Source organism: Beijerinckiaceae bacterium, assembly GCA_004564215.1.
Classification (GTDB): domain Bacteria; phylum Pseudomonadota; class Alphaproteobacteria; order Rhizobiales; family Beijerinckiaceae; genus Methylocapsa.
On sequence record CP024846.1, the window covers coordinates 288085 to 345755 of the forward strand.

49 protein-coding genes, 2 tRNA genes and 1 pseudogene (2 of these 52 only partly in view) are annotated in these 57671 nt (G+C 58.6%); 30 read left to right on the forward strand and 22 right to left on the reverse strand.

Translation table 11 applies throughout. The features are described from left to right. Nucleotides 1–1030, reverse strand: partial view of an acyl-CoA dehydrogenase gene (locus CU048_01245; GenBank protein QBR70130.1) — the 5' portion only. Its footprint begins 131 nt before the window's first position; the window shows 1030 of its 1161 coding nt (coding positions 1–1030); the start codon lies at nt 1028–1030; the stop codon falls past the left edge of the window. A gap of 208 nt (nt 1031–1238) precedes the next feature. On the opposite strand from CU048_01245, the gene CU048_01250 reads away from it, so the two are divergent. Genes CU048_01250 through CU048_01260 form a run of 3 tightly spaced genes read left to right on the forward strand, consistent with a single transcriptional unit; the run spans nt 1239 to nt 4380 of the window. Further along, nucleotides 1239–2390 carry a succinyl-diaminopimelate desuccinylase gene (locus CU048_01250; GenBank protein ID QBR70131.1) on the forward strand — a complete coding sequence of 384 codons (1152 nt, stop codon included), beginning with the start codon at nt 1239–1241 and terminating at the stop codon, nt 2388–2390. A 32-nt stretch (nt 2391–2422) separates the two neighbouring features. Further along, nucleotides 2423–3163 (forward strand): SAM-dependent methyltransferase, encoded by a 741-nt coding sequence (locus CU048_01255; GenBank protein ID QBR70132.1) that lies wholly within the window; start codon nt 2423–2425, stop codon nt 3161–3163. Then, complete coding sequence (locus tag CU048_01260; protein ID QBR70133.1) at nt 3163–4380, forward strand: hypothetical protein; 1218 nt, start codon at nt 3163–3165, stop codon at nt 4378–4380. Before CU048_01255 ends, CU048_01260 begins: the two co-directional genes overlap by 1 nt. A 70-nt stretch (nt 4381–4450) precedes the next feature. On the opposite strand, the gene CU048_01265 is transcribed toward CU048_01260, so the two are convergent. After that, complete coding sequence (locus CU048_01265; GenBank protein ID QBR72561.1) at nt 4451–6550, reverse strand: ATP-dependent DNA helicase RecG; 2100 nt, start codon at nt 6548–6550, stop codon at nt 4451–4453. Nucleotides 6551–6704: 154 nt separating this feature from the next. On the opposite strand from CU048_01265, the gene CU048_01270 reads away from it, so the two are divergent. The 4 genes from CU048_01270 to CU048_01285 all read left to right on the forward strand — a co-directional run bounded on the left by CU048_01270 (nt 6705) and on the right by CU048_01285 (nt 12917). Next, complete coding sequence (locus CU048_01270) at nt 6705–7001, forward strand: succinate dehydrogenase assembly factor 2 (GenBank protein QBR70134.1); 297 nt, start codon at nt 6705–6707, stop codon at nt 6999–7001. Nucleotides 7002–7034: 33 nt separating this feature from the next. Continuing rightward, nucleotides 7035–10553, forward strand: a complete 3519-nt coding sequence (gene mfd, locus CU048_01275) for a transcription-repair coupling factor (protein ID QBR70135.1) — start codon at nt 7035–7037, stop codon at nt 10551–10553. A 716-nt stretch (nt 10554–11269) separates the two neighbouring features. After that, nucleotides 11270–11836, forward strand: coding sequence for a hypothetical protein (locus CU048_01280; protein ID QBR70136.1), 567 nt, complete (start codon nt 11270–11272; stop codon nt 11834–11836). A 469-nt stretch (nt 11837–12305) separates the two neighbouring features. Next, the gene (locus CU048_01285) at nt 12306–12917 is read left to right on the forward strand and encodes a hypothetical protein (protein QBR70137.1); all 612 of its coding nucleotides are present in this window, start codon (nt 12306–12308) and stop codon (nt 12915–12917) included. 77 nt (nt 12918–12994) lie between these two features. Here the strand turns inward: CU048_01285 and CU048_01290 are convergent. The 4 genes and pseudogenes from CU048_01290 to CU048_01305 form a co-directional block, all read right to left on the reverse strand. Continuing rightward, nucleotides 12995–13108, reverse strand: a pseudogene (locus CU048_01290) (SAM-dependent methyltransferase). A gap of 22 nt (nt 13109–13130) precedes the next feature. Beyond that, nucleotides 13131–14588 (reverse strand): membrane-bound O-acyltransferase family protein, encoded by a 1458-nt coding sequence (locus tag CU048_01295; protein QBR70138.1) that lies wholly within the window; start codon nt 14586–14588, stop codon nt 13131–13133. Between the two features lie 4 nt (nt 14589–14592). After that, on the reverse strand, nt 14593–15609 hold the full coding sequence (locus CU048_01300) for a hypothetical protein (GenBank protein ID QBR70139.1): 1017 nt from the start codon (nt 15607–15609) through the stop codon (nt 14593–14595). Nucleotides 15610–15843: 234 nt separating this feature from the next. Next, complete coding sequence (locus tag CU048_01305) at nt 15844–16188, reverse strand: iron-sulfur cluster assembly accessory protein (protein QBR72562.1); 345 nt, start codon at nt 16186–16188, stop codon at nt 15844–15846. A 138-nt stretch (nt 16189–16326) separates the two neighbouring features. Here CU048_01305 and CU048_01310 point away from each other — a divergent pair, with 138 nt between their 5' ends. The 17 genes from CU048_01310 (at nt 16327) to CU048_01390 (ending at nt 33348) form a co-directional block, all read left to right on the forward strand. Continuing rightward, the gene (locus tag CU048_01310) at nt 16327–17562 is read left to right on the forward strand and encodes a deoxyguanosinetriphosphate triphosphohydrolase (GenBank protein ID QBR70140.1); all 1236 of its coding nucleotides are present in this window, start codon (nt 16327–16329) and stop codon (nt 17560–17562) included. 75 nt (nt 17563–17637) lie between these two features. Further along, a complete protein-coding gene (locus CU048_01315; GenBank protein ID QBR70141.1) occupies nt 17638–19416 on the forward strand; it encodes an arginine--tRNA ligase in 1779 nt (592 codons plus the stop codon). Between the two features lie 235 nt (nt 19417–19651). After that, a complete protein-coding gene (locus tag CU048_01320) occupies nt 19652–21031 on the forward strand; it encodes a hypothetical protein (protein QBR70142.1) in 1380 nt (459 codons plus the stop codon). A gap of 516 nt (nt 21032–21547) precedes the next feature. Further along, nucleotides 21548–22156 (forward strand): cold-shock protein, encoded by a 609-nt coding sequence (locus CU048_01325; GenBank protein QBR70143.1) that lies wholly within the window; start codon nt 21548–21550, stop codon nt 22154–22156. Nucleotides 22157–22272: 116 nt separating this feature from the next. Further along, a complete protein-coding gene (locus tag CU048_01330) occupies nt 22273–22770 on the forward strand; it encodes a hypothetical protein (GenBank protein QBR70144.1) in 498 nt (165 codons plus the stop codon). A gap of 142 nt (nt 22771–22912) precedes the next feature. Next, a tRNA-Pro gene (locus CU048_01335) sits at nt 22913–22989 on the forward strand. A 104-nt stretch (nt 22990–23093) separates the two neighbouring features. Then, nucleotides 23094–23399, forward strand: a complete 306-nt coding sequence (locus CU048_01340) for an ETC complex I subunit (protein QBR70145.1) — start codon at nt 23094–23096, stop codon at nt 23397–23399. Between the two features lie 71 nt (nt 23400–23470). Next, nucleotides 23471–23547 (forward strand) — tRNA-Arg (locus CU048_01345). 521 nt (nt 23548–24068) lie between these two features. After that, complete coding sequence (locus CU048_01350) at nt 24069–24866, forward strand: septal ring lytic transglycosylase RlpA family lipoprotein (GenBank protein ID QBR70146.1); 798 nt, start codon at nt 24069–24071, stop codon at nt 24864–24866. Between the two features lie 277 nt (nt 24867–25143). Beyond that, nucleotides 25144–26376: a D-alanyl-D-alanine carboxypeptidase gene (locus CU048_01355; protein ID QBR70147.1), complete on the forward strand. Its 1233-nt coding sequence runs from the start codon at nt 25144–25146 to the stop codon at nt 26374–26376. Continuing rightward, a complete protein-coding gene (locus tag CU048_01360; GenBank protein ID QBR70148.1) occupies nt 26373–27074 on the forward strand; it encodes a dTMP kinase in 702 nt (233 codons plus the stop codon). The genes CU048_01355 and CU048_01360 overlap by 4 nt, the downstream gene beginning before the upstream one ends. After that, the gene (locus CU048_01365) at nt 27067–28170 is read left to right on the forward strand and encodes a DNA polymerase III subunit delta' (protein ID QBR70149.1); all 1104 of its coding nucleotides are present in this window, start codon (nt 27067–27069) and stop codon (nt 28168–28170) included. The genes CU048_01360 and CU048_01365 overlap by 8 nt, the downstream gene beginning before the upstream one ends. Before the next feature lie 57 nt (nt 28171–28227). After that, the gene (locus tag CU048_01370; GenBank protein ID QBR70150.1) at nt 28228–29784 is read left to right on the forward strand and encodes a methionine--tRNA ligase; all 1557 of its coding nucleotides are present in this window, start codon (nt 28228–28230) and stop codon (nt 29782–29784) included. A 20-nt stretch (nt 29785–29804) separates the two neighbouring features. Then, nucleotides 29805–30605, forward strand: a complete 801-nt coding sequence (locus tag CU048_01375; GenBank protein QBR70151.1) for a LuxR family transcriptional regulator — start codon at nt 29805–29807, stop codon at nt 30603–30605. After that, nucleotides 30602–31399, forward strand: coding sequence for a phosphoribosyl 1,2-cyclic phosphodiesterase (locus tag CU048_01380; protein QBR70152.1), 798 nt, complete (start codon nt 30602–30604; stop codon nt 31397–31399). Before CU048_01375 ends, CU048_01380 begins: the two co-directional genes overlap by 4 nt. Nucleotides 31400–31780: 381 nt before the next feature. Further along, nucleotides 31781–32440, forward strand: coding sequence for a DNA-binding protein (locus CU048_01385; protein QBR72563.1), 660 nt, complete (start codon nt 31781–31783; stop codon nt 32438–32440). An 89-nt stretch (nt 32441–32529) separates the two neighbouring features. Further along, on the forward strand, nt 32530–33348 hold the full coding sequence (locus tag CU048_01390) for a nucleoside triphosphate pyrophosphohydrolase (GenBank protein ID QBR70153.1): 819 nt from the start codon (nt 32530–32532) through the stop codon (nt 33346–33348). Nucleotides 33349–33355: 7 nt separating this feature from the next. On the opposite strand, the gene hflX is transcribed toward CU048_01390, so the two are convergent. The 3 genes from hflX to CU048_01405 form a co-directional block, all read right to left on the reverse strand. Further along, nucleotides 33356–34693 (reverse strand): GTPase HflX, encoded by a 1338-nt coding sequence (gene hflX / locus CU048_01395; protein ID QBR70154.1) that lies wholly within the window; start codon nt 34691–34693, stop codon nt 33356–33358. Between the two features lie 125 nt (nt 34694–34818). After that, a complete protein-coding gene (locus CU048_01400) occupies nt 34819–35076 on the reverse strand; it encodes an RNA chaperone Hfq (protein QBR72564.1) in 258 nt (85 codons plus the stop codon). A 410-nt stretch (nt 35077–35486) separates the two neighbouring features. Beyond that, entirely contained in the window at nt 35487–36341 is an 855-nt protein-coding gene (locus CU048_01405) for a D-amino acid aminotransferase (protein QBR70155.1), read from the reverse strand. A 300-nt stretch (nt 36342–36641) separates the two neighbouring features. On the opposite strand from CU048_01405, the gene CU048_01410 reads away from it, so the two are divergent. The 3 genes from CU048_01410 (at nt 36642) to CU048_01420 (ending at nt 39914) form a co-directional block, all read left to right on the forward strand. After that, nucleotides 36642–37991, forward strand: coding sequence for a cytochrome-c peroxidase (locus CU048_01410; GenBank protein QBR70156.1), 1350 nt, complete (start codon nt 36642–36644; stop codon nt 37989–37991). 106 nt (nt 37992–38097) lie between these two features. Next, nucleotides 38098–39222, forward strand: coding sequence for a serine/threonine protein phosphatase (locus CU048_01415; protein ID QBR70157.1), 1125 nt, complete (start codon nt 38098–38100; stop codon nt 39220–39222). A 473-nt stretch (nt 39223–39695) separates the two neighbouring features. After that, nucleotides 39696–39914, forward strand: coding sequence for a hypothetical protein (locus CU048_01420; GenBank protein QBR72565.1), 219 nt, complete (start codon nt 39696–39698; stop codon nt 39912–39914). An 80-nt stretch (nt 39915–39994) separates the two neighbouring features. Here CU048_01420 and CU048_01425 read toward each other — a convergent pair whose 3' ends face one another. The 9 genes from CU048_01425 to CU048_01465 form a co-directional block, all read right to left on the reverse strand. Next, nucleotides 39995–40516 carry a hypothetical protein gene (locus CU048_01425; GenBank protein ID QBR70158.1) on the reverse strand — a complete coding sequence of 174 codons (522 nt, stop codon included), beginning with the start codon at nt 40514–40516 and terminating at the stop codon, nt 39995–39997. Between the two features lie 97 nt (nt 40517–40613). Next, entirely contained in the window at nt 40614–42017 is a 1404-nt protein-coding gene (locus CU048_01430) for a ribosome biogenesis GTPase Der (GenBank protein QBR70159.1), read from the reverse strand. A 9-nt stretch (nt 42018–42026) separates the two neighbouring features. Beyond that, a complete protein-coding gene (locus CU048_01435; GenBank protein ID QBR70160.1) occupies nt 42027–42770 on the reverse strand; it encodes a hypothetical protein in 744 nt (247 codons plus the stop codon). 172 nt (nt 42771–42942) lie between these two features. Next, nucleotides 42943–43254: a hypothetical protein gene (locus CU048_01440; GenBank protein ID QBR70161.1), complete on the reverse strand. Its 312-nt coding sequence runs from the start codon at nt 43252–43254 to the stop codon at nt 42943–42945. Nucleotides 43255–43362: 108 nt separating this feature from the next. Further along, nucleotides 43363–45810, reverse strand: coding sequence for a hypothetical protein (locus CU048_01445; GenBank protein ID QBR70162.1), 2448 nt, complete (start codon nt 45808–45810; stop codon nt 43363–43365). Between the two features lie 593 nt (nt 45811–46403). Beyond that, entirely contained in the window at nt 46404–47177 is a 774-nt protein-coding gene (locus CU048_01450; GenBank protein QBR72566.1) for an alpha/beta hydrolase, read from the reverse strand. A gap of 234 nt (nt 47178–47411) precedes the next feature. Further along, nucleotides 47412–49040 carry an oxidoreductase gene (locus tag CU048_01455; protein QBR70163.1) on the reverse strand — a complete coding sequence of 543 codons (1629 nt, stop codon included), beginning with the start codon at nt 49038–49040 and terminating at the stop codon, nt 47412–47414. Between the two features lie 86 nt (nt 49041–49126). Continuing rightward, nucleotides 49127–49987, reverse strand: coding sequence for an alpha/beta hydrolase (locus CU048_01460; GenBank protein ID QBR72567.1), 861 nt, complete (start codon nt 49985–49987; stop codon nt 49127–49129). Nucleotides 49988–50148: 161 nt separating this feature from the next. Continuing rightward, nucleotides 50149–50682: a hypothetical protein gene (locus CU048_01465; protein ID QBR70164.1), complete on the reverse strand. Its 534-nt coding sequence runs from the start codon at nt 50680–50682 to the stop codon at nt 50149–50151. A 93-nt stretch (nt 50683–50775) separates the two neighbouring features. On the opposite strand from CU048_01465, the gene CU048_01470 reads away from it, so the two are divergent. Beyond that, the gene (locus tag CU048_01470) at nt 50776–51222 is read left to right on the forward strand and encodes a MarR family transcriptional regulator (protein ID QBR70165.1); all 447 of its coding nucleotides are present in this window, start codon (nt 50776–50778) and stop codon (nt 51220–51222) included. 80 nt (nt 51223–51302) lie between these two features. Here CU048_01470 and guaA read toward each other — a convergent pair whose 3' ends face one another. The 3 genes from guaA to CU048_01485 all read right to left on the reverse strand — a co-directional run bounded on the left by guaA (nt 51303) and on the right by CU048_01485 (nt 54651). Then, nucleotides 51303–52874: a GMP synthase (glutamine-hydrolyzing) gene (gene guaA / locus CU048_01475; GenBank protein ID QBR72568.1), complete on the reverse strand. Its 1572-nt coding sequence runs from the start codon at nt 52872–52874 to the stop codon at nt 51303–51305. A gap of 112 nt (nt 52875–52986) precedes the next feature. Further along, nucleotides 52987–53760 (reverse strand): oxidoreductase, encoded by a 774-nt coding sequence (locus tag CU048_01480; GenBank protein ID QBR70166.1) that lies wholly within the window; start codon nt 53758–53760, stop codon nt 52987–52989. 15 nt (nt 53761–53775) lie between these two features. Continuing rightward, nucleotides 53776–54651, reverse strand: coding sequence for a hypothetical protein (locus tag CU048_01485; protein QBR70167.1), 876 nt, complete (start codon nt 54649–54651; stop codon nt 53776–53778). Between the two features lie 166 nt (nt 54652–54817). Between CU048_01485 and CU048_01490 the strand changes: the two genes are divergently transcribed. Together CU048_01490 and mviN are read left to right on the forward strand one after the other, a co-directional pair. After that, entirely contained in the window at nt 54818–55813 is a 996-nt protein-coding gene (locus CU048_01490) for a glycosyltransferase (protein ID QBR72569.1), read from the forward strand. Between the two features lie 13 nt (nt 55814–55826). Next, the gene (mviN, locus tag CU048_01495) at nt 55827–57377 is read left to right on the forward strand and encodes a murein biosynthesis integral membrane protein MurJ (protein QBR70168.1); all 1551 of its coding nucleotides are present in this window, start codon (nt 55827–55829) and stop codon (nt 57375–57377) included. Here the strand turns inward: mviN and CU048_01500 are convergent. Then, nucleotides 57374–57671: the 3' portion of a carboxymuconolactone decarboxylase family protein gene (locus CU048_01500; protein ID QBR70169.1), read on the reverse strand. The gene runs 80 nt beyond the window's last position; only the last 298 of its 378 coding nucleotides appear in the window; its start codon lies off the right edge, out of view; the stop codon is at nt 57374–57376. The two genes, mviN and CU048_01500, sit on opposite strands and share 4 nt — an antisense overlap.

Genomic DNA, 57671 nt, shown 5'->3' on the forward strand with positions numbered 1-57671 from the left:
CGAGAAGCTGAATCGCATCGAGCGTGGTCTGCGTGGCGCGCTCGGCGGCAAAGAGCAGGGCGCCGGCGGCATCCTTACGCGAAGTCTTGCCAAGATCGCAGGCGCGGGCCACCGCATGAACATAGGCCCGGCATGCATTGAGCCCCGTATACATGTCGGCAAGCTTGCCTTGGACGAGTTCGAATTCGCCGATCGCTTGCCCGAACTGCTTGCGCTCCCGTACATAGGGAAGGCAAATATCAAGACAGGCCTGCATGATCCCAAGTGGACCGGCGGCGAGCACCACACGCTCGTAATCGAGGCCGGACATCAGCACATTGACGCCGTGCCCGACCTCGCCCATGACATTTTCCAGAGGGACCTCGCAATCCTCAAAAACAAGTTCGCAGGTGGGCGAGCCGCGCATGCCAAGCTTGTCGAGCTTTTGGCCTAAGCCAAATCCCTTGAACCCGCTCTCGATCAAAAACGCCGTGATCCCATGTGCTCCGGCACCGGGATCGGTCTTGGCGTAGACAACAAGCACAGAGGCGAAGGGACCGTTCGTGATCCACATTTTGGCACCATTCAGCACATAACGATCGCCCTTTCTGTCGGCTCTGAGCCGCATCGACACGACGTCGGATCCGGAGTTTGCCTCCGACATGGCCAAGGCTCCGACATGCTCGCCGGACAGAAGTTTTGGCAAATAGCGGCGCTTTTGCACTTCGCTGGCATTGCGGCGGATCTGATTGACGCACAGATTGGAATGGGCACCATAGGATAGGCCGACCGCGGCGGAAGCCCGGCTGATTTCCTCCATCGCGAGGCAATGCGCGAGATAGCCCAAGCCCGAGCCGCCGTATTCTTCTTCCACCGTGATCCCATGCAGTCCGAGCGCTCCCATTTGGGGCCAGAGATCGAGCGGAAATGTATCGGCGCGATCGATATCCGCGGCCCGAGGCGCAATTTCGTTCGAAGCGAAACCGCGAACCGTTTCGCGCAACAGGTCCAGCTCCGGGCTTAATTCGGAATCGAGACCTGGATTTTGCATCGCGATTCTCCTGGACGGTTTCTAAGACTGCCGCCGCGAGGACCTCGCGTAGCCGACGTCTAAGCTATCTTCTTAAAGCCTATCTGGCGACAAGGTTTCGTTTTTGCCCCTGCTGGCGCTCCGATTCGAGGGGAAAGATTTGCGACAAAGCGCTGGGGCATGCGATAAGGCTGGGAAATCAGTGTTTTTACACCAACCCGAAAATTGCATGTCAGCGACAGCCCTCGACCTGTGCCGCGCGCTGGTCCAATGTCCCTCCGTGACGCCAAATGACGGCGGTGCTCTCGGCGTCCTGGCCACAGCCCTGCAGCGGGCGGGTTTTGAGACCCGAAAACTGCGTTTTTCGGAACCGGGAACGCCAGACATTGACAACCTCTATGCGCGGCTGGGGACAAAACCACCGTTCCTCGTCTTTGCTGGACACACCGATGTGGTTCCGGTCGGCGAACCGGCGAACTGGCGATTCGATCCGTTCGCGGCGGAGGTGGCCGAGGGCGCGATTTGGGGACGTGGTGTCGCCGATATGAAAGGAGGCGTCGCGGCATTTGCTGCCGCTGCCTGCGCCTTTGCCGCCCGGCACGGGTCAAGCAAAGGCTCGATCGGCTTTCTCATCACCGGCGACGAGGAGGGGCCTGCGATCAACGGCACTGACAAATTGCTCCGCTGGGCCTTTGAACAAGGCGAGCGGTTCGATCATTGCCTCGTTGGCGAGCCAACCAATGTCGAACGCCTGGGCGACGTGATCAAGATCGGCCGCCGAGGTTCGCTCAGCGGGACGCTCAGCGCCCAAGGCCGCCAAGGTCATGTCGCTTACCCTGAGCGCGCGGACAACCCCATTCCAAAACTCATGCGGCTTCTGGACGTCTTGATCTCGGCGCCTCTCGACAAGGGCACGCCGCATTTCGATGCCTCAAATCTCGAAATTGTCTCCGTCGATGTCGACAATCCGGCGTTCAATGTGATTCCCGCGCAAGCAACCGCGCGTTTGAACGTTCGCTTCAACGATATCTGGACACCTCAGTCCCTCGAAGCCGAACTGCGGCGCAGGCTCGATTCCGTGGCGCAAGGCACGCGATATGCGCTCAGCTTCGAGCCCTGCAATGCGCTGGCTTTCCTGACCGATCCGGATGCCTTCACGAAGCTCGTCGCCGGCGCGATCGAAAAACACACCGGCCGCGCACCCAAGCTCTCGACATCCGGCGGGACGTCCGACGCGCGCTTCATTCGCGCCTATTGTCCGGTCGTCGAATTTGGCCTCGTCGGCGCCACCATGCATATGGTGGACGAGCATGTTGCGATTAAAGACCTCGAGGCTCTGACGGCGATTTATGCGGCGATTTTGGACGATTATTTTGGCTGACCTTGAAGACGTAATTTGCGAAAGACCATGTTTTGAACAAAAACTTCGATCCCGCTTCGCCCGAGTTCGCCGCGCGCCGCGCCGAGGCACGCAAGATTCTCGATGCGCTCGATCCAGCCCGAACCGGTGGTATCCAATCGGCCGATCCGTTGCGGCAGGAATGGTTCGAAGCCGTCTATAGGCTCGCCGATAATGATCCGGCTCGTGTGCCCTGGGGCAATCTTGCGCCGCATCCCTTGACCGAAGCGTGGGTCGGCGGACAAGTGCGCGGCATCTCGGGCCTGCGTACCCTTGATGTCGGCTGCGGTCTTGGCGACAATGCCGAATGCCTGAGCGCGGCGGGCGCGCCTGTGACAGCGTTCGACTTCGTCGGCGAGGCCGTCGATTGGGCGAAACGCCGCTTTCCAAACTCGAAGGTCGCCTATCATGTCGCCGACCTCTTCGCCGTGCCCGAGGCGTGGCGGCAGGCGTTCGATCTCGTCCACGAATGCTATACTTTGCAGGCCTTCTCCCCGGAACTGGTGCCGCAGGCGCTTGCTGCGCTTGAAGCCCTATTGGCGCCTGGAGGAAAGCTGCTTGTCGTCGCGCGGGCCCGAGACGAGGACAGCGAAGTCACCGGGCCGCCTTGGCCTTTGCCGCCGTCTGTCTTCGCGGAAGCCGAACGTCGAGGCCTTAAGCTTCTTGCGCTGGAAGATATATATGCGACGTCCAAGCTCTCGATACGGCATTGGCGCGCAGTGCTGGGCCGCGCCGGCGATCCAGCCCAATCTTGATGGGTAAACCGCTGCGCCCGAAAGATGGTGATCGAGCACGGGATCTTCAGCTTCGAGACGGTCTCGCCTTTGAGTCCGGCTTCGTTGATCGCTGCGCCCGCCGCGAATTCATCCAGCTCGGCTTCGCGGGCTTTCTCGTTTCCTTCATGTATTCCCATAACGCGCTGTTCGCGGTGGTCTTTGCACGCGAGGGCTTTGACCTGCATCGCATCGGCCTGCTGCTGTCGCTCTATGCGATCCCGGTGGTTGCGGTCAGTTTTTTCTCCGGCGCCATTGCCGCGCGCATCGGGATTCTTGCGTGTTGCCGCCTTTCGGTCATCCTCCTCGTCATTGGCTTTTTCAGCCTGCGCTTCACCGCGGGCGCATTCTGGCCGGCGCTCGCCTCGCGCTTCGTGCAGGGTGCCGGGCAAGGCTTGTTTGTCGTTTCCTTTGTCACCTATGCGCAGAGCCGGCTTTCACCGACACGGTTTGTCTATCTCCTCGGCTTATTCGCCAGCATGATGCCTTTGGCCCAGGCTTTTGCTCCGCCTTTCGGCGCGTTCATTCTTAACAGTTTCGGCGCACAGACCCTGTTTCTCGAAGGGACCATTCCGGCGTGCCTTGGCCTGCTCATGACATTCGGGTTGCGCTCGCTACCCAAGCCCGGCGGCGAGCGAGGCCTCGATTTCTCCGCTGCCTGGCGGCGCAATCGCATCATTCCGCTCGCCGCCGTCTTCGTGAGCGGGACGCTGGTTGGCTTCACCGGCGCCTACCTTGCCGCCGCCCTCGAAGCGCGCGCCCTGCCGATCGGCGCCTTCTTTTTCTCTTCGACCACCGCAATGTTCGCGATCCGCTTCCTGGCGATGCGCCGGTTCGGGGCAGCGGACAAGCGGCTGCTGGTCGGCACGGGATTTGTGCTGGAAGCCTTGAGTTTTTTTCTTGTCACCTTTGCCGGCCAGTCCTGGCTCATCGTCGTCGCCGGCCTTTTGTTCGGGATGGGCTATAGTGTCGTCTATCCCGTCCTTTCAGCCTGGATGAGCGAGGGAATCGCACCGGCCCGGCGCGCTGGTCCGCAGGCCTTGCTCAATACGCTGTTCAACCTCGGATCTTTCGCGATGCCATATCCGGAGACCTTGCTCATCGCGCATTTCGGATATGGAGGAACCGCGGCGGCCTTGGCGGTGTTCGGAACGGTCAGCGCCATGGTGCTTTTCGCAATGGCCTTACGGGGACGTTGACACATACATCGTTACTTGTTCTTGACGCATGATCTTATCCAAAAACTCTGCACCTTTTCGGGATCATGCTTTATCCGGCCCCCAACAGTCTGATCGCTTCGCCGCGCTCGAAAATATTGAGAAGCAGCCGGAGAGCTTCTCCCTTGGCGCCTTCAAGGCGGGGATTTTCACTGACGATCTTGCGCGCTTCGTCGCGGGCGAGCGTCAGCAAAGGCCCGTGCACAGAAAGATCAGCCAAGCGAAAACCAGGCAGGCCAGATTGCTTCGTGCCGAGCACCTCGCCTTCCCCGCGCAGGCGCAGATCTTCTTCGGCGATCCGAAACCCGTCTTCTGTCTCGCGCATGATCGCAATGCGCGCCTTGGCCGCCTCTCCAAGCGGCGCTCGATAGAGCAGCAAGCAGGACGATTTGGCGCCGGCGCGCCCGACACGTCCGCGTAATTGATGCAATTGGGCGAGCCCGAACCGCTCGGCATGTTCGATGACCATGATGGTGGCCTCGGGCACGTCGACGCCGACCTCGATCACCGTCGTCGCGACCAGGATTTGCGTCGCGCCCGCCGTAAAGGCGGCCATGGCCGCATCTTTGTCGCGGCTTTTCATCTTGCCGTGGATGAGGCCGACGCGATCCCCGAAAACCTCCTGCAAATGTGTGAAACGCTCCTGCGCGGCAGCGGCATCGACCGCTTCGCTTTCTTCAACCAAGGGGCAGACCCAATAGGCGCGGGCGCCCTCAAGGATCGCGCTCTTGAGCCGCGCGATCAACTCGTCCATGCGCTCCAGCGGCAAGGCGCGGGTCTCAATCGGCAAGCGCCCGGCCGGCTTTTCCTGCAAGCTCGAAACGTCCATATCGCCGAAATAGGTGAGCACCAATGTGCGGGGAATAGGAGTTGCGGTCATCACCAGAATATCGGCGGCGTCTCCCTTGTCGCCCAAAGCCAGTCGTTGATGCACACCGAAGCGATGCTGCTCATCGACCACGGCGAGGCCGAGGTCGTGAAAGGCAACGGATTCCTGGAACAGGGCGTGGGTGCCGACCACGATGTCGATCGTGCCATTGGCGAGTCCCGCCAGGATTTTCTCGCGCTCCGCACCTTTTTCGCGCCCCGTGAGAAGGGCCAGTTTTAGGCCGGCCGCTTCGGCAAAATGGGTGAGCGTCCGATGATGCTGGCGCGCGAGAATTTCGGTGGGCGCCATGAGCGCTGCCTGCCGGCCGACTTCGACAAGGGCTGCCATGGCAAAGAGCGCGACAATGGTTTTACCGGACCCGACGTCGCCTTGCAGAAGCCGAAGCATGCGGGTCGGGGCGGCAAGATCGGCGTTGATCTCCTCAAGCGCAGTGCGTTGCGAGCCGGTGAGGGTGAAGGGCAGGGCGGCGAGGATTTTTTGCCGGATGCGGCCGTCCCCCTGGCTGGCGCGTCCAAGTGCTCGGCGGATTTTCGATCGCATAAGGGCAAGCGCCAATTGGCCGGCGAATAATTCGTCGAGAGCCAGTCTGACCCGTCCCGGCGACTCCGGCGCAATGCTTTCCGGGGTTTTTGGATGGTGCACCTCGTTGAGCGCGTCGGCGAATGAGGGAAAGGTTCGCAGCTTAAGAACGCTCTGAGCATGCCATTCCGGCAAGGTCGGGAGCTTGGTCAGCGCGCCATCGATGGCCTTCCCAAGCGCTTTTTGAAAAAGCCCTTCGGTCAAAGGATAGACCGGCTCGACCGGCGGCATTTTGGCGAGGCCTTCGGCATCGAGCACCCGGTCGGGATGCACCATCTGCCGGTGACCGTCCCACAATTCCAGCTTGCCGGAAATCCAGCGCGTCGCGCCAAGCGGAAGGCTTTTTTCGATCCAATGATGATTGGCGAGAAAAAAGACGAGGAGAACATCGCCCGTCTCGTCCTCGACCAGAACCTTATAGGGCGCCTTGGAGCGCGCGCCGGGCGGCATGTGGTCAACGACTTTTGCTTCCAGCGTCACCACGGTATCGAGCGGCGCATCGGCGATTTTGGGCCGGTTGCGCCGGTCGATTGTCGCCTGAGGCAAATGGAACAAAAGATCGAGAACGCGGGCCTGCCCCGAGGCGCCCGCCAAAAGCCGGTCGAGAAGCTTGACCGTTTTGGGCCCGACACCAGGCAGGTTCGCGGCGCTTGCGAAGAGGGGGTTGAGCAGGGAGGGCCGCAATGCGTCGATGGTCATGTGCTTGATCAAAAATCATTGTGGTAAAGGTCATGAGCTGACAGCGGCTCTGGCCGAGGTTATACTCTGCCAGCTCAATGGTTTCTTCCGAGGCCGCGCGGCTTGACGGCGACTTGTCCTCGAATCGAGACCTTAACTCATGGCTGCGACGGAAACGACGAATTTGGAGCTGGACGTTCGGCGCCGCCGCATTTTGTTCCGTTCCTGGCATCGTGGCATGCGCGAAATGGATCTTATTCTTGGCCGTTTCGTCAATGCCGAGATAGATAGCCTTTCCAAGAGCGAGATAGACGATTACGAACTCTTGCTGGAAGCGCAAGACCGCGACGTTTTCAGCTGGCTGACCGGCGAAGCGGAAACGCCCGAAGCTTATGACACCCCGATTTTCCGGAAAATCCGCGCCTTCCATACCCATATGGGTCCAATTCATAGATGAATTCTGTGCTCTCTTCAGCGTTGACCTTGCATCGTGGTTGATCTCAAACGCGCCGTCGCCGAGCTCGCCAAGGGCGGCTCGCTGACGCTGTCCTCCGTGGCCGATGGTTTTGACGCCGTCTGCGTCGCCGATCTGACGCGCGCGCTCGCCCGCGACGCGGAAAGCCGGGCGGTGGTGCTGGTTCATGTCGCGCGCGACGGCCAGCGGGCCCGCGCCTTTAGCGAGGCTCTCGGCTTCGCCGCGCCAGATATCGAAATCCTCGATTTTCCGGCTTGGGATTGCCAGCCCTATGACCGGGTTTCCCCGGATGCGGCGATTTCAGCGCGGCGGATCCTGGTTCTCTCGCGCCTTGCCCGCTCTCGCACGGCGCTGGAACGTCCGCGCATCCTCTCGACCACGGTCAACGCGCTGCTCCAGCGCGTGGCGCCTTTGCAAAAGATCGCCGGTGACACTTTTTCCGCGGCACCCGGAAATATGGTCGATCGCGACGCGCTCGTGGAATGGCTCGAAACCAACGGGTTTGCGCGGGCCTCGAGCGTACGCGATACCGGCGAATATGCGGTGCGCGGCGGCATCCTCGATCTTTTCGCGCCGGGCATGGTGCAGCCGGTGCGGCTCGATTTCTTCGGTGACACGCTTGAATCGATCCGGGCCTTCGATCCCGAATCTCAGCGAACGACCGGACAATTGCGCGCTCTCGACCTTGTGCCGATGAGCGAAGTGCAGCTGAAAACGGACACGATGCGCCGGTTTCGCCAAGCCTATGTGACCCGCTTCGGGGCGCAGACCCGCGGCGATGTCCTTTATGAGGCCATCAGCGAAGGCCGCCGCCATCAGGGTCTTGAACATTGGCTGCCGCTTTTCTACGAAAAGCTCGACACTTTGTTCGATTATTGCGCGGGCGCGCCCATGATCTTCGACCCTCTTCTCGAAGAGGCCGCAAGCGAGCGCTTCGCGCAAATCGACGATTATTACGGCGCACGCAAGACCGCGCATGATGCCGACCCCGCCCATTCGACCTATAAGCCGCTGCAGCCCGACGCTCTCTATCTGGCGGCTCCCGAATGGCATCATCGTCTCGCCACGACCAGTGTCGTCAAGGTGACGCCGTTCGCCCAGCCGGACAACAGCAAAGGTCTCGTGGTCGATTGCCATTCGAAGCCTGGCCGGACATTTGCCGCCGAGCGAGCGGACCCGAACGCCAATGTCTTCGGCGCCGCCGTCGACCATATGCGGGCCCTGCAAGCAGGCGGTAAGCGGGTCATTCTCGCCGGCTGGACCGACGGCTCGCGCGAACGGCTCGCTCACGTGCTGGCCGATCACGGCCTCGCGGAAACCGCTCCCGTGTCGTCTCTGGCTCAAGCCCTTGCGCTTGCGCCTTCCTGTTTGGCCCTTGCGGTGATTGGCATCGAACAGGGGTTCGAGGCGGACGCCCTTGCGCTGGTCGGCGAGCAGGACATTTTGGGCGACCGCTTACTGGGCGTCCGCCGGAAATCGCGCCGAGCACAGGATTTTCTGCAAGAGGTCGGATCGCTCACAGCGGGCGATATTGTCGTCCACGTCGATCATGGGATCGGGCGTTTTGCCGGGCTGAAGGCGATTGAGGCGGCGGGGGCGCCGCATGATTGCCTTGAACTGCATTACGCCGATGGAGACAAGCTGTTTCTGCCGGTCGAAAATCTCGAGCTTCTGTCGCGCTACGGCTCGGAGGAAACCGAAGTCGAACTCGACAAGCTCGGCGGGGTCGGTTGGCAGAAGCGCAAGGCGCGGATGCGCAAACGCATTCTCGAAATGGCGGCGGGCCTCCTTAAGATCGCCGCGGCGCGCCAGACCAGGGCTGCCCCGAAGCTTGTTCCGCCGGAAGGTCTCTATGCGGAATTCTGCGCCGGCTTTCCTTATGAGGAGACCGACGATCAGCAGGCGGCCATCGACGCGGTTCTCCACGACATGGGCTCCGGCCGGCCGATGGATCGCCTCGTCTGCGGCGACGTTGGTTTCGGCAAGACCGAGGTCGCGCTACGGGCGGCCTTCGCCGCTGCCATTGAAGGCCGTCAGGTCGCGGTGATCGTGCCGACGACGCTTCTGGCCCGCCAGCATTACAAGAATTTCGCAACCCGCTTCGCGCATCTGCCGGTCAAGGTTGCGCAAATGTCGCGCATGGTCAGCGCGGCCGATCTCAAGGCGGCCAAGCTCGGTGCTGCTTCCGGCGAGATCGACATTGTCGTCGGCACCCATGCGGTGCTCGGCAAGAACATAGAGTTCAAGGATCTCGGTCTTGTCGTGATCGACGAGGAACAGCATTTCGGCGTCAAGCACAAGGAACGGCTGAAGGAACTCCGCGCCGAAGTCCATGTGCTGACCTTGTCCGCAACTCCGATTCCCCGCACCCTTCAGCTTGCCCTGACGGGTGTGCGTGAACTTTCGATCATCGCGACCCCGCCGATCGACCGCTTGGCGGTTCGGACCTTTATTTCGCCCTTCGATGAAGTGCTCGTGCGGGAAGCCCTGCTGCGCGAGAGATATCGCGGTGGCCAGAGCTTCTATGTCTGCCCGCGCATTGACGACATAGAGGCGGCGAGCGCTTATCTCCGCCAGAGCGTGCCTGAGGTGAAATTCGTTGTCGCGCACGGGCAGATGCCGGCAACCGAGCTCGAGACCAAAATGGCGGCCTTCTACGACGGCCAATACGACGTCTTGCTCTCGACCGCGATTGTCGAATCCGGTCTCGATATCCCGACGGCCAATACTTTGATCGTGCATCGGGCCGACATGTTCGGCCTGGCCCAGCTCTACCAACTGCGCGGCCGGGTAGGGCGCTCGAAAATCCGCGCCTACGCCCTTTTCACATTGCCCGCCAACCGGAGCGTGACCCCACAAGCCGAGCGGCGTCTCAAAGTCCTGCATTCTCTCGACACGCTCGGCGCCGGATTTGAGCTGGCAAGCCACGATCTCGATATTCGCGGCGCGGGCAATCTGCTCGGCGATGAACAATCGGGTCACATCAAGGAAGTCGGCTACGAGCTTTATCAGCAAATGCTGCGCGACGCGGTCGAGGCGCTGCAGGCTGGCATCGATGAGCCCGCGGAGGAGACGTGGTCGCCCTCGATTACGCTTGGGACGCCGGTCACGATTCCAGAAGATTATGTGGCAGATCTTCACTTACGCCTGAGTCTTTACCGGCGTCTGTCGACCTTGGAATCCGACGCCGAAATCGAGAGTTTCGCGGCGGAAATGATCGACCGTTTCGGGCCGCTGCCTGGCGAGGTCGAACAATTGTTGAAGCTCGTCGCGATCAAAGTTTTATGCCGGCAGGCGCATATCGAAAAACTCGACGCGGGGCCAAAAGGTGTCGTTATCTCGTTCCGCGACAATGCGTTTGCCAATCCCCAAGGCTTGGTGCGCTTTGTTTCGGAACAAGGAGCGGGAGCCAAGGTGCGCCCGGATATGAGGATCGTGTTTGTTCGGGATTTCGACGATCTTGCAGCAAGGCTCGAAGGAACGCGGCAAATTTTGCGGACGCTCGCCGCCATCGCTCTAAAGAAGGCCGCGTGAGCTTACCATGGGCAAAAGGACGAACCGTGCGGCGCGGATTTCGTAGCATTGCGCTTTGGCGTGTCTCGCAGATCTTGTTAGGCACGTCGGAAGTAAAAATAGATCTTCAGGTTTGATTTTGACGCCCTCGGTCGGGCGTTCATCTTGCGAAGTCCAGCGCGATCAGCATCTTTCAAAGCTGCTTCATACTGCAATGCACAATAGTCCGCTGCTGATCTGCGGCATTTTGCCGTCAATTGCCGAAGATCCTGCAAGTAACATGCATTGAACTGGCCTTGAAGATCCATTTCTTCGCAATTGCGAATGCGGTTCGCTGATCACATTCAATTGGACTTCGCAGGACCTATCAGTTACGGGTTTCCGACCGAGGCTTAGTCTTTTGCATTCCCCACGCTGGGAGAGTAAGTCGCGGCATTGGCTGATCACATTCAAACGCTCTAGAGCCTGGGTACAAGGTGACGAGCTTCTGGCGCGTTTGATGGCTCATATACGTTCCAATCGGAAAAACCGGGCGGGAGCGAAGTGAAAGCTGTCGAAAGGCAGCTGGGTCAAAGCCATGCGTCAAGGGAGGTGCGGTCATGATGGGCGCGATTGCGTGGTCCTAAGAAGAGGCACCCAGGCACGAAAGAGAAGATGCAATTCTCTTTCACTCAATCAACTACGTAATGAGAAAGAGTGTTATGAAAACGTCAAGATTGTGCTTTTTGTCCGTTCCAATGTCTGTCGCAGTGTCGATCGCGCTCGCTGGATGCAATCGTGACGAGGCTCCGATCAACATTTCCTATCGTCAAGTCGGCATCTGTAAGGTGTATGAAACGGCGGCAGGCCCCGTGGCGCCGAGGGTCGATGAAGGTCTAGCGATCTTCAAAATCGAATCGCTCGACAATTCGAAGTCCGGCAAAAGTTTCACGTTTGATCCAGGCCTCCTCTACATTGACCAATCCACGCCTGAGCAAAAGGCCAAGCAGGTTTGGGAATGGAACCGGCGCTTTGTGTCCACCGACAAGAGATTTGTGCAGAGCACAGGCATTACGCCTTCTACGATGGCGACGGTCCCGGGCGGCGGAAAGGTCGAGGCTAACAGTTTCGTTGTTGTGCCGATCGGTACGAACAATCCGTCGGGTGGACCGGAAGCAAAGCAATTTGCGCTCGATTTGCTCTATGATGCAGGCTCGGCCGATAAGGGCGAAAACCATGTGTCGGAAGGTGTGAACTTCATCAAGAGCAACGCGACTGGCAATTGGCAATTGGCCGAGAATTGCAAAGAAATCGCGCTGAAATAAACACCCAAAGAGAATGCTCGCTTAGTTGGCCGGCCTTATCCCGACGCTTGGACTTGCAACGCCGGAGGCCGGCCATAATGACCTTCACCCTAATGAGTTCGAAGGCGAAGCTTGAGCATATTTTTTAGCCATGCTGAAATCACTTAGATTTTAACTGCCAAAGTCCGCTGGCCGACCTTCCATATGGACTTCGTGTGGCCCTTGGTTTAGGCGTCAAGGTGAGACACCGATTGTCCGCTCAACAAGTGGATCATCGGGCGCCTTGGCCGACCCCAACGGGTCAGGCGATTGTCGACGCTTTCAGGTAGACGGTTGGAAATTGAAGCCGATAGGTGCGGCTGTTTCTTGCCGCCCGCTTTAGAGCGGTATCTTCGGGGAGGGGCGCGACCGAAGAGGTGGCACTCAGACACGGAAGCGAAGATGCAGTTCGCTTTCGCCCGGTTTCAATCTGCAAACAGAGAAGAGTGCCATGAAAACCTCAAAAATCTACCTCTTCGCCATACCGATGGCGATCGCAGGTTCGATCGCGCTGTCCGGCTGCGGTCGCAGCACCGCCAATCCGACGGTGATCTCCTACAAACAAATCGGCATTTGCAAAACTTATGATACCCCCACCGGTCCTCAAACCACCAAGGGTAACGAAGGCTTTGCCATCTTCAAAATCGAAACGATCGATAATACGAAATACAATAATATTTTCAATCTCGATCCGTCACGTCTCTACGTCAACCAATCCAACCCCGAGCAAATGGCCAAGGGTGTTTACAGTTGGAATCGTCGCTTTGTGAATCCAGATCCGAGGTTCGCCCAAAATCTTGGCTTTTCCCCGATTGTGCGGGCGACAGTTCCGGCGGGAGAAAAAATCGACCCCAAGACATTCATCGTTATCCCGCTCGGCATCGACAACCCAAGCCAAGGGCCTGACGAGAACAAATACAACTTCACCCTCGCCTATGACACGGGGACTGACGACCGTGGCAATATTCAAAGCGTTTCCGAAGGCCTGCTTTTCGTAAAAGGTAACGCACCGGATACCAAATGGACGGTTGTTGAGAACTGCAAAGAGCTGCCGCTGAAATAACGGTCGCATAAAACGAAGACCTTTGGGCCGGCTTGCGAACTTGCGTCGCAGCCGGCTTTTTCAGGTCAAGAGGCTTGAGCGGGATGAGGAAAAGTGGAAACCGGTTTTCCGCCCGCATCCCGCTCTAAACTTTTGGAATCTATCACGTTCATGATTTTGGATTGAATCAATCCAAAATCATCGTGATCTAGCGGCCGCTCGGCAGCAATCGCGCTAGAATTGAAAGTAGATGAAGTCGGCCTTCTCAAAAATGCCGAACAGCATGATGTCATAGAACAGGAGAACGGCAGCGGTCATCGCGACAAGCCGATTGGCGCGCAATCTTGCCACCAGATCCGGCCGCGCAAATAACAGCAGATCCACACCGAGCAGAATTAAGATCTGGAATAAGCTCAGCGGCAGCTCGAAGGATGTCAAGTTCAACGCCTTGAAGGTTGCTAAATCCAACCGGCCGAGATGGAACATCCCCGCGAAGATCGACATCGCGTCGTCGAGCGAGCGGGCGCGAAAAAACGTCCAGCCAATCAGCACGATCGCATTGGTCCAGAAGAAGCCGGCGACGCCCAAGAGAAAGCTGCTCCGCGGCGCGTCGATGATGCGGTGCCAGAGCCGCGACCCGGAAAGCAAAGCGCCGGCGCCGCGTTCGCAGCAGAGAATAAAGCCATGCAGGGCGCCCCAGATGATGAATGTCCAGGCCGCCCCATGCCACACGCCGCTCAGAAGAAAGACGATCATAATGTTGCGGAGCGCTAATCCCGTGGAATAATGGCTGCCCCCGAGAGGAAAATAGACGTAATCGCGAAACCACGTCGACAGCGAAATATGCCAGCGTCTCCAGAACTCCGTCAGGCTGCGGGAAAAATAGGGCTGCCTAAAATTCGTCATGAGATCGAAGCCGAGCATCTTTGCGCTGCCGATCGCAATGTCCGAATAGCCGGAGAAATCGCAATAGATTTGCACCGCGAACAAGACCGTCCCGAGCAGCAGAAAAGACCCGTTGTAAAGATGCGGATCTGCGTAAACGCCGTTGACAAGCGGAGCTATGAGATCCGAGATGCACATCTTCTTGAAGAGGCCATATCCAATCAGCCATAAGCCATCCGCGAATCGTTGCGGATTGGCAAATTTGTCCTTTTGAACCTGCGGGAGCAGTCTCGCCGCGCGTTCGATCGGGCCGGCCTCAAGCTGAGGAAAGAACGCGACATAAAGCGCATACCGCAGAAGATTGCGTTCGGCGGCAATCTTGCCGGCGTAGACATCGAACGCATAGGACAGGGATTGGAAGGTGTAAAACGAAATGCCGACCGGCAAAATAACGTTGATGTAAAAGACGTTGAAGTCATATCCGGCGCTTGCCACGGCCGAATGAACGTTGGTCGCGAAGAAATTGAAATATTTGAAAAATCCCAGCAGACCGAGGTTGATGCTTACCGCCGTGATCAAAGCGAGCTGGCGGATGATTTTGCGCTTCGCTGTGTCGATCACCAATCCGCCGGTGAAATCGACCAGCGTGCTGAACATCAAAAGGAAAACGAACAGGGGCCGCCACCCCATGTAAAAAATATAGCTCGCGATCAGAAGGATCGGCCATCGCGGCCGAACCGGAAGGCGAAAATAGACAAGCAGGACGGCGATAAAGAAGAAAACATATTCGAACGAGTTAAACAGCATCGAGTCAATCCTGGCCGTTGATCACCGAGGCGGTGATTTCGGCGAGGCGACGTGAATAGATTTGTGCGCCTTCCCGGTTCAAATGGATCGGATCGGAAAAATAGCGTTGTTCAAAGACCCAATAATTCGGGCCCGCGATATAAAATCCGGGCACCGAGGCCAACGGCCTTGTACCGGGGTTGTCCGATGCACCCGGCGGCGCGACTTCCCCCAACCGGTAGGCGTTGGGGATGAAAATGACCTTGAAGCCAAATTTGGAGGAGAGGCCGATCAGCTCCTGGAAACCGGCCATTTCGGGATCGATCGGTCGCGGCGGCACCCTTTGGATCTGATCCGTGGGCACATGGTAATCATCGGGCAAACGGTCTCCGGGATAGTGACTTTGTCCTTTGATGAAATAATAGCCTCTGTCGGTGATCACCCGGCGCACGGTCAGCGCGTTTTCCTTGTAGGCGTTGACGATCCCGCCCTCGTTTCTCGACAATAAAAGAAACAGCGTCAGGTCGCGGGGCAGTTCGCGAAAGGGAAAGAGTAGATTGACCATCAGCTTGTCGTGCAGGAAATAGTCGCGCCATGTCTCCTGATGATCGTCGTTCTGCGGGGGAAGTTGCAGCAGAACATGGGTCGGTCTCGTTCCGTTGGCGAGGATGTTTTTCAAAAGATCCATGAAGCGGCTGTTGCCGGGGCGCGCGGCATTGAAGCTTGCGACGCCCGAGGCAATGATGGGGTCATAAATCGCCGGGTTGAAGGCAGCCAAAATCCTACTATTTCCAAAGGCTAAGACTCGTGTCTTCGAGTCTAGCGCAAAGACTTGTTGGGTCTCGAGATAATGGACTTTGCTGGCCGAAATCGCATCCGCACCGTTACGGACAAAGGGGAAGGCGGAATTAACGCCATAAAGAAAGAGCCAGACGCCACCTGAAGCTATAAAAAAAATCAGGAAATTTTGACGCAGACGCCTCCAAGTTAGCAGCGCCGAGGGCAAGTCTTGATGGGATTTATGAGAAGCAGACAAGGCCATGATTGCGTAAGTAACCTTTAAGACAGGGTCTTATACATGCGCCATCACTCCAGACAAGGCGGGGCTGGATGAGGATGCTCTCACTATGTTCCATTCCATTGAGGCTTCTATTAAGGCGCAGAACTGCAAACCGCAGCCACGAGCGTTTGGGCTACGATTTGGCTCGCATGTCTTAAGCGATCCCGCGCGGCGCTTGATCGAATCCACGTGTCCGGGGCGGAAAATCGTCTTCCGTTAAACGGCGAAGCTTGATCCGCAGCCGCAGGACGCTGTCGCAGCCGGATTGACGATTTTGAACATCCGGCCCATCAGATCGTCGATAAAGTCGATCTTGGATCCCCGCAAAAGATCGAGCGAAATTTGATCGATTGCGACCCTTGCACCGTCTCGCTCGATGATCAGGTCGTCGTCTGATTGTTCGGTCGAAAGGTTATAGGTATAGGTAAATCCCGAGCATCCGCCGCCGTCGACGCCGACGCGCAGGAAGGTTCCTGCCGGCTCGCTTTTCAAAATTTCAGCGATCCGACGAGCGGCGTTTTCGGTAAGATCAACAGGGGATTCGGCTAGAACTTCACTCATTTGCAGAACCTCGAACGGACGTGGCGATTCTTCGGCAACCGCAGACGCCTTGGCAGGGGGTGCTTGCCATCCTTGAGATAAGAACATACGTCGCAACGCTCCCGCCCGCAATGCACCATGCGGATAATCTAGGTTTTCATGCCCGCTTTTGCCTTATCTTCCGCTCCCGCTTTCGCACCGGCGCGCGCCGCTTATGCGGCCGATGCGGCACGAAGCCGCGGACGCCTCATCCCCGAGCCGGCGTCGCCCTCGCGCTCGGAATTCCAGCGCGATCGCGACCGCATCATCCATAGCACCGCCTTCCGCAGACTGGCCCACAAGACCCAGGTCTTCATTCCACATGAAGGCGATCATTTCCGCACCCGGCTCACCCATTCGCTCGAAGTCGGCCAGATCGCGCGTTCGCTGGCCCGGGCGCTTGGCCTCGATGACGATCTTGCCGAAGCGCTGGCGCTGGCGCATGACCTCGGCCACACGCCGTTCGGTCATACCGGGGAGGAGGTCCTCGATGAGCTCATGGCACCTTATGGCGGCTTCGACCACAACGCCCAGGCGTTGCGGATCGTCACCAAACTCGAACGCCGCTATGCCGCTTTCGACGGGCTCAATTTGACCTGGGAAACCCTGGAAGGGCTCGTCAAACACAATGGACCGCTTCTGAAGGCCGACGGAACGCCAATGCCCCGTTATGCGCAGCGCGGCCTGCCGGTGGCCCTGCTCGAATATAATGCAGTCTCGAATCTTGACCTCGAGCATTTTGCCAGCGCAGAGGCCCAGGCCGCCGCGCTCGCCGACGACATTGCCTACAATGCTCATGACATCGACGATGGTTTGCGCGCCGGCCTTATCGATTTTGCGCAAATCGTGGAAGTCGATTTTCTCCGCGCTGCCGGCGAAGAGATTGAGCGGTCTTATCCGGGCCTCGAGCCGGTCCGCGCCATTCATGAGCTGGTGCGACGGCTCATCACCTATTTTATCGAGGATGCCATCGCGGAGAGCCGGCGGCGGATCGAAGCGGCAGGGGTAGCAAGCGTCGAGGATGTGCGCAGACAAGACGGGCCGCTGATTGGTTTTTCCGAAGCGGCCAGCAGCACCGACATTTCGATTAAGCGCTTTCTTTTTCAGAATCTATACCGGCATCGAGGCCTCCTCAGCAGCCGTGAGAAGGCGGTTCCGATCGTCCGCAACCTATTTCCGCGGTTCCTTGCGAGCCCGAATCTAATGCCGCCCGAATGGGCGGAGGCCGCCGCCAAGATCGGTCCGGACGAGGTGCGCCGCGCCCGCCTGGTCTGTGACTATATCGCCGGAATGACCGATCGCTATGCCATCGCCGAGCACGATCGGCTCTTTGACGGCGGAGCCGATTTGCGCTAGAGCGCGGCTCATCGAGAACATGCGTTAAGATTTTGTTTTCCTGTAGCTTTCTGTTCGTTTCAGAGTTGGCAAAGAATGAATCTCTTCAATGAGTTCCACGATTCCGTTGCCTCGATTCTCGAACGGATCGCCGCCAGCGGGCGTTTGCCCCCCGATCTCGATTTGCAGCGTTTTGTTGTAGAGCCTCCGCGCGATCCCTCGCACGGCGATTTCGCCACCAACGCGGCGATGGTTTACGCCAAGGAGGCGAAGCCCTTTTTCGCCAATCCACGCCAGCTTGCCGTGGAAATTGCCGTGGCGCTGGCCGATCATCCAGATGTCGCCGAGGCGGAAGTTGCGGGGCCGGGATTCATCAATATTCGGGTGAAGCCTGCCGTCTTCGCCCGGGTCTTGCACGCGGCGCTCAAACAAGGTCGCGACTTCGGCCGTCCCGAAGCCAGCGCCGCCGGAAGACTCAAGGTCAATGTTGAATATGTTTCGGCCAATCCAACGGGGCCCATGCATGTGGGGCATGGTCGCGGCGCGGTGTTTGGGGATGCGCTGGCCAATCTCCTCGCCTTCGCCGGTCGCGAGGTTACCCGCGAATATTACATCAACGATGCCGGGGCCCAGGTCGATGTCCTCGCCCGTTCAGCCTATCTGCGCTATCGGGAAGCGCTGGGCGAGGCCATGGGCGAAATTCCCGAGGGGCTCTATCCGGGCGCGTATCTGAAAGGCATTGGCGTTGCCTTGGTCGAGAAATACGGCCGCGATCTGCTCGGACGGTCGGAAGGCGAATGGCTGGCAGATGTCCGAAAGCTGGCAATCGACGGGATGATGGAAATGATTCAGGCCGATCTTGCGGCGCTGAATATTCAGCACGAGGTTTTTTTCTCCGAGCGCTCGCTGACCCACGGTGAGGACGGCGATTGCGTGGCGGCGGCGATCGCCGACCTTCGTCGGCGCGGCCTGGTTTACGAAGGCCGCCTGCCGCCCCCGAAGGGACAGCCTGCGGAAGATTGGGAAGACCGAGAGCAGACTTTGTTCAGGTCGACGGATTTCGGAGACGATGTCGATCGGCCGCTCATGAAGTCGGACGGTTCCTACACCTATTTCGCGTCCGATATCGCCTATCACAAGACGAAAATCGACCGGGGCTACACATTATTGATCGATGTGTGGGGCGCCGACCATGGCGGCTATGTCAAGCGGATGCGGGCGGCCGTCGAGGCTCTCTCGGAAGGCCGGACCAGCCTCGACGTAAAGCTGTGTCAATTGGTGAGATTGATGCGCGACGGCGAACCGGTCAAAATGTCGAAGCGATCCGGCGAATTCATCACCATGCGCGACGTCGTCGATGAAGTCGGCGTCGACGCGGTGCGTTTCATGATGCTTTTCCGGAAGAACGACGCGACCTTGGAATTCGATCTGAACAAGGTCATCGAGCAATCGAAAGACAATCCCGTCTTCTATGTCCAATATGCCCATGCCAGGGCAAAATCCGCGTTACGACAGGGAGTTGCAACGATTTCCGGACTCGACGTATCAAGTCAGGCGCTGAGTTCCGCGGACCTCGGTCTCCTTGAAGACGAAGGGGAAATCCAACTCATCAAGCTTATCGCACAGTATCCACGGATCATCGAAGCCGCAGCGCAGATGGATGAACCGCATAGGATCGCTTTTTATTTGCATGATTTGGCATCTAGCCTTCATGGGCACTGGACCCGCGGCAAAGATCGGCCACAATTACGATTTCTTAATGAAGACAGTCCAAATGTAACCGTCGCTAGGCTTGCCTTGGTAACCGCGCTGGCGACAGTCCTTGCATCGGGGCTGGCGATTTTGGGGGTCACCGCTCCCGAGGAGATGCGATAGGCGCATCTTAGGTATTTTGATCGGGTACTTAGGGTTGTATTACAAGCCCTGTCGCGCGGAACTGGTTTGCTTCAGGGCGCGGGAGTCAATTCAGAGCAAAATCAAGGGAAGTTCGCTGGAAATCCGGCGAGGCAAAAAAGCCATGTAAGCCTGTAACGCGTGGGAATGCGCGACTGCAACGGCGACGACCAGCCGGGTTTGGCCGCCACGAAAATCGCGCCAGGAGGGTGAGTAAATGAGCGAGCCAGTTGTAAAACGGCGGCCTATGATCGATCTGGAAGAGTTCGAAAGACGTTTGCGGCAACCGCTCGCCGCACACCAAAGGGAAGACGATCCGCTAGCCGAACTCGCCCGCCTCGTTGGCGAGCAGGAAGATCCTTATAAATCGGTTTTTGAACCGCTGCGCCGCCGCCCTGCCGCGCCTCTCCGCAGCTCGTGGGATCAGGTGGAAGACCAGGAAGTCCCCGCGCGTGAACCGTTTGTTGGCGGCGATTTCGCGGCCATCGAAGCCGGTTTGCTGGGCGCCCCCCGGCGTGAAGATTTGGAAAGCCTGTCCTTTTCCCAACCCACGGAATTCGCGGAAACCGGATCTTGGGAATACGCCGAGGCTTCCGAGCCTTTCCCGCAGGCCGATCCGGCCGAGGAGGAAATCCGATCGCGCCGACCCCTCTATGTGATGGCCGCGATCATTGTCGCTGGAATTGCCGGCATTGGCGCGAGTTTCGTCTTCAAGGGTTCGGTTTCCACCCCCACGGAAGTCGCGACCATTCGAGCTTCCGAAGGGCCTGCCAAGATACATCCGGAAACGACAGCCGCCGCCGAAATTCAAAGTGAAGACGCATCGGTGCTGGGCGGAACGCAGCAGCCGCCCCCGGTCGCCGCGGTCAGCCATGTTGAGCAGCCGGCCGATCTCTCCGTGCAAACTTCGGTTCCCGCGCAAACGGAACCCCCTGCGCGGGTCATCAGCGGTCTCCCCAGCGGAGCGGCCAGCGTTCCGGTGCCGCTGCCTCCAGGACATGTCCAACCGCAACCGCCATCCGCCGAGCCGGCTTCGATCGCGTCTCTGATTCAGCCCAAAAAGGTGAAGACGGTTTCGGTCAGGCCGGACGGCACCGTCTTGCCAAACGACATGCCACCGCCCCAGGTTGGTTCCGCCGCTGCTCCTCTGGCCGCGGCTCGTGCGGCGGCGCCCACGACCAAGGTCGTGACGCCAAAGTCGACAGCGCGGGTTGCGACGACGCCAAAGCCCCCGGAAGTGGACGCCAATGGGCAGCCGGTCAAAACGCCGCCCGTTGCCAGCAAAGCCAAGCGCACCCAAGTGGCCGACACGGCTGGCACGGAAGCGGTACCGACGGCGACGGCTGCATCTGGTAGTTTTGCCGTGCAGCTCGCTGCCCCCGGATCTGAGCAGGAGGCTCGTGACATTCAGGTCCGCCTCATGAAGAAGTACGGCGCGGAATTGGCGGGATTCCATCCCTCAATTCACAAGGCGGAGGTTGCCGGCAAGCCGGTGTACCGTGTCCGTGTCGTCGGTATGTCTTCACGTGATGAAGCAACTTCTCTTTGTCAAAAAATTCAAAGCGGCGGCGGCAGCTGCTTCGTCGCCAAGAACTGAGCGAGATTGATTTTGCTACCAAGGCGCGCCGGGTTGTGCGCCTTGGTCAACCTACCGAGGTGCAAGACGACTGCTCGCCAGCAAGTTGAGCCAGTCCACGCTTGATCGAGAATCCTGTCTTGCTTAATTGACGGGTCGAGATTGTGAGAGCTCTCCCTTTCGAGTGATCAATTCGCACAATGCCCCTGGTGGCCTCGACCTCCACGTTGGCTTGTCGCGCGCTCCCGTAAATTAAGCCCCTCGGCTTGACGCCACATCGCGCTGAAGCGCGGGCGAGCCCCCCGCGGCCTTCGCATTTGACCAATATAAATTTTTGGGAACCAAAACCCCAGCAAGAAATTGAAGCAATTCAGGTCAATGAGCACCGACCAAGCCGTATGAATTTTTTCTGAAGTCATCCACAATTTACTTCAAGAGCGGGCTTTTGCGACGGCACGCGGATGCTATTCTGATATTGATTCTAACATCGAAGTTATTGAGTGAGTACACACGTTCGCAGCGCATAAGCTCGGCAACGTGTGCGATTTCGGGGAGGTTGGCTTGGAAAGCAAGAATCCCGCATCGCTTCGGTTTGATTTTGACCCAACACCGGAGCTATCGCCGATCAAAGCGGCGGATTTGGTCGAAATTTCCGGACAAGTAAAATGGTTTGATGTCGCGAAAGGATATGGATTCATTGTGCCAGATGATGGCTCGGAAGATGTTCTGCTGCACATCACGACTTTACGTAAGGATGGTTTCAGCATCGCGCATGAGGGAACTCGCCTTGTCTGCGAAGCTATTCGACGGGTCAAAGGGCTACAGGTTCTTAAAATTGTCTCCATGGACGAATCGAACGCGGTGCATCCCGCCGAATGGCCGGCGCGTGCCCGCATCGAGGTCGTCTCGGCGAGCGGCTATCAGATTGCGATCGTCAAATGGTTCAATCGCACGCGCGGATTTGGTTTTTTGACCCAAGGCGAGGGTACACAGGACATCTTCGTTCATATGGAAACTTTGCGCCGTTATGGGATCGCCGAATTGCATCCGGGAGAAAGCCTCCTCGTGCGATACGGCGATGGTCCAAAGGGATTGATGGCCGCTGAGGTGCGGCCCCTCGATGCGGTTCTGCCCACGCCACATTGAATTTAGATACTGCCTGATTTGGGCTTTGAGTCGGGGCTTTGCTGGCCTAAAATAATTATCGCGGCCGCAAGAGTTGAGCGCCGCGCATCAGCAATAAAGTATGGAGTCAATGGCGCATGGACCTTCTCGAGTCGGTGCGCCAGTTTTTTTTAAATATCGCAATTTGCGTTGCGGCGCTTCTTCTGGGCGCGACTTCAACGGCATTTTCCCAAACCGGGAAGGCGGCGCCGCAAGGCGGCCTCGAAAAGCTTGAGATTGTCACGACGAGTGGACCTCACAGCTTTTCCGTCGAAGTCATGCGCACGGATCGACAACGTGAACGCGGCCTCATGTATCGCCGCTTCCTCCCGCCGGATCGCGGGATGCTGTTCGATTTCGGAACCGAGCGGCCGATCATGATGTGGATGAAAAACACCTTCCTTTCGCTCGACATGATTTTCATTGGACGCACCGGCAAGGTCGTCGGGCTTGCCGAAAACGCTGAACCATTGTCGGAAAAAATCATCCCCTCGGGCGCGCCCGCCTACGGCGTTCTAGAAGTCAATGCTGGGACAATTGCCAATATTGGCGTCAAATTAGGCGACAGCATACGCCACCCGCTTTTCAACCCGTAAACATCCCGCTTTCCAAGACAGCCAAGGCGGAGCAACCTAAGTCTCAGCGGAAAAGCGATGAGTTGAGGTCGGGGGCCTTGTTCATGGCCGAGCCGCATGATAGCGAAGGCGCGGTTGAGAGGGCAGGGGCAACGTCTCCATGCGGGGTATAGCGCAGTCTGGTAGCGCGGAAGTTTTGGGTACTTCAGGTCGCAGGTTCGAATCCTGCTGCCCCGACCAATGACCCGCCGGTCCGCCCCTCGAAAACCCCTTAGGCTGACTGGCCAAGTCAAACGAACGAGGTGGCGCCGGCTAGCCGTTTTCATTCAAATCGGATTGTTCACATGACTGCACGCATATACCGTCCGTCCCGGACTGCGACCCAATCAGGTTTTGCCCGCACCAAACATTGGGTTTTGGAATTCGAACCCGCCGAACCTCGCCAGATTGACCCGTTGATGGGCTGGACCAGTTCAGGCGACATGGATAGCCAGATTCGGCTGAGTTTCGCCACCAAGGAAGAAGCGATCGCCTACGCCGAGCGCAAAGGTCTCAGCTACCGTGTCGAGGAACCCCAATCGCCCACGCGACAGCTCCTTTCCTATTCCGACAATTTCAGAACGACCCGTCTGGATCAATGGACCCACTGACGCCGCAGCTCCCTCAGACAATATAAAGACTGAAAGTTAGCTGGTTTCGTCGGTTCGAGACGAAGGACATTGGCTCCGTAGCTCAGCTGGATAGAGCAGCCGCCTTCTAAGCGGCAGGTCGCAGGTTCGAGCCCTGCCGGAGTCGCCATCCCACGACTCAATTGAAATGCGTTTTCCCCTAGGTTGTGATGAGGAAAAGTGGAAACCGGTTTTCCACCCGCATCCCGCTCTAAGCTTTTGGAATCGATCACGTTCATGATTTTGGATTGAGTCAATCCAAAATCATCGTGATCTAGGGGGTTTAACTTCTGTGGCGCAAGCACAACGAACCACCGTGTCGAGATCCCGCGCGCCATTTCACAGCGACTGTTGCAAAAATGCATAACATCTTGATATTATTTATATTAATGTTTCATTTACCTCGATTTTGAAGGCAATTGCGGGGCGTCGGTGCCCGAATTCAGCCTGATTTGGCCTCTCTCCTATCCTTCGGCTTTGCCATAGTTTTAAGTCCTCGGTAACCCCAGGGTGCAAAACTGCTGGTTTGCCTGCGTCGAAATCGGCAAGGGTCCGCCCCGCGGTCCTAAGTCGTCAGCGAAGGGGATGCGAGTGAGGGCGAGGCAACTCTTGGGTGTTTCGACACAAATATGCGCCAAATCCCTGCGGCTTATGCCCTTGGTCCGCGCGTCGCGCGGTCTGGCGATCGCCGGCGTGGCTGGGATCGTTGGCTTGAGCCTTGGGGGATGCGCCCAGCAACCCCAACGTTTGGCTTCAGGGTCAAATTCCAAAGAGTATTTTCCGAGCTCCGTCTATGGGCGGGCGAGCCCCCGCGTCGTGGCCGAAGGCGAACCCGTCCCACGTGGCGGCGGAGTTTATATGGTCGGAAAGCCCTATTCGGTTGCGGGCCACACCTATTATCCGAGCGAAAAGCACTATGCGCAGATTGGCCTCGCCTCCTGGTACGGCACTGCGTTTCATGGCCGCCGCACGGCCAACGGCGAAGTTTATGATTGCGACTCGATTTCCGCGGCGCATCCGACCATGCCGCTCCCAAGCTATGCGCGGGTCACAAATCTCCGCAATAATCATTCTCTCATCGTGCGCGTGAACGATCGCGGTCCTTTCAGTCCCGATCGCATCATGGATGTCTCGCGCAAGGCCGCCGAGGCGCTGGATTTCCGCCATTCCGGTACATCGCGCGTCAAGGTTGAATATATTGGCGCAGCGGGCCTTGCCGGTTCAAACGACGAGAAACTGCTCGCAACCTTGCGAACCGACGGCCCCGCCACCCTGGTTGCGGGCGATAGCCGCGAGCGGAGCAAAGTGGCTGACTATGCCGCCTCGATCCCCGCGTCAGAGCCTGAGGCAATTGGGCGCCGTTTCGCTCAGGGTACACCTTTGCCGCCGGCCCGCCCGTTCGATCTCGGCACCATTCCAGGTGCGGGCGTCCCCATCGCAATGCGCTAGTTATTTTAAAAATTAGGCAAATATTGATCTGCCGCAACGACACTGAAACGGCAAACTGGATTGGTGCTTGGCGAGGATTCAAGTATTTGCTGCGCCGCAGGTCATTTTAAGCATCAGATTGGCATCGGGCATTGATCGCCTCTGCGCCGCAAGGTACGACGATCAAGCGAGAGGAAGGTGGAACTGGCCGCTGACCTGCTCAATTTGACGTGGTTCCTGTGGATTTCCAAACCCGGGCGCGCTGAGCCGGAACGGAAGTCCTGCTTGGCGGTGCGCAATGGAAATTAATGGTTTGAACGCTCGTTTTTTATTTATCAGATTTGGCTTCGGCTTCCGCCCCATCCTTGCGGCACTGCTGGCAACCGTCCTTCTGATCCTCGCGGGTCGCTTTGAGCCGGCCCTCGCCCAAACCATTCAAACCAGTGTCCCACACGCGATTTTGCTCGACTCGGCGACGCATAGCGTCCTGTTCGAGAAGGATGCCGATGGTCTCGTCACCCCGGCCTCCACAGCAAAGGTCATGACCGCCGAAATCGTATTTCACGAACTGAGCCTTGGTCACCTAAAGCTCGACGATCAATTCCTGATCAGTGAAAACGCCTGGCGCTTCGGCGGGGCGCCGTCGCGGGGGTCCAGCATGTTTGCTGCCCTCAACAGCCAGGTCAGAGTGGAGGATTTGATCCGGGGCCTCGTGATTGTCTCAGGCAATGATGCCGCGATCGCGCTTGCCGAGGGCATCGCCGGGTCAGAAGGCGCCTTCGCCACGCTGATGACGAAGCGCGCGCGCGAGCTTGGATTGGAACATTCGACCTATACAAATTCATGGGGCAGGGGGGATCCCGAACAAAAAGTAACTCCCCGGGACATGACCATGCTCGCCAACCACGTCATTGAAACCTACCCGGAACTTTACAAATATTTCGGTGAAAAAGAGTTCACTTGGAACAAGATCAGGCAGACAAACCGCAACCCATTGTTGACGATGGATCTCGGTGCTGATGGGCTCAAGACCGGCAACATCGACGAAAGCGGCTACGGCCTCGTCGGCTCTGCGGTGCAAAATGGCCAACGCTTGATTCTGGCGCTTTACGGCGCGTCGAGTGCCAAGGAGCGTGCCGACGAAGCGCGAAAGATTTTTCTTTGGGGATTTCGTTCGTTTGACTCCAAACCGATTTTTCAAGCCGGCGAAGTCATCGGCGGCGCCAAGGTCTACGGCGGCGACATTTCCTCCGTGCCGCTCGTCGCCGATCGAGACGTCAAGATTCTCGTACCCCGAAACGCAACCGAAAAACTCACCGGGCGGATCGTTTACACTGGCCCTCTCATCGCGCCGGTCGAAGAGGGCAAGGAAGTTGCGCGCTTGAAGATATTTCGAGGAACGGCGCAGGTCCTCGACATGCCGCTGAAAACAGCGGCCGCCGTCGCGCAGGGTTCATTGCCGCGCCGGGCGATGGATGCGGGGATGGAATATGCGACCGTGGTCATCCGTAAATATGTCGCCAAAAAATGAGTGAATTGTCCGCCCAAGCCCATGCTCTCAAGGAACGTGGCGGTTTCATAACCCTCGAAGGTGGCGAAGGCGTGGGCAAATCCACCCAGGTCAACCATCTCTTGAACAGTTTGCGGCGGGCGGGCGTCGGCGCCATCGGAACGCGGGAACCGGGCGGATCTCCGGGCGCGGAAATTTTGCGCAAGGTGCTGTTGTCTGGCCGCGTCGAGCCACTGGGACCGGCAGCCGAAGCGATCCTTTTTTCGGCCGCGAGAATCGATCATATCGACAAAACGATTGAACCCGCTCTGGCGGCGGGAACCTGGGTGGTTTGCGACCGGTTCGCGGATTCGACAACGGTCTATCAAGGCGCGCGCGGGCAGGTCGACCCTCGTTTCCTGCGGGCGTTGGAACGGATTACCTTGGGCGACATACGGCCCGATTTGACCTTGATTCTCGACCTTCCGGCCGCCGAAGGACTAGCCCGCGCGCGGCAGAGGCGACTCGATGGTGAAGATACCGATCGGTTCGAAAACGAGGATTTGCAGTTTCATGAAGGTCTGCGTGCTGGCTATCTGTCCATTGCCGCGGCGGATCCGGTGCGCTGTATGGTGATCGACGCGGCCGGATCCGAGGATGATGTCGCCCGGTCGATCTTCGATGCGGTTTCCAGCCGTTTGCTGCCGCCGGCGGCGCTGAAACAGGCCAGCGGTGGCTAGGGTAACGGCCCAAAAAGCAATCGAGGCGAGTCCGGAAACGGACCGTTTTGAAGACACCCCACACCCCCGCGAAAACTACGCCTTTTTCGGGCATGACGCCTTCGAGCAGGAGGTGTTCCAGTCCTATCTGTCCGGACATTTGCCGCAGGCCCTCATCATTGGCGGGCCGGTCGGCATTGGTAAAGCTACCGCCGCCTGGCGGCTCGCCCGTTTCGTCTTGGCGAACCCGGACCCGGCACGCTTGGACACTGGACAGGAGCCGGGGCTCTTTGTACCGGGCGATCATCCCGTTTCCCGCCAAATCGCGGCTCTCTCCCACCCTGATCTCATTGTTCTGCGGCGGGAATGGAATGCCGAAACGAAAAAGCCTTTCACGCAAATTTCGGTTGAAGACGTCCGCCGCGCCATCCACCTGTTTCAGCAGGCGGCGGGACGAGGCGGCTACCGGGTCTGCATCATTGACTGCGCCGAGGACCTCAATCTTTCCAGCGCCAATGCGCTTTTGAAGCTGATCGAGGAACCGCCGCCGCGTTCGCTGTTCCTCATTGTCGCGCATCGGCCCGGTCGGATGCTTGCAACGCTGCGCTCCCGCTGCCGCAGGATGAGTCTGAAGCCGCTGGGCGGGGCCGACGTCGAGCGCGTCGTGGCGGCGCTCGGCTCCCCCTGGGCGGAGGCCGAATCGGCGCGACTTCAGGCTGCGATCGCACGCGGCCATGGTTCGATGCATGACGTGCTGAGGCTCCTCGACGAGCGGGGACTGGAACTCGACACAAATCTGCGCCGGATGCTGGCGGATCTTCCCCTGATCGATTGGGGCGGGGTCCATGCGTTGGCGGATCGGATCAGCCTGCGCACCAACAGCAAAGATTACGAGACCATGCTCTCCGTGATCGAGGATTGGCTCGATACACAGGTTCGCGGCGGCGCCGAGACCATTCAGGTCAATCCTGCGCGCCGGCTTGCACCCTATGCGCTTGTATGGGAAAAACTGGCCGAGACAGCGCGTGAGACCGAGACGTTCAATCTCGACAGGCGGCCGCTTGTTCTCTCCCTTTTCGCCGATTTGGCGGCGGCCACGCGAGCTTTCCTATCCTGAACAAGACAGGAGCGGGGCCGTTTTCGGCGGCCACGCGAAGCTTGAGATAGCCAGTTCATGAGTGACCGTCCCAAATTCTATATTACGACCGCGATCCCTTACGCCAATGGCGCACCGCATATTGGGCACGCCTATGAGCGGATCGCGACGGACGCCATCGCACGATTCAAAAAATTGGACGGTTATGAAGTTCTCTTCGTGACGGGAATGGACGAGCACGGCCAGAAAATGCAGCAGACGGCGGCCAAGGAAGGCCTGACACCGCAAGAGCTTGCCGACCGCACCGCGGCGCAATTTGAGAACATGGGCGCCGTCCTCGAAGCAAAAGCCGACGACATTGTGCGCACCACCCAGCCACGCCACCACGCCGCCTCCAGCGAACTCTGGAACCGGATGGTCGCGCGGGGAGATATTTATCTGTCCAAATATCCGGGCTGGTATTCGGTTCGCGACGAAGCTTTCTTTGACGAATCCGAGCTGACCGAAGGGCCGGGCGGCGCCCGTCTTGCGCCGACGGGGGCGCCGGTCGAATGGGTCGAGGAAGAAAGCTACTACTTCAAGCTTTCCGCCTACCAGGACCGTCTGTTGCGACTCTACCGGGAGCGCCCCGATTTTGTGATCCCGGAAAAATATCGCAATGAAATTATCGCTTTCGTCGAACGCGGGTTGACCGATCTTTCGATCAGCCGATCGACATTCGCCTGGGGCATTCCCGTGCCCAACGATCCTCGGCACGTCATGTATGTCTGGGTCGATGCTTTAACCAATTACATCACCGGCACGGGCTTTCCCGATCCAGCGGCGCCGCGCGCAAAATTCTGGCCGGCCGACGCGCATGTGATCGGCAAGGACATTACCCGGTTTCATGCCATCTATTGGCCGGCCTTCCTGATGTCGGCCGGCGTTACCTTGCCAAAGCAGATCGTCGTCCATGGGTTTTTGTTCAACCGCGGCGAGAAAATGTCGAAATCGGTGGGCAATGTGATCGACCCGCTGGCGCTTGCCGGCCACTATGGGGTCGACCAGTTCCGCTATTTCTTGCTCCGCGAAGTGCCTTTTGGTCAGGACGGCAATTATTCGCATGAAGCCATCGTGAGCCGAATCAATGCCGATCTCGCCAATGACCTCGGCAATCTCGCTCAGCGCTCCCTGTCCATGCTGGCCAAGAATTGTGACGGGAAACTGCCCACGCCCGGTGCATTTAGCGAGGCCGACCGTTCCTTGCTCGCGCAGGCAGCCGCCCTGCCGGCCAAGTCCCGCACGGCAATCCAGGACTATTCCTTGCATATGATCTTGACCGAGATCTGGCGCGTTGTCGGTGAGGCAAATCGCTATTTTGCCAGTGAAGAACCTTGGACCAAACGCAAGAGCGACCCAGCACGGATGGAAACAATTCTCTTTGTGACCGCGGAGGTCCTGCGGATCGTGGCGATCGTGACGCAGCCCTTTATGCCCGCTTCGATGGAAAAACTTCTCGACCTTTTGAGCGTTTCAAAACATGCACGAAATTTCGCCGACGCCGAAGTGACTCCAGGTCTTACGGCGGGAGCGGCTTTACCCGCCCCGTCACCCATTTTCCCGCGCTATATCGAACCGGAACCAGCCGAAGCATAATCAATTTTCGGAAACCAGCCATGTTGATCGACAGTCACTGTCATCTCGATTTCCCTGATTTTGCGGCCGAGCGTGACGCAGTGATCGCGCGCGCACGCGCCGCCGGATTGAGGAGAATGATCACGATCTCGACGCGCACAGACGCGTTTGCGAGCATTAGTCAAATCGCGGAGACCTATCCGGAGGTGTTTTGCACCGTCGGCACGCATCCGCACCATGCGCATGAAGAAGCCGAAGTCAGCGCCGACCGTTTGGTCGAGTTGGCGCGTCATCCAAAATGCGTCGGCATCGGTGAAACCGGGCTCGACTATCATTATGACAAGCCGCCCCGCGACATTGCGGAACGCGTGTTTCGCACCCATATCGCGGCGGCCCGTCAAACCGGTTTGCCGATTGTCATTCATGCCCGTGACGCCGACGCCGATATTGCCGCGATCCTGCGGGAGGAAATGGGGAAGGGGCCGTTCAAAGGCCTCCTTCATTGCTTCACCTCGTCGCCCATGCTGGCCGAAACCGGATTGTCGCTGGGGCTCTGCATTTCATTTTCGGGGATTTTGACGTTCAAGAATTCTCAATCCTTGCGCGAAATCGCCCACACCGTCCCGATGGATCGCTTGCTGGTGGAGACGGATGCGCCCTATCTGGCGCCGGTGCCTCATCGCGGAAAGCGCAATGAACCGGCGTTTGTCGCGGCAACCGCACAGGTGCTTGCCGACGTTAAGGGCGTCTCCTTGGAGACCCTTGCCGCCACGACCAGCGCCAATGCGCTGCGCCTGTTCGACAAAATGACGCCGCCGGCTGTGGACGCGGAGGCCGCGTGAGCCTGTCCTTCACGATCCTCGGCTGCGGTTCCTCCGGCGGGGTTCCCCGAATCGGCCAAGGTTGGGGCGCGTGCGACCCTGACAATCCGAAAAACCGGCGCCGCCGCTGCTCGATTCTCGTGGAACGCGCCGGGCAAGATGGCGCCAAGACGCAACTGCTCGTCGATATGTCGCCGGATCTTCGGGAACAATTATTGGGGCTAGGGGTCTCCCGACTGGATGCCATTTTGCTCACCCATTCGCATGCGGACCATATTCACGGGATCGACGATATACGGCCCCTCGTCATCATGAACCGCCGAAAAATCGATCTCTATATGGATGCGGCGACCTCCGGAATCGTCCGGACCGCCTTTGGCTACATCTTCGAAACCCCGCCAGGCAGCCAATATCCTGCTCTATTAAATGAGAATCGCATTATAAGCTCCTATAATATCTCGATAGATGGCCCTGGCGGAAGCGTAGACGCCCTGCCGTTCCAATTGCGTCATGGTGAGATCGATGCGCTCGGTTTTCGCTTTGGGAACGTCGCCTATTCACCTGATCTGAACGGTATTCCTTCAGAAAGCATCGGCTTTCTCGAAGATCTCGACCTGTGGATTGTCGACGCGTTGCGCTACACGCCTCATCCCAGCCATTTCTCGCTGCCTGAGACCCTCGATTGGATCGCCAAGCTCAGGCCCAGGCGGGCAATCCTCACCAATCTTCATACCGACCTGGATTTCACGCGGCTCCGGGCCGAGCTGCCGCCGAATGTCGAACCGGCCTATGACGGGATGCAGATTTGGGGCTGACGCGGGGGCTCGTTTTAGGTTCCATAATATAGATTATGCGAATCACGCCGACGCACAGGTTTTTATCGGCCGCCTGCCAAACCGCAGCGATTGGTGTAGCCAAGACGCATAACAGTTGCTATATTTTTTTCTCACGGGATTTTCGGCATTTTGACTATTGACCATCGGCGGGGTTTTCGGCTGGCACCTGGCGGCGCTGGCCTTTTGGCTTGCGCGCAGCTGTAATTGCGCGACTTTCGGCGTGTGGGCATTTTTTAAAATTGCCGAGATGACTGCAAGGCCGTCTTTGCTTCGATGAGCCCGTGTGGGCAAGGAAGGCGCGGCAATGTCCGCGCCATGGCAAAGTTTGATACGCTAAAGGTTGAGACGAGCAGGCACATCATGAGCAAAGGTAGAGATTTTCGGGGACCCAAGAAACGCGGTTTCGATGACGATGGGCCCTCGCCCTATGATTCACCGCGGCCGAGCAGAACCCCTCGCTCGAGTTTTGGGGCAAGTAGTGGCGGCGGAGCCCCCGAGCTCGCGCCGGCCAGCGGTCCAAGCATTGATGCAGTGGTCAAATGGTTCAAGGGTGACAAGGGCTTTGGGTTTGTGGAGCTCGGCAACGGATCCGGCGATGCTTTTTTGCACATCGGTGCATTGCAGGCTGCCGGTTACGAGTCGGTTCCGCCAGGTGCAAAATTAAAGGTGAATGTCAGCAATGGCATGAAGGGCGCACAAGTCACTCGCGTTCTCGAAGTCGACACGGCCGGGGCGGCGGAGCGTGCGCCTCCTTCCCGCGGCTTTGGCGATTCGCCCCGCCCCCAACGCCGTGCCCCGGACCCCTCGACGGCGGTCTCCGTGACCGGAACCGTTAAATGGTTCGATGACCACAAGGGCTTCGGTTTCGTCCAATCCAACGATGGCGGCAAGGACGTCTTCGTGCATATTTCGATTCTCGGTCCATCCGGAATCCAAAATCTCGCCGAGGGGCAGCCGGTGACGATGCGGGTTGTGGATACACCGAAGGGCCGCGAGGCCTTGTCGATTTCGCTCGATTGATCAGGCGCCGAATCTCGGCCTTGTGCCATGGTCAAGCAGGCGGTGGAAAGGGTGGATCCCTCGGTCCCTCTCGCTTGTGATTTTGGCTGATGGAATCATCGCGCGACATCAGTCGACTTGTTGAGATCATGGCAGCCCTGCGCAGCCCGGAAACGGGCTGCGCATGGGACTTGGAACAAACCTTCGAAACGATTGTCCCCTATACAATTGAAGAATCCTACGAGATCGCCGACGCCGTCGCGCGCGGCGATATGGAGGATCTGAAAGAGGAATTGGGCGACCTCCTCCTCCAAGTCGTTTTTCAGTCCCGCATCGCCGAAGAGCAGGGCCTCTTTGATTTTGGCGGCGTGGTCGAAGCAATCACCCAAAAAATGATTCGACGCCATCCGCATGTGTTTGGCGGCCTGCGGGATTTGTCGCCGGATCAGGTGAAAGCCCAATGGGCGAACATTAAGCGGCAGGAAAAATCCGAACGGCAAAATGCCAGCGGCACATTAGGGGCGGGAGTCCTGTCAGATGTTCCCGTGGCCCTGCCCGGCTTGACCCGAGCGGTCAAACTGCAGGCGAAAGCGTCCACCGTAGGCTTCGACTGGGACGATGCCCGTTTGGTAATCGAAAAAATTCGAGAGGAAACCAGCGAGATCGAAGCCGCGATGGACGGCCTGGAAACCGAAGCGATCTCCGAGGAGATCGGCGATCTTTTGTTTAGCGTTGCCAATCTCGCGCGCCATGTAAAGGCCGATCCCGAAGCTGCGGTGCGCGGCGCCAATGCTAAATTTGAGCGGCGTTTCCGTTTCATCGAGGAGGCACTCGCTCAAAGCGGCACAGCCTTAGGCTCGGCGACCCTCAACGAGATGGAAGCGCTCTGGGTAAAGGCCAAGTCCTTGGAGAAACAAGCGGGGCGCTGAGCCTTGCTTAGCTGTTGGCGAAAAATTTTCGCCGGACCGGCTCTGCCCGATCGGGCGCGACCCGAACCCGGACATGCAGCGCGCCATCCGCGCCCGTGCTTTTACGCATCACTTCAGTATGTTCATGTAACCAATTGAGACCAGCACCGTTTTCAGGCGCCAGTGCGATGTCAAAGACGATGCGGCCACGGGCCAGAAGAGCCTCGATCGCCGCCCGTAGATCGTCCATTCCCTGCCCCGTCAAAGCTGAAACAATGACCGGTTTGGCGCGCGATGATTCCCGCCGGGCGCGCTGTTGCGCCGCCGCCAGCGCGGCGTCGTCGAGCAGATCGCATTTGTTCCAAGCCTCGACAAACCGGCGATCATCGGCGGTATCGACGCCAAGATCCTTGAGAATGGTTTCGACGTCGTGCAGCTGGGCCTCGGTATCTCCATGCGATATGTCGCGGACATGGATAATGATGTCAGCTTCGAGAACTTCCTCAAGCGTCGCGCGGAAGGCCGAAACAAGCATCGTCGGCAGTTCCGAAATGAAGCCGACCGTATCTGACAGGATAATTCTGCCGCCGTGTGGGAGGGTAACACCGCGAAGGGTCGGATCGAGCGTCGCAAACAGCATGTCCTCAGCGACGACCTCGGCCTCGGTCAGCCGATTGAACAGGGTAGACTTTCCGGCATTCGTATAGCCGACGAGGGCAACGATCGGATAAGGCACGATGCGGCGCTTCTTGCGATGCAGACTGCGGGTCCGCTTGACACCTTCGAGGTCACGCTTGATGCGGGTCATCCGCTCCTCGAGGAGACGCCGGTCGGCCTCGATCTGGGTTTCGCCGGGTCCGCCGAGAAAACCGAAACCACCACGCTGACGTTCAAGGTGAGTCCAGGATCTGACCAGCCGCGACTTTTGATAGGCGAGATGCGCAAGTTCGACCTGGAGCGCCCCTTCCCGGGTTCGCGCCCGCTGGCCAAAAATTTCGAGAATAAGCCCAGTTCGGTCGATAACCTTGGCCGAGAACGCCTTTTCGAGATTGCGTTGCTGCACGGGGGACAATGCGCAATCCATCACCACGAGATCAATCTGTTCAGCTTGCACGAGGCTCGCGAACTCGTCGACTTTACCCTTGCCAAGAAAGCTGGCAGGCCGGATTTGCGCGAGTGGAACGATTTTTCCCGCGACGATTTGGAGTTTGATCGCTTCGGCAAGGCCGAGGGCTTCCAAAAAACGCGCTTCGTTCGAGCGGCCCTGCGACAGGGAGGCGGATGTGCCAGGCTCCCTCTTACGTCGCGCCTCGAGATAAGGAGCGATGACAAGAGCCCGAGTCCGAGCCTCACCGGCCCTGGTCAGGCCAGAAATGAGCGCTGATTTTGCGCCGTTCTCAGGAATTCCGATGCCCGACCTCCTGGTAGTTCTGGAAGCTCGTTAGCAAGGGCAGAATAAAATGATCGAGAATCGGTTCCTCACTCTGTCTATTATGGCCCCGGATGCCCAGCTTCGTCTCCTGCTTCGAACATTTGGATAGGCTGACCCGGCATGATTGTCGATATGGCATGCTTATAGACGAGCTGGGAATGTCCGTCACGGCGAAGAAGCACGCAGAAATTGTCGAACCAGGTCACGACACCCTGCAGCTTAACCCCGTTGACCAGGAAGATTGTGAGCGGAACCTTGTTCTTGCGGACAAAATTGAGAAAAGTGTCCTGCAGATTTTGTGGCCTCTCTGCTCCCATTTTTAAGAATCCCATTTTGTTCTTGGCGCCGTCGCCCGACGCAAATTGCTCATCAAATCCAACGGCGCCCTTTGGTTCGGGTCCGGTCCTTCAACCCCTGACACGATTTTTAGATCCCTCGGCAAAACCAAGGCTGTTCTCTGACACCTTCTCGTTTCTGAGTTTTGCCGCCAATTACTAAAAACTTCCACTTCTATTATATTCATTTACAAAGCAATGTCGGCGTCTTCTATTTGAAACTATAAGTACCAAAAGCAAAGATGTTAAAGTGACGCGATCTGATCCCAGAGGATGCAACTAATGCAATTATATTGGAGCATTAGAGCGCGCTGCAAGCTCTAGTTTGATAATTGTCATCAGAACACCGAATTTTTTTCAAAAAACGCAGTCTCGGCCGAGTTCACCTTCATTTACGATCGCGCCGCGGCCTCGTGGAAGATCGCGCGCAGTCTTGTCGCGACCGGACCCGGAACCCCTGTCCCTATCTGCCGGCCGTCGATGCGGACCACGGGCATGACGAGGGTCGTCGCGCCCGTAACAAAAGCTTCCTGGGCGGCAAAAGCTTCCTCCAAACTAAATTTTCTTTCCTCGAACTTCAGACCTTCGGCTGCGATGATTTCCAGCAGCGTGGTCCGGGTGATCCCCCGCAAAATGGCGTGGTCGACCTGGTGGGTGATGACTATGCCGCCCTGCCCGACGATCCACGCGTTCGAGGCCGATCCCTCGGTTACCATCCCGTCCGGCTCGACAAACCAGGCCTCATAGGCCCCGCCCTCTTTGGCGATCTGGCGCGCCAACACGTTGGGGAGCAGAGAAATCGACTTTATGTCGACCCGCTTCCAGCGAATCTCGGGGCATGTGACGACGCTTATGCCCTTGCGTGCGACGCTTTCGCTTTTTCCTGGGTCGACATGACGCGCCGTGACGACGAGGCTTGGATGGGCATTTGTTGGAAAGACATGATCGCGCGGCGCGACCCCGCGGGTAATCTGAAGGTAGACGAATCCATTTTGAACCTTATTCCGCCGTACCACCTCGCGCAGGATGATGGCGAGCGCCTCGGGCTTCAAGGGCGCATCGATCCGCAATTCAGCGAGCGAATAGGCAAGCCGCCCCAAATGGCGTTTTTCGTCGATTAAGGCGCCCTGAAAAACTTCGCAGACTTCATAAACGCCATCGGCGAATTGATAGCCGCGATCCTCGATATGGACTAAGGCGTCACGGCGCCAGACATATCGGCCATTGACATAAGCAACCCGACTCACGCGCGCTCCCAAGACTTAAAAAAATGAACGCTGGGCCCGCAGGGAAACCCAGAGTGTAGATGCCATAAACCACAGGGACACAAGCCGAGCAAATTTATACGAACGTCATCAAGCTGTGGGAAGCGTCATATCGGCCACGCTGGCGGCGGCTTTTGCACTCATAAAGTCACGACAGTTTGATAAACCAACTTGCAATTTTCGGAGTTTGCGCTGGCTATTTTTCCGGCTATGCTGCTGTGAAGAAAAACGTCTCCGCCCGCATGTTGCGGCGGCGCGGTATAATCATTGGGGGAAGCTACGATGCAAACGTCGCGCGGGAAATTGATCGCCGGCTTTGCGGCCGCAGGCGCACTCGTCACCCTCGTTCTTATTGCGATTGTTTTCGGTTCCCACGATGAACGCGCAGCGCCCGTCGTGAGTCAGTCCGGTTTAACCGGCCAAGGGCTGAAGGCAGTCGAGAAGCAAGAACCCCTCAAACCCTCCCTGCCGCTTGGCGTTTCGCCGCAACTCTATGCCATGGCTGTGGCACGCGGACGAGAGCCCACACTGAGCTTGGTCTCCCTTGGCGAAAAACTGTTCAAGGACAAACGGCTTTCCGTCGACGATTCGATTGCCTGCGAGACCTGTCACGATCCCGCCAAGGGCTTTACCGACCATCGCGGCGGCCCAACATCCACCGGCGTTCAAAACCTGCAGGGCCAACGCAATGCGCCCAGCGTGTTGAACGCAATGTTCCAGGCCTTACAGTTCTGGGACGGCCGCGCGCCAACCCTCGAGGATCAGTCCAAGCTCCCCATTCTGAACCCCGTTGAAATGGGCCAGAAGACGCCGGAGGACGTGGTCGCCAAATTGGCAAAAATTCCGGAATATTCCGATTCTTTCAAATCGGTTTTCGGTCGGGATGTCACTTACGACGATATGGCCGCAGCGATCGCGGCATTCGAGCGGACGCAATATTCAGGAAACGCACCATTCGATCACTTCCTGGGCGGCGACAATAGTGCCCTCAGCGATTCAGCCAAACGCGGATGGGCGTTGTTTCAAGGCAAGGGACGCTGCAGCTCCTGCCACGCATTCAATAGCGTATCGCCTCTTTTCTCGGATCAGAAATTCCACAACATCGGGATCGCTGCGCATAAGCAAAATTTCGCCGAACTGGCAAAGAAAGCGCTTGGCATCCTGAAGACCGGCGATGAGAAACAGATCGACGAATTGGCGCTGCAGACCTCCTATTCCGAACTTGGCCGGTTTCTTGTCACCAAGAACCAGGCCGATATCGGCGCCTTCAAAAGCGAGACGCTGCGCAATATCGGAATCACCGGCCCCTATATGCATGATGGCTCTCTCACCACTTTGTGGGACGTGATGGACCATTACAATAAGGGTGGGGTTCCAAATCCCTATCTGGATGGCGGCATGCAGCGGCTCGCGTTAAGCGAAGCGGAGATCGACGACCTCGTGACGTTCCTTTTCGCCCTCACCGACGATCGCTTCGCGGAGTTCAACAAGGCCGAGCTGGCGCGCCAAACTGCGCTCAAGACCAACCGGCCGCAGCGCGAAACCGAAATCGCCGAAGGCCGGAAAGGCGACCTTGGCGATATCGGGACCAACCCGGATCTGCGTAATCCCGCCACGCTCGGAGCCTTTTAATGCAGGATCTTCGACCAGCAGCGTTTGTCGGCTAAGATCATGCGGATAAAACAAGAAGATTGAGCAGAGTGTTTTACACAAAGCATTTTGCTCGGGAGGACAGCAAATGGCGCATAAGAGCATCGAGACCAAACATTATGAGGAACGCACCTCCTTCTTTGAGGATCTCGCACGCCTGGGCGCTGTTTCACGGCGCGGCTTCATGCATGTCGCCGGCGTTTCAGCCGGAATCGCCGCCGCCAAAGGGCTGATCACGCCGCAAAGCTTTCAACTGGTCGAGGTTGCGCAAGCCGCCGAAACAGGAACGCCGGCCTTCACCTTTGCCTATGTCTCCGACACCCATCTTTACACGCGCAATGTGAACGACCGTTTCATCAGATCCGCATTGCAGGCGGTTGCCGATGTCAACGCGCTCGACCCGCAGCCGGATTTTGTTTTGTTCGGGGGTGATTTAGCCCAGCTCGGGCGCAGGGACGAACTTGATCTCGGCGCCGAGATTTTGAAGGAAATTAAGGCGCCGGTAAAAATGATGGTCGGCGAACATGACTGGTTTCTCGACATGGGTGAGCATTGGCGAACCTTGTTCGGTCCCCCGCAATATTCGTTCGACCATAAGGGCATTCATTTCGTGACGCTGATGAGCGTTCAGGAAAAAGATTTCTGGACCCAGCGTGGCATGACGCCCGCCGAGCGGATGCAGACGGTGGCCGGCCTCGACAACGGTGTTCAATCTCGCTTCGAAGTCGGAGCGGAAGGGCGCCAGTGGCTGCAGAACGATCTGGCCCCGCTCGACAAGAAAACACCGATCGTCATTTTTTCGCATTCACCGCTTTACAAATATTATCGCAACTGGAATTTCTGGACAGACGACGCCGACGAAGTTCAGGCCATTCTCTCTAAGTTCGATACGGTGACCGTCATTCACGGCCACACCCATCAGATGCTGCTCAACCACATTGGAAACATCAATTTCTATGGACTGTTGTCAACCGCATGGCCATGGCCCTATGCGCCCGAAGGTCTGCCCAAACTCACAGTTCAAATGAACCGGGCCGACCCCTTCAATGCATTCGACGGATGCGGCAACGGTCATTTCGATGTCCTGACCGCCGGCATGGTCGACAAGGTCCATAATCTCTGGAACCGCAATCCGGTCACCGTGCGGGCACGGTATTTATCGTCGAACGGCGCGCAGGATCGCCCGCCGGCGGCGACGCTGACCAGTTACTGAGGGAGACGATGATGCGCCTAACCCATGGTCTCGCCCTCGCTCTCGCTCTGGTCGCCGGACCCACCTTCGCCGGTGAACATCCGGCACAACACAATCTGCCCCCCTCGCCGGATGGAAATTTGGTTGTCGGACTCTGCGACGGCGAGACGTCCATCGAGGTCAAGGGGGTGAAGCCCGGCGATCCGGTCACGCGTGAGCAGGGCCAGCAAATTGCTGACACGCTCATGCAGCAATGGCGGGCGAAGCATCCAGATGCCGAATGGGTGGTGGCGGCCGCCGATATACAACCGCAGCCGAAGCCGCTGAGTGAATCCGGTCCATCAGGCAACAAGGATCAGTTTCAGACTTATGGTTCCTTCACCGATCGCGACAAGCAGATCTGGCAGGATTCGACCGAACGTTTGGTGGCGGAAGGCAAACGTATTTTTCACGACGCCAAGGCGCTCGGCGGCACCAATTCCGTCTCCTGCGACATGTGCCATCCGGATGGCTCCAATACTCACCCCGAGACCTATCCCAAGTATCAGGTGCAATTGGGTCGCGTCGTCTTGCTACGCGACATGATCAATTGGTGCATCGAGAATCCGGTACGCGGCAAACCCTTCCCTGACGATGATCCTCGGCTCAAGGCGCTTGAGGCCTATATTCTTGCGCAGAGAAAAGGTGTCGCGCTCGACTACGGCAAGCATTGAGCCCTATGGCTTAGGCGATCGAAAAAACTTCTGTCGAAGTGCGAGAGATCAGCCTGAGGCTTGGACCGGCGGGTCGCCGGTTAGACTTTGCCGGCACGGAGGCGCAGCCGTATCCAAGTCAGAAAGGCGCGCGCCTCCCGCTTGAGCCTGACGGAAAACGCCCAAATTTTTGTCGAGCGTGCGAAGGCAAGAAGTCGATCGCGAATATCAAAAAGCCAATCCAGGAGCTTTGTGAACCAGCTGATCGTTCTGAGTTTCGCCTGTCCCGCCATATAAATTCGCTCAACGACGACAAGGCTTACAATATAAGCCAAGGCCATCATGATCAGACCCATCGTGATCTGCCCCGCGCCCATCAGATAAAGGGCGTAAACCTTTGCCGGTTCGGCGATTGCGAAGGGAATAGCGAGCAAGACCAGAATGGCATAGGGCGGCAGGGCGGCGACGGCGTCCTGCAGGCGGATGACAAACTGGAGTTTTGCCACCCAACGCAGCAGCGGCAAGAACAGCGGTGTGAAGATGGCGTCGAGAACGACGTAAAGGATGACAACGGCTTTTGCCACCCAGATGAAGATGCGGCGCAATCCGGACTCTTGGTTCAATGCTGGCAAAATAAGATCCTCTCAAAAGGTTTGCCACGACCTGCACAGGCCAAAACCGACGCGACGAACGACGACATTGCGGCCATCCAGCTCGGCCCTATCTTTGCCGGGATCGCTTCCCCGCATAGGGATTGTCGCTGGTCTTTTTTGAAATGCGAATGGGTACGCCCGGCAGATCGAAGGCCTGCCGGAGGCCGTTGACCAGAAATCGTTCATAGCTCGCGGGCAGAGCCTCCAACTGATTGCCGAAGAGAATGAAATAGGGCGGTCGCGCGCGGAGTTGGGTGATGTAGCGAATTTTAATGCGTCGGCCGGCCACCGCCGGCGGCGGCGTTTGTTCAAGCGCCCCTTCGAGCCAACGGTTGAGTCGGCCGGTGGAAATCCGTTTGTTCCAGACCTCATGGACGCGGAAAATCGCCTCCATTAATTTTTCGATCCCCTCGCCCGTCGCTCCCGAAACCGGCATGACCGGAGCACCCTTGACCTGCGGCAATAATCTGGCGGCCTCCTCGCGGAGCTCGGAAAGCTTGCTCCCCTTGGCCTCGATCAAATCCCATTTGTTGACGCCGATAACAAGCGCCCTCCCCTCGCGCTCGGCCAGATCGGCGAGGGTCAAATCCTGTTTTTCGAAGGGAATCGTTGCATCGAGGAGCAGCACGACAACCTCGGCAAACTTGGCCGCGCGCAAGGCGTCGGCGCCCGCCAGCTTTTCAAGGCCGTCCTCCACCCGCGCGCGTTTGCGCAATCCCGCCGTATCGAACATTTTGATGTGTCGATTGTGCCACTCGAAATCAATGCCGATCGTATCGCGGGTCAATCCCGGCTCGGGTCCGGTCAGCAGCCGGTCCTGGCCGAGAATTCGATTGAGCAGGGTCGATTTGCCGGCATTGGGACGGCCGATGATCGCGATCCGCAGCGGTTTCGTGACATCGAGTTCGGAGCCATCCTCGTCGTCGCCCAGCCGCAGGCGGGCGCTACCCTCCTCCGCTTCCGCCGGCAATTCGGTTGCGTCTGGAAGCGCTTCACGCACAGCGACATAAAGATCCGCCAGGCCATCGCCATGCTCGGCCGAAAGGGGCACCGGGACCCCAAGCCCCAGATCATACCCTTCCAGCGCGCCCGAGGCGCCGACCCGACCCTCGGCCTTGTTGGCGATCAGAATTAGGGGCTTCCCGGCGCGCCGCACCAGATTTGCGAAGAAACGATCGGCCGGCGTCAAACCGGTGCGCGAATCGAAAACGAAAAAAATCGCATCGGCGAGCTCTAGAGCGGCTTCCGTTTGCGCCCGCATCCGGCCCGGCAGGGACGCGCTATCGCCCTCCTCCAGCCCAGCCGTATCGATGATCTTGAAGGAGAGATCGCCGAGCTTGGCATCGCCCTCGCGCCGGTCCCTTGTTACCCCGGGACGATCGTCCACAAGCGCGAGCTTTTTGCCCGCGAGCCGATTGAACAGGGTCGATTTGCCGACGTTCGGGCGGCCGATGATCGCGATGGTGAACATCGTCTCAATTTACTTGGCCGGGGCGTTTCCGGGCTCGGGAGTTTTCGGCGGTTGATCTGCGAGCTGTGGCGCGTTTGAGGGGGACGCCTCACCCGCGGTCGGTGGCGCCGCAGCAGCTTGAACCAAGCCAAGCAGCGCTTCAGCGCGCATCCGCACACCCTGGGGCGCCTGATGGTCCGAAACGATGGCGTCGAGCCAGCGGCCGGCAGCGTCCAGAGAATTGCGTTTCATCGCGGCAAGACCGAGCAGTTCCCGAATTTGATTGCGATAGGGAAATGTATCCGCCGCAAGCGGTGCGTATTTCTGTTCGAATTCCGTGGGATCGTCCCGATCGACGCGCAGCGTCGCCGCCCGAACCTGCGCAACATCCTTGAAGATCTGATCATAGCCTGGATCAGCGATCAAAGCGGCATAGGCCTTGATCGCGGCCTCCGGGTCGTGCGGGGCCAGCTCGTCGGCGGCGCGAAGACGCGCCAGTGTGGCGAACCCCTTTGGAGCGGTCTTGGCGAGGTCTTCGAACGCTGCTTCGGCTTCGGCGGATTTACCCTCGCGGGACAACTGCAGCGCGGCTTCATATTTGGCGCCGGCAGCCTCGGCCGCCTGGTCCCGGTAATGCTGGTAGAGCCGATAGGCCCCCGTCCCGGCCACGATCAGAACGGCCAGGGCGATGAGAACATATTGATATTTGGTCCACAGCCGAACGATACGGTCCCGGCGGACTTCTTCGTCGACTTCGCGGAAAAATTCGGTCATCGCAGTCCCAGGGAACAATACAGCGGGAAAAAGGGCATCGCACGAACCGCGCGCCGAGGGAAGCCCCCCTGCGCATACTGGCCGCCGCGCCTGCGAGCTTCAGCTTCGATCGCGGTGCAGCCAGGCTTTAAGCGAGGGCTTAGCAATTAGTCAAAACTTTCGACAGGGGCAACTACTGCACAAATTCATAAGCGAAGGTAACGGAAACAACGGACATCACCACGAGTCCAACGATGAAGAATACATCGGCAATCTGCTCAAGTCTGTTTCGTCCCTTTTGCGCGTAATTGTTACGCCTGATGGATGAATAGGAGCAGAGGCAGCTGATTAAAAAGCACAGGCTGTTCAAAGCAAGATATTCATCGACATGGCTGGGACCGATGTGAGCCTCGGCAATCTTAACGAGCCCTATTCCGGTCAGACATACGCCTAGCATTGTCGACGCACTGGGAAGAATATGATGCGAAAGTTGGTCTGAGTTCATATTTGGCTTTGCCTACCCCAGCTCGAAATCGGACGACAAGCGACACTTGCCTCAAGCCGCGATCCCGCTCAAGGAGGCGATCAGTCAAATCATCGAGAAAATTCGGCTTCAAGGAGCGCCGTTGTCCGGCGGCGACAGGCGTTGCATCAAATCAACCAAGGTCTGGCGGTTGGTTTTGTCGCAGCGCTGCACATCGATTGCGGCCTGTACCGCCGCCGCCAACCACCAGCTCAAGGAGAGTTGGCCTGTGTCGACGCTCTCCTCGGTCCAGACGTCTTTGCACTCCCGCAGGTCGCGCGGATCGGCGGAGCTTTCATACCGAAGGTCCGGCTGTGCCGCGACACTCAATTTGAAGAAATTCGAGGTGGTCCCTTCGGGGCATGAGGGATCCGCCGCCGGGTCGCAATGGACCGCGAGGGTGCGATCAGCCAGATCTTTGGCCTCGGCGCCATGGCCGTCTCTTGTGTGAAGGAGCGTTTCGAAGGGTGCCTTCAGCACTCCGAAAACGCGCGCCGCGAAATCATTGGTTGAGAGTTCGAGATAGGGTGTAACCGCCGGCCTTCGCGGAATCACGACATCCTTGATCGGTTTTTCGGGATCGTTCGCAATCGTGAGAAGGACGGGCTGAATGGAATGGGCCATCAAGGCTTGGGCGACGTCAAGCGCGGTCGAATCTCCGGAGTTTTCGAAATATCCGCCATCGACCAGGCGATCACCGAATTTCGGCTGGTCCATGACATCAAAAGCCCCAGCCGGCGAAATGATTGGAAAGCGCGCGCTGGTCAATGCTGCTGTCGACAATAGTATGTCCGGCGCATCGAGTTCGGCTTGCGGCCCGCCCGCTTGAGTGTTGCGGTTGGGGCATGCCTGCTTCTTGACGTCGGGAGCGGCGCAGCTCGAGGACATCACCTCGAACAGATCGTAAGCTTGCGAGTAGAGTCCAAAGGGCTTGCCGGTTTTATCCAGATAGGTCGAAGGAACGTCGGCGGCGATAATCCGGCGCCCTGTTTGAACGGATGTGGCGTTGAGAAACAGCAGCGGTAGCCAGCTCTTGTCGTCCCCGGTCGCGGCATAGAGCAACGGCAAATACCCGAATCGACGGCAAAGGCCTGTGTCTCGATCTTTCCCACAGGTCCGTCCAGTGTCCCGCCAGCGTGGATTTTCAGTAACGACATAATCATAATGCCGCTCGAAGGCCTGTTCGAGAAGAACGGCGCGGTCATCGATCACAGACGGTCCGCGGATCACCTCCCGCGCCAATGAGAAATTGTCGCGAAAACCAAGTCCGATGAAAACCGGCGAAAGATAATCGCCCGTCACGAGCGCCTGGAGGCATTCCCGCCAAGTGAAATTCCGTTGCTTGCCTTGTGCCTCATCGGCCCTGAACCAAGTCGAATGGGCGGTATGGCAAGGCGGCGTCCCTTTGGGATCCTGCATGGCATCTGCCAACGCCGCGCGGATCACGGCGGCGCCGAGCGCCCCACCCGAAACTCCGGAAATCGCAAAGATCCGCCGTGCGGGATCCAAACGTCCCCGGCCGTGGGCAGCGGGCATACGATCAAGAATCTCGCCAACGAAGGTGGCAGCGGCAAAAGCGGCGCGGCTGGCGCCTCCGTCGATTGCGATGATCAGGGCGGGCGGACAGTCGGTCTTGTCGGCGCAATCATTCGCGGCCTTCCATCGGTCAACAGCGCTCTTGAAATCGATTTGCCGGTTGGACAAATTCTGCGGTACCGCCGCAACAGTGCGCAGATCATTGAAATGCTTGTTCAGGCCCGTCAAAATCAACGCGGCACCCAACGCCAACGCAAGCAGAGGAACGCCCCAGGAATTGGCGCGTCGCTGAATAAAACTTAAGATGAGGACGAGACTTCCGAACAGAAATGGAATCATAAGCGCGCGGGGAACCCACGCGACTGCGAGAACCGGATCGGCATAAGCCACGACAAAAATCAAAAAGGTTGCGACGAGCGAGCCCCAGACGAAGAGGGATTCCCATAAAGGCCCCATATTCGCTGTCATCTTCCCACGTCGGACAACGAAAATCCAAAACAGCAGCGCGACGAAAATGTCGGTCGCCAGAAGGATTACAAGCTGCTCCAGGGTTTTCTCGCCGATCGGCAGGCCGCGCCCGATCCATTGGGTCCGCAGAGCAAAGCCAATTCCAACAGCAAACGCCATGAAGGGAATGAGGCCGAGAACCCGGGGAACATATTTGATGAGGCCGGCATGCTCATAACGCAATTTTGTCGTGAGCGCCTCTCGTTGCTCCGCGGGGATTTCGCGACGCAGCCGCCAATTGATCAGCCACGCGTCCTTTTCCAGAGTTCGGCGCGCACCATAATGGACCGGGAAGGCCCAAAAAAAGAAGAGCGCGGCGAAAACCAGAAACCAGTAGCCGATCGCCAGCGGAAGATTTGCGTTCAGACTCACATCAGCGAAAAGGTTTTGAGCCGGAAGGGCTACATAAAAAAGCGCAAGTCCGCCAAAGGCGCTGGCGACACTGACCCGGCACGCCCAAAGCGTCCGTGCCAGCCAAACCACATGAGCCCACATGTTTCCCCCACCTGTTTCATCGACGATGCGATGTGCTCGAAATCGATGTCCCGAACCGATGTGCGCTTGGACGCAATTTACAAGGAATAAGGGTTGGCGCGTTGTTGAAATCTGGTAGGCGATGTTTGAACTATTTTCGGATGAATTTCCGCTTTTTGAAAGCTGAAACTGGTTGCTACTTCCATTCTGTTGTTCATCTCATGATAAGCGTTTGATACAATATGCGTTTGACCAAATGCCTACACGACAGCCGAGCACGCGATTGGCAGAGGGACAACGGTCAACTCCAGCTTGTGGGACAAAATGCTGATTTTTGTGAGAGGCCATTCACTCTTTCACTCCTACTCGATCGTTCCGAGCGATGATAACGCATTGATTTAAGGGGAAAACCTTTTCCGCGCATGACGAAGAACCGCCCTCTCGATCCGTCAGAAATTTGTGCTCTTGAATTCAAAGGAAAATTTCGCCGATTCGGGATATGCTCAGTTTCAGCGACTATCGACATCGATCGGTCGATTTCGACATCTCCCGCAAAAAAGCTGTGCGATTGAATGGCTAGAAAAATACCGTCAGCCGCTCATCCCCGCCCCCTGCTACGCGGGTTGTCCGGCAGCTTCCAGGATTAGCCGGGTGATCTCGTTGGGATGGGAGATCAGCGAAAGATGGCTTGATTTCACTTCGATGGTCTTGGCGCCCATGCGCTTGGCCATGAAGCGTTCGAGGTCCGGATTGATAGTGCGATCTTCCGTCGAAACGGCATAGAAGCTCGGTTTCGACCGCCAGGCCGCGTACGTTGTTTTGCCGGTCAGCAGGGCCTTTTGAAACGGCTCCTGGACAGCATAGAGAACCTTCGCCTTCGCTTCCGGCAGGTCGCCCGCGAAATCGCGCAGGAAGGCTACCTCGGTGAGGCGTCCTTCATCGCCGTCGAAGATGATACCGGCGGATGCCGGCGGCGTGGGATAGGTCTTGGCCAGAGCGGTGTAATCCTCGCCCGCGTCCGGCGCCCGCGCCGCCACATAAACCAGGGACGAGACCTTGGGATGCACGCCTGCCTCCGTAACGATCATGCCAGAGAAGGAATGCCCGACCAAGACTGTCGGGCCATCCTGCCGATCAAGCACGCGCTGGGCGGAGGCGACGGCTTCCGGCAGCGTCGTCAGAGGGTTCTGTACGGCGGTGGCGTTGAGCCCTGCCACCTGCAGGCGCGCGATCACCTCGGACCAGCATGATCCGTCGGCGAACAGCCCATGCACGAGGACGACGTTGCGTGCTCTGGTCGGGGCGGCAGCCATGCCGCGGGTGGAGATCAGCGAAGCGGCGGCGCCTGCAACGAGCGCGGTCGAGATAGTACGCCTGTTCATCGTCATGATATGTCTTCCGTTGATTGTGAGAGGTTGTGGCGAAATCTGTCCGCACACAGCGGCGGCGCGCCGAATGTCGACATGCTGGCGTCGCTTCGCCGTTGAATCCTCGTCCGTCATGCCGATGCAACCAGATCGCGCAGCGAATCTAAGACCGCGCTAGGATGCGGGCCGCTGTTCCCGAGGTTGACCTTTTGAAGAAAGGTCACCCCGCGATCGGGCACCATTTTTACTTCACGGTCAAAGCTGACGTTCGCGGGTGATTGCCCTGCTCGCCTGCTCGCCGATAATGACGCTAGGGGCCATGGTGTTAGCTAATGGAACCCGCGGCATCACGGAGGCGTCGGCGATACGGAGGCGGTCGACGCCGTAGACCTTGAGGCGGCTATCCACGACAGACATGTCGTCGTGCCCCATCTTGGCAGTGCAGCTCTGGTGCCAAATGGTCGTCACGCCGTCGCGGATAAAATTGTCCATGGCGGCAGCGTCGAGCACCGTCGGCATGACCTCTCGCTTCACGAAGCCCTGAAGCGCCTGAGCATTGCCAACCTCCCGCGCAAGCTCCACGCACCGCCGCAATGCGGTTAGATCGGCCGGATCGGAAAGGATTTGCGAATCGATCTGGATCGGATCTTCGGGTTTGGCACCAGTCAGGCGCAGACGGCCCACGCTGTGCGGACGTAGCAGTGCCGGAAATATCCCCCAGGATCCTGCCGGAATGGTGTAGCGCCCAGCGAGTTCGGCGGTTGCGACGGGAAACTGGACCTGAAGCAACTGGATATCAGGACTGTCCAACTCCGGCGCGCTCTTCGCGAAGATGGTGGCTTCGCCTCCATTGCCATGGGGAGGCAGCGGCGCCGGATATTCCCAGACGCAGCTTGAGACCATGATGTGGTCCTGGAAGTTGGCGCCCACTCCCGGGAGACGTTGGACCAGTGGGATATCCAGGGATGCCAGCGTTTCGGCATCGCCAACGCCGGACTGCATCAGTACCTTGGGGGTCTGGATGGCACCCAGGGACAGGATCACTTCCTGCGAGGCGAGGAAGCGGTGGCTCCGACCGTCGAGGATGCACTCCAGGCCGATCGCCGCTCCCCGTTCGATGATCACGCGCGTGACCAGGGTGCCAGGCAGTACCGTCAGGTTCGGCTGGTTCATCAGCGGGAAGGTGTAGGATCGGAAGATCGACTGTCGCCGGCCGTCGCGAATGCGCAGGTTGAAGTAGGAAGCGCCCCCGGGGCCTTCCATCATGGAGCCGTTCGCATCGTCGAAGACAGGGATGCCAAGTTCGATGGCGGCGTCGAGCATCGCGGTTGCGACGGGGTGCGGTTCGATCGGAGGCGTGATGTAAAGGAGACCATTCTGCCCGCGTCGGGCCGGATCGGGCGTACCCTGCCAGTTTTCGATCTCGCGGTAGATACCCAGAACGGAGTCATAGCTCCAGGCGGGATCGCCGGCCTGGGCGGCAAAATAATCCCAGTCGCTCTTGTGGCCGCGAGCCCAGAGCATGACGTTGATGCTCGATCCTCCCCCCAGCACCTTGCCCATGCTCATCGGGATGGCACGCCCGTTGAGGTGCGGATTGGGTAAGGCCGTGAAACCCCAGTCGCGCGCGCTGCCCAGATTCAGCGGCCACGCCGCCGCCATTTCCACCTCGGGTGCGCTGTCGCTCCCACCGGCCTCGATCAGCAGCACCGAGACGTCCGGATTCTCAGCCAGCCGCCGCGCCACAACCGCGCCGGACGAGCCGGATCCGCATACGATAAAGTCGTAGGCGGTCCGCAAAGAGCCGCGAAGTCGAAGCTGGTTTTCTTCCACCTCGCGGGCGAATTCCGCGTCAAGACGCTCAAGAGCCGATGGTTCGCTCATTTGTCACTCCAAAAATGGGAGTTCCGCCTCAACCCTGACCGCCCGGCCCGGTCGCGTGGACCGGGCCGGAGTGGTGGCACTTTCGGCTACGCGTCGAGGAAGGTCCGGACATGGCTGACGAACACTTCATGGTGTTGGAAGGGGGCGCCGTGGCCGGAGTCGGGATAGAGGAGCAGCTGAGCGTTGCTCATAGCCTTGAACATCGCATAGGCGTTGCCCGCCGGCAGCATGGTGTCGTGGCTGCCGCTGACCACGAGGGCGGGCTGCTTGATAGCGCGCAGGATGGCGTGCTCGGGGTCAGGCGTCGCGCACCAGGTGATTAGGGCCTTGGCCTGCGGATCGGTCACGGCACTTCCGTTATCGGTGTCCCGGTCTTCCTTGCGGGCATAGACCCGGTTCAGGAACGCCTTGCCGGCGGCCTGGCTGGCGGCCGATTGGGTGAAGAACAGCGGCAGCCGCGGATCCGGCGCTTCGGTGTGGGAGAAAGCCTCCTTGAGGACTGCCAGCAGGTGCTCTTCACCGCCCTGCGGCGCGGTGCCGACGAGGATCAGCTTGCGGACAAGCGGGCCGTGGTCGACCGCCATCAGCTGGGCAACGCAGCCGCCGAGGGAATATCCCAGCAGGTCGACCTTGGAGAAGCCGAGCAGCTCAATGAAGGTGACTGCGTCGCGGGCCATTGCCGCAACATTGTCAGGGGTTTGGCCGGTCGAACGGCCGACGCCGGCGTTGTCGAAGGCGATCACAGGACGATCGACCGCCAGGGCGTTCACGACGGCGGGGTCCCAAGCGTCGATGTTGCCCGAGAAGTGCTGCAGCAGAACCAGCGGCGTTCCGGTCGACGGGCCGAGCTGGCGATAGGCGAAGCGGATGCCGCTGCCCTCAACGTAGCGGGTGGGCGCTGTTTCCAGCGTGGCACCCTCACGGTTCGCGGTAATGAGTTCGTTCATGTCATCCTCCTGATCGCTTGGCCGCACAATCATTGGTATCGAGGTCGACTCCTCTTTCCTCCATGCCTCCTCCTGTTCCGAAACTGTTGGCGACGTTCGTCATGAGAATCTCCGTTCGAACTATCCCTGCGTTCGCGACCCGTAGGGCGTTGCTTCCGCTGTCAGGCGACCGCCCCGGTTGCGAGTTCCGCCAAGGCACGGAGCTTGGCATCGAGTTTGAGAGCTGCGGCGGATACGTCTTCTTTATGCAGCCGGCTCATCAGAGACGAGGGCAGATCATAGGCCAGACAAGCCTCACCAGATGCCGTTTGGTAGATCACGACCCTTATCGGAACGTTGAGGCCGACGGCGGGGTCGTGGGTGATCATAGTCTGAGCGATCAGCGGGTTGCCTATGATGTATGACCGTGTCTTGGCTTGCACACCCACCCTAGACATCCAGGCGCCATGGTCGTTCGTCAGAAAGCGCATGAAACCGCTTCGGCCCTCGTAGGCTCTGATGCGAGCCTCGAAATCGGTTTGGCTGGTAGCCGCGGCGACCTCACGCGGGATGATGGCGGGGTCCTCGACGCTACCCTGTTCGGCTTCAAAGGCAGCGACAACGTCCTCAAAGGAACGCTGGCTGACATGCTCACAGTGCTGAACGGTAAAGCTATCTATCATGGCTGCCTGCTCTTTGTAGGCTGGTAAGTCCATCTCACCACCCAGCGAGTCATCAGCGTCGGGCGGCGATCAGTTGACATAGGTGTAGATACGCTCTTATATGCGCATATACGCCTTCAATCGAGGATGTCAAGATTGGATGATGCCGCCTTACCCGAGTTCTGCACCTGCTTGGCGATTCGCCAGGCAGCCCGGCACGTAAGCCAGTTCTACGACCAGCATCTGGCCCGCTCGGGGCTGCGGGTAACGCAGTTCTCGATCCTCGCTAAGCTAAAGGAAGAAGGCCCGTTGACCATCAATCGTCTCGCCGAGGCGATGGTGATGGACAGGACGACCCTTGGCCGGAATATTCTGCCTCTGCAGCGAGATGGCCTCATCGCCGTCGCTCGAAGGGTAGGCGACCGCCGGAGCAAGGAACTTCACCTTACGGACGCCGGGCTAAAGCGCCTTAGCGAGGCGTGGACCTATTGGGCAAACGCCCAGGCTGGGTTCGACGCCGCCTTCGGCAGCCGCCAGGATTCGGAATTGCGAACGCTGATGCGAGCCGTTACGTCAACCGAGCTTGTGGTCTGATGACTATCGAGAACTTTCGCACAGCGACACTTGCCGACTCTACGCGGCAATATCCTAACCCTACCCTGCAGTACACCCCCTCACTCCCACTCGATCGTGCCCGGAGGCTTTGAAGTTACGTCATAAACAACGCGATTGATGCCCTTGACTTCATTGATGATCCGCGTCGCGGCGCGGCCGAGAAATGCCATGTCGAAAGGAAAGAAATCCGCCGTCATACCATCGACCGACGTCACGGCGCGGAGCGCACAGACAAATTCATAAGTGCGGCTATCGCCCATGACACCCACGGTTTGCACCGGCAACAAAACCGCGAAGGCCTGCCATATTTTGTCATAGAGGCCGGCCTTTCGAATCTCTTCAAGGTAGATGGCATCGGCCCGCCGCAAGATTTCAAGCTTCTCCGGCGTCACCCCACCGGGGCAGCGAATGGCCAGTCCCGGCCCCGGAAACGGATGCCGGTTGACGAAATTTTCGGGCAAGCCCAATTCCCGGCCGAGGTCGCGCACCTCGTCCTTGAACAATTCCCGCAACGGTTCAACCAGCTTCATCTTCATCCGCTCGGGAAGGCCGCCGACATTATGATGCGATTTGATGGTGACCGAAGGTCCACCGCTCGCCGAGACGCTCTCGATCACATCCGGATAAAGCGTGCCCTGCCCCAAGAACTCCGGCAGTCCACGCCCATCGGCGGCGATCTTCTTGGCCTCGGCTTCGAAGGTCGCAATGAACAGCCGTCCGATAATCTTGCGCTTTTCTTCGGGGTCCCTGATCCCCGTCAGAGCCCCGAGAAACAGGGCTTCGGCTTCGACATGGACGAGCGGAATATTATAATGATCGCGAAACAGCCGGACGACCTCTTGGCCCTCCCCGAGGCGCAGCAGACCATGGTCGACGAAGACGCAGGTCAGGCGCTCGCCGATCGCTTCATGGATCAGGACCGCGGCCACGGCGGAATCGACGCCGCCAGAGAGACCGCACAAGACCCGGCCCGTGCCGACTTGCGCGCGGATCGCCGCCACAGCCTCCCGCCGAAACGCGCCCATGGTCCAGTCGGCACGCAGCCCGGCAACCTTGTGAACGAAATTCGAAAGCAGCCTCGCGCCGTCCGGAGTGTGCGCGACTTCGAGATGAAACTGCACGCCATAGAGGCCGCGCGTCTCATCGGCGACCGCCGCCATCGGCGCGTTTTCAGAAGCCGCAATGCGGGAAAATCCAGGCGGCAATTCGGTCACCGCATCGCCGTGGCTCATCCAGACGGGATAGCGCTGGCCTTTTTCCCACACCCCGTCAAACAGCGCGCTTGGTTGCAGCACCGCCACCTCGGCGCGGCCGAATTCGCGTTTGTGTCCGGCCGCGACGGTGCCGCCCAATTGCGTGGCCATCACTTGCTGGCCATAGCAAATTCCCAGCACCGGCACACCGGCGCTGAAGAGGGCATCGACGGCGCGGGGTGCACCCTGGTCGTGCACGGAGGCCGGGCCGCCGGATAAGATCACCGCTTTTGGCGCGAGCTCCGCAAAAGCCTTGGCGGCATTCTGGAAAGGTGTGATTTCGCAATAGACACCGGCCTCGCGGACCCTTCGGGCAATCAGTTGCGTCAGCTGCGAGCCGAAATCGACAATCAAAACCTTGTCGTGATGCGAGGTCACGACGCTATGCAGAATATCCTCCGCCACCTAAGCCCATCCTCGTCGCTAAAGTGCCCGATTAGGCGATCGTCAGCCAGGACGCAAGCCGTCGCCGGGAATTGACCAGCTGCGGCTACCGCCGCGCCCGGCGTCCCGCCCGCCGCATAGCTGGGAAATAAAGGGAATAGGGTAACAGGCAAAGCAACTTGAACGTATAAGCGAGGCGGCGCGGAAAGGTGATTTCGAAGCCGCTACGCTCGAAGCCGTCGCAAATAATCTTCGCCGCCCGATCCGCATCCATGAGAAAAGGCATTTCGAAAAAATCATTTTGCGCCGTCATGGCCGAGCGGACAAAGCCGGGATTTACAACCTGGACCGTGAGGCCCGCTTGCCGATAGGTGAGATTCAAGGCTTCCGCCATGTAGATCAGGGCCGCCTTGGTCGAACCATAAGCGCAGGACCCCTCAATGCCACCATAGCCGGCCAAGGAGGAGGTGATCGCGATCTGGCCTTTACCACGCCGTTCCATCGCCACGATGATCGGATCGAGGCAATTGACGGTCCCGTCGAGATTGATCTCAAAGGTACGCCGGATGAGATCGGCCGAAAACCGGTCGCGCTCGGCGACGAAATAAACGCCCGCGTTGAGAAAAGCGAGGGCGATGGGTCCGTGCGCCGCCTCGATTTCAGCCACGATCCCAGCGATTGCAGCGCGATCCGTCGTATCTCCGGGAAAGGCAAAGATATTTGGGGACTGGGCCGCCAGGGCTTGCAGTTCGTCCACCCGGCGGGCCGTCACCGCCACCGTGTAACCGCGCCGGGCAAGTTCAAGCGCCACCTCACGCCCGATGCCGGAACTTGCGCCCGTAACCCAGGCAATGCCGTCTGTCGGATGTGCGCGATACATCAGCTGAGCCTCGGGTTAGGGGCGTGAAGCAAGAAGATGTTCAAATCGAACGAGCCGCGCGCCTTTGCGATCGAGCAATTGCGGAAACGCAGGAGATAGAAGAAAGCTGAGTTCACGTTCGCGGGGCTGCGTCACCGGATCGACTGCGACGAGTTCTTCGTCGCAATAGCCCGGATGGCACATGATCAGATGCCGCTGCCCGGGCGCGCGAAGATAGCGGGCGAAGTCGGCGGCGTAGTCGCGCGCTGGGTCAAATGCGGAAAAACCGGAAAAGCCGTCGTTGGTGATAAATCCGCGCGCGGCGGCCTCCTTGGCAAAACCTCTCGCGAGCCAGGCAATTCCGAGAGCTTTTTTCAATTCCACGCCGCGCGTCAAAATTCGAAACGGCCGATCGGCGCTCGACCGCAACCAAATCTTGCCGGAAAGCCCCTTGGCTTCGAGACACTTAAACAGGCACGCGCGGATTTGGGGCAAAATCTGGACGTGCTGGTGACCGTCAACAAAATCGGGCGGAGCCCCAAAGTGATCGCAAAAACTGTCGAGCTGGCGGGTTATTTCCTGGCTTATTTCTGCTTCCGGCAACTGTCCGCGGCGAGAGGCTGCCAGAACATGACCGATTTCCGGAAGGCGCCCGCCGGACACAGCAAAGTGCGGCATGGCCCCCAGCGGCAGTCCAAGTGTCAAATTGAGGTGAAGGCCGATATCGGCGTTGCCCTTGAATGGGCGCAGTTCCTTTGCACCCTTCGGCCAGAATGGGCGCGTCGTCATCACACTCGTTGCACTCAGACGGCCCGCGCCAAGCGCCTCAAGGATGCCACGACTTACGCCAGGCGACAGGGCGAAATCGTCAGCACAGAGACTGAATGAAAAAGATGCTTCCGTACTCCCCAAAGACAAAACCTTCGCTGCAAGCCAGATGTCTCGAACTTATTCCTGAAATGAATAGTCCTGCTTCCGGCACATGTGCAAGCTTCTTGCTCAACCGGCCGCAAAAGCCTAAGCGGAAAATGGTTTGCTCCCATGTCGCGGCAGTTTTGATTCTTGAGGCCATATGATTATGACTGAATCCGCAGCCGGGCCGGGAGCCAGGAAGGCCGCCGAGCTTTCGGTCGTTGCACCGGTCTACAACGAGGCGCGAAGCATTGAAGCTCTGCTGAAGCGGCTCGTGCCGGTCCTTGAGCAATGTGCGACCTCGTTCGAAATCATCTTTGTCGACGATGGCTCCACCGATCCGACGCTGCAAGTCGTTCGCGCCGCTAACCAGACGGACGGGCGAATCCGCGCGCTTTCGCTCAGCCGCAACTTTGGCAAGGAGGTCGCGATCGCGGCCGGCCTGGATTACGCAAGCGGGGCGGCGACCATCATCATGGATGCCGATCTGCAGCATCCGCCCGAACTGATCGAGAGCTTTGTCGCGCACTGGCGCAAAGGATACAAGAATGTCTTCGCCCAGCGCGTCGACCCCGTCTACCATCCGATTCGGCGGCTCTTGACGCAGCGCTTCTACAAGCTGTTCGGCTCGGTCGGCGATATCCGGCTTCCCGAAGGCGCTGGCGATTTTCGCCTCCTCGATGCGCAAGCCGTCGCTGCCCTCCGCGTCATGCGCGAGCACGCGCGGTTCTCGAAAGGACTTTACGCCTGGATTGGTTTCAAATCGATCGGCGTACCTTTCGAGGTCGAGGCACGCGCCCACGGCGTATCCAAATTCAGCTATCGCAAATTGACAAATCTTGCCCTCGACGGGCTGATGTCCTTTTCAACAATTCCTCTTAAAGTTTGGAGCTATATCGGACTGGCCACATCGCTACTGGCGCTGACTCTTGCGAGCTTTTTCTTGATCCGTACCCTCATTTTAGGGGTCGACGTTCCCGGTTATGCCTCGTTGATCGTTTCGATTACATTTTTTGCCGGAATCCAATTGCTGTCGCTGGGTATCATCGGGGAATATATTGGGCGTATCTTTGCCGAAGTGAAGCGGCGGCCGCTCTATTTGATCGAGGAGCGCATCGGGATCGCGCCCCTCCTGCCGGATGATCCGGTTCGTCCTGACTGACTCGAAAGTCTGCATGTACAAAAGCTTGGTTTCTGTCGGCGCCCTCACCCTGCTCTCGCGCGCTGCCGGCTTTTTTCGCGACGTGCTGCTCGGCGCGGTCCTCGGGGCCGGGATGCTCGCAGACGCTTTCGTCGTGGCTCAGCGTCTCCCCAATCATTTTCGTACCATTTTTGGCGAAGGCGCTTTCAATTCCGCCTATGTTCCAAGTTACGCGCGGGTGCTTCAATCGGAGGGCCTTGCCGCCGCGCGAATCTTTTCCGGCCAGATATTTTTGGGGCTGCTTGCATCCCAAATCGTCCTGCTGGCGCTCGCCTGGATTTTTACGCCCTATCTGATCGATCTTCTCGCGCCCGGCTTTCGAGACGATCCGGAGAAATTCGCGCTCACTGTCACGCTGACCCGCATCACCTTTCCCTATCTCCTGTTCATCACCCTCGTTACCTTGCAATCGGGTACTTTGAATGCGCATAGGCGTTTCACCGCCGCGGCCATGACACCCGTCGTCATGAATCTTTCAATGATCGTCTTCCTCAGCGTGGCCTTCCTCTTCTCCAATCCCGGATTGGCGGCGAGCTGGGGACTGACGGTCTCTGGCGTGCTGCAGCTCGCCCTGACGGCGGGGGCCGCTCATCACGCCGGCATTTTCGAGCGCTTCACGCGGCCCTCAATGACCAAGCACATCAAGCACTTTTTGACGACCCTGGGACCGGCCGTGATCGGCTCGGCGGGCGCGCAGATCGCGCTCTTCGCCGACACGATCATCGGTTCGCTGCTGCCCACCGGAGGCCCATCGTCGATCTATTATGCCGACCGGATCTATCAACTGCCGCTTGGGGTCATCGGAATTGCAGCCGGCACGGTGCTGCTGCCGGAGATGAGCCGTTTGCTGGCGGCCGGCAATCCCGGTGCCGCCTTGCATGCGCAGAACCGGACGATGGCGCTCACCCTTGCGGTATCAGCGCCATTCTTCATCGCCTTCATCATGATCTCGGATTCGATTATGCGCGGCGTTTTCCTGCGCGGCGCCTTCACGGCGTACGCAGCCCAAGAGTCGGCCGCCGTGCTCACAGCCTATGGATTTGGGCTTATCGCGATCGTGCTTCTGCGCTCGGCAGTACCAAGCTTCCAGGCCCGCGGCGATACAACGACGCCGATGCAGATCGCGCTGACAGCGGTCGCGATCAATGTCGCCCTAAAGATCGTCCTGTTCAAGCCATTTGGAGCGCCGGGGCTCGCCGCCGCCACGGCGGCGGGCGCCTGGATCAATCTCATGCTTTTGTGTTTTTTCGCGATCCGGCGTGGCTTGATGCGGATCGATTTATTTTTTTGGAAGGCAACCACTACGGTCACGGTGGCGTCCTTCGTTCTAGCGGTCTTCGCTCTCTTTGCACCGGCCCCCGCTCGCCAACTGACCGCGAGCCTGGGACGGTTCGCCAATGTCCTTGAGCTTCTGCTTCTCGGCGCTACTGGGGCTCTGGTTTATGGGATCGTTCTCTTCGCCGCTCTGCGCATCGCCGGGGTACGACTACGGCGGCGCCCGGCCGTCGCAGCAAGCGAGCCCTAAGTCTCGCAACAGCCCGGCGCGGCATCAAGATTTAAGCCTGGCGCCGTGCAGTTTTTATATTCTTGGTAGGCTTTCAGCGCCCACATCTCGCCGACACAGCCGCCCATCGCCGAGGCCACAGCCAAGATTTCCCCAAGCTCGGCCTCGGTCGCGCCAAGTTTCACCGCCTGTTGGACGTAAAATTTCGCACAGGGCTCGCACCGGGCCGAGATGGCCCAGAGCATTGCGGCCAGCGCCTTGAAACGCGCCGGCAATACGCCATCGGTGAAGATCGCCTCCTGCCGCATCGCGTGA

Bases quoted from the DNA above. Each gene is read 5' to 3' on its own strand.
- CU048_01250 (QBR70131.1), top strand. From the start codon at position 1,239: ATGTCAGCGACAGCCCTCGACCTGTGCCGCGCGCTGGTCCAATGTCCC.
- CU048_01260 (QBR70133.1), top strand. From the start codon at position 3,163: ATGGGTAAACCGCTGCGCCCGAAAGATGGTGATCGAGCACGGGATCTT.
- CU048_01270 (QBR70134.1), top strand. From the start codon at position 6,705: ATGGCTGCGACGGAAACGACGAATTTGGAGCTGGACGTTCGGCGCCGC.
- CU048_01280 (QBR70136.1), top strand. From the start codon at position 11,270: ATGTCTGTCGCAGTGTCGATCGCGCTCGCTGGATGCAATCGTGACGAG.
- CU048_01285 (QBR70137.1), top strand. From the start codon at position 12,306: ATGAAAACCTCAAAAATCTACCTCTTCGCCATACCGATGGCGATCGCA.
- CU048_01295 (QBR70138.1), bottom strand. From the start codon at position 14,588: ATGCTGTTTAACTCGTTCGAATATGTTTTCTTCTTTATCGCCGTCCTG.
- CU048_01300 (QBR70139.1), bottom strand. From the start codon at position 15,609: ATGGCCTTGTCTGCTTCTCATAAATCCCATCAAGACTTGCCCTCGGCG.
- CU048_01305 (QBR72562.1), bottom strand. From the start codon at position 16,188: ATGAGTGAAGTTCTAGCCGAATCCCCTGTTGATCTTACCGAAAACGCC.
- CU048_01310 (QBR70140.1), top strand. From the start codon at position 16,327: ATGCCCGCTTTTGCCTTATCTTCCGCTCCCGCTTTCGCACCGGCGCGC.
- CU048_01315 (QBR70141.1), top strand. From the start codon at position 17,638: ATGAATCTCTTCAATGAGTTCCACGATTCCGTTGCCTCGATTCTCGAA.
- CU048_01320 (QBR70142.1), top strand. From the start codon at position 19,652: ATGAGCGAGCCAGTTGTAAAACGGCGGCCTATGATCGATCTGGAAGAG.
- CU048_01330 (QBR70144.1), top strand. From the start codon at position 22,273: ATGGACCTTCTCGAGTCGGTGCGCCAGTTTTTTTTAAATATCGCAATT.
- CU048_01340 (QBR70145.1), top strand. From the start codon at position 23,094: ATGACTGCACGCATATACCGTCCGTCCCGGACTGCGACCCAATCAGGT.
- CU048_01350 (QBR70146.1), top strand. From the start codon at position 24,069: ATGCCCTTGGTCCGCGCGTCGCGCGGTCTGGCGATCGCCGGCGTGGCT.
- CU048_01355 (QBR70147.1), top strand. From the start codon at position 25,144: ATGGAAATTAATGGTTTGAACGCTCGTTTTTTATTTATCAGATTTGGC.
- CU048_01360 (QBR70148.1), top strand. From the start codon at position 26,373: ATGAGTGAATTGTCCGCCCAAGCCCATGCTCTCAAGGAACGTGGCGGT.
- CU048_01370 (QBR70150.1), top strand. From the start codon at position 28,228: ATGAGTGACCGTCCCAAATTCTATATTACGACCGCGATCCCTTACGCC.
- CU048_01375 (QBR70151.1), top strand. From the start codon at position 29,805: ATGTTGATCGACAGTCACTGTCATCTCGATTTCCCTGATTTTGCGGCC.
- CU048_01385 (QBR72563.1), top strand. From the start codon at position 31,781: ATGAGCAAAGGTAGAGATTTTCGGGGACCCAAGAAACGCGGTTTCGAT.
- CU048_01390 (QBR70153.1), top strand. From the start codon at position 32,530: ATGGAATCATCGCGCGACATCAGTCGACTTGTTGAGATCATGGCAGCC.
- CU048_01400 (QBR72564.1), bottom strand. From the start codon at position 35,076: ATGGGAGCAGAGAGGCCACAAAATCTGCAGGACACTTTTCTCAATTTT.
- CU048_01410 (QBR70156.1), top strand. From the start codon at position 36,642: ATGCAAACGTCGCGCGGGAAATTGATCGCCGGCTTTGCGGCCGCAGGC.
- CU048_01415 (QBR70157.1), top strand. From the start codon at position 38,098: ATGGCGCATAAGAGCATCGAGACCAAACATTATGAGGAACGCACCTCC.
- CU048_01420 (QBR72565.1), top strand. From the start codon at position 39,696: ATGTGCCATCCGGATGGCTCCAATACTCACCCCGAGACCTATCCCAAG.
- CU048_01430 (QBR70159.1), bottom strand. From the start codon at position 42,017: ATGTTCACCATCGCGATCATCGGCCGCCCGAACGTCGGCAAATCGACC.
- CU048_01435 (QBR70160.1), bottom strand. From the start codon at position 42,770: ATGACCGAATTTTTCCGCGAAGTCGACGAAGAAGTCCGCCGGGACCGT.
- CU048_01440 (QBR70161.1), bottom strand. From the start codon at position 43,254: ATGAACTCAGACCAACTTTCGCATCATATTCTTCCCAGTGCGTCGACA.
- CU048_01445 (QBR70162.1), bottom strand. From the start codon at position 45,810: ATGTGGGCTCATGTGGTTTGGCTGGCACGGACGCTTTGGGCGTGCCGG.
- CU048_01450 (QBR72566.1), bottom strand. From the start codon at position 47,177: ATGACGATGAACAGGCGTACTATCTCGACCGCGCTCGTTGCAGGCGCC.
- CU048_01455 (QBR70163.1), bottom strand. From the start codon at position 49,040: ATGAGCGAACCATCGGCTCTTGAGCGTCTTGACGCGGAATTCGCCCGC.
- CU048_01460 (QBR72567.1), bottom strand. From the start codon at position 49,987: ATGAACGAACTCATTACCGCGAACCGTGAGGGTGCCACGCTGGAAACA.
- CU048_01465 (QBR70164.1), bottom strand. From the start codon at position 50,682: ATGGACTTACCAGCCTACAAAGAGCAGGCAGCCATGATAGATAGCTTT.
- CU048_01470 (QBR70165.1), top strand. From the start codon at position 50,776: ATGTCAAGATTGGATGATGCCGCCTTACCCGAGTTCTGCACCTGCTTG.
- CU048_01480 (QBR70166.1), bottom strand. From the start codon at position 53,760: ATGTATCGCGCACATCCGACAGACGGCATTGCCTGGGTTACGGGCGCA.
- CU048_01490 (QBR72569.1), top strand. From the start codon at position 54,818: ATGACTGAATCCGCAGCCGGGCCGGGAGCCAGGAAGGCCGCCGAGCTT.
- mviN (QBR70168.1), top strand. From the start codon at position 55,827: ATGTACAAAAGCTTGGTTTCTGTCGGCGCCCTCACCCTGCTCTCGCGC.